The 57671-nt window shown below is 61.7% G+C and carries 52 protein-coding genes and 1 pseudogene (1 of these 53 running past the window's edge); 27 read left to right on the forward strand and 26 right to left on the reverse strand.

Annotated elements, in window-relative coordinates; translation table 11 throughout:
• Positions 1-169: 169 nt before the first annotated feature.
• A complete protein-coding gene (locus K7H91_RS25810) occupies positions 170-550 on the forward strand; it encodes a hypothetical protein (RefSeq protein ID WP_419197429.1) in 381 nt (126 codons plus the stop codon).
• Here K7H91_RS25810 and K7H91_RS01755 read toward each other — a convergent pair.
• A complete protein-coding gene (locus K7H91_RS01755) occupies positions 460-690 on the reverse strand; it encodes an integrase core domain-containing protein (protein ID WP_419197438.1) in 231 nt (76 codons plus the stop codon). The genes K7H91_RS25810 and K7H91_RS01755 overlap by 91 nt on opposite strands.
• Positions 691-708: 18 nt before the next feature.
• On the opposite strand from K7H91_RS01755, the gene K7H91_RS01760 reads away from it, so the two are divergent.
• Positions 709-1722: an IS110 family transposase gene (locus K7H91_RS01760; RefSeq protein WP_230718469.1), complete on the forward strand. Its 1014-nt coding sequence runs from the start codon at positions 709-711 to the stop codon at positions 1720-1722.
• 253 nt (positions 1723-1975) lie between these two features.
• Here the strand turns inward: K7H91_RS01760 and K7H91_RS01765 are convergent.
• The 6 genes and pseudogenes from K7H91_RS01765 to K7H91_RS01790 form a co-directional block, all read right to left on the reverse strand.
• A pseudogene (locus K7H91_RS01765) lies at positions 1976-2903 on the reverse strand (IS3 family transposase); the annotation flags it as partial.
• A gap of 84 nt (positions 2904-2987) precedes the next feature.
• The gene (locus K7H91_RS01770; RefSeq protein WP_230718470.1) at positions 2988-4046 is read right to left on the reverse strand and encodes a DUF2218 domain-containing protein; all 1059 of its coding nucleotides are present in this window, start codon (positions 4044-4046) and stop codon (positions 2988-2990) included.
• A 13-nt stretch (positions 4047-4059) separates the two neighbouring features.
• On the reverse strand, positions 4060-4863 hold the full coding sequence (locus K7H91_RS01775) for an ABC transporter ATP-binding protein (RefSeq protein ID WP_230718471.1): 804 nt from the start codon (positions 4861-4863) through the stop codon (positions 4060-4062).
• Positions 4860-5894, reverse strand: coding sequence for a FecCD family ABC transporter permease (locus K7H91_RS01780; protein WP_419197430.1), 1035 nt, complete (start codon positions 5892-5894; stop codon positions 4860-4862). The genes K7H91_RS01775 and K7H91_RS01780 overlap by 4 nt, the downstream gene beginning before the upstream one ends.
• Positions 5891-6868 carry a FecCD family ABC transporter permease gene (locus K7H91_RS01785; protein ID WP_230718472.1) on the reverse strand — a complete coding sequence of 326 codons (978 nt, stop codon included), beginning with the start codon at positions 6866-6868 and terminating at the stop codon, positions 5891-5893. The genes K7H91_RS01780 and K7H91_RS01785 overlap by 4 nt, the downstream gene beginning before the upstream one ends.
• A gap of 44 nt (positions 6869-6912) precedes the next feature.
• On the reverse strand, positions 6913-7890 hold the full coding sequence (locus K7H91_RS01790; protein WP_269065907.1) for an iron-siderophore ABC transporter substrate-binding protein: 978 nt from the start codon (positions 7888-7890) through the stop codon (positions 6913-6915).
• A 286-nt stretch (positions 7891-8176) separates the two neighbouring features.
• Here K7H91_RS01790 and K7H91_RS01795 point away from each other — a divergent pair, with 286 nt between their 5' ends.
• Positions 8177-10315 carry a TonB-dependent siderophore receptor gene (locus tag K7H91_RS01795; protein WP_230718474.1) on the forward strand — a complete coding sequence of 713 codons (2139 nt, stop codon included), beginning with the start codon at positions 8177-8179 and terminating at the stop codon, positions 10313-10315.
• A gap of 27 nt (positions 10316-10342) precedes the next feature.
• Here K7H91_RS01795 and K7H91_RS01800 read toward each other — a convergent pair whose 3' ends face one another.
• Positions 10343-11245 carry a helix-turn-helix domain-containing protein gene (locus K7H91_RS01800; RefSeq protein WP_230718475.1) on the reverse strand — a complete coding sequence of 301 codons (903 nt, stop codon included), beginning with the start codon at positions 11243-11245 and terminating at the stop codon, positions 10343-10345.
• A 159-nt stretch (positions 11246-11404) separates the two neighbouring features.
• On the opposite strand from K7H91_RS01800, the gene K7H91_RS01805 reads away from it, so the two are divergent.
• A complete protein-coding gene (locus K7H91_RS01805; protein WP_230718762.1) occupies positions 11405-11701 on the forward strand; it encodes a substrate-binding domain-containing protein in 297 nt (98 codons plus the stop codon).
• A gap of 189 nt (positions 11702-11890) precedes the next feature.
• On the opposite strand, the gene K7H91_RS01810 is transcribed toward K7H91_RS01805, so the two are convergent.
• Complete coding sequence (locus K7H91_RS01810) at positions 11891-12694, reverse strand: DeoR/GlpR family DNA-binding transcription regulator (RefSeq protein ID WP_230718476.1); 804 nt, start codon at positions 12692-12694, stop codon at positions 11891-11893.
• 405 nt (positions 12695-13099) lie between these two features.
• Here K7H91_RS01810 and lsrF point away from each other — a divergent pair, with 405 nt between their 5' ends.
• The 7 genes from lsrF (at position 13100) to K7H91_RS01845 (ending at position 23041) form a co-directional block, all read left to right on the forward strand.
• Positions 13100-13987 (forward strand): 3-hydroxy-5-phosphonooxypentane-2,4-dione thiolase, encoded by an 888-nt coding sequence (lsrF, locus tag K7H91_RS01815; protein ID WP_230718477.1) that lies wholly within the window; start codon positions 13100-13102, stop codon positions 13985-13987.
• 64 nt (positions 13988-14051) lie between these two features.
• Positions 14052-16007 (forward strand): SDR family oxidoreductase, encoded by a 1956-nt coding sequence (locus K7H91_RS01820; protein WP_230718478.1) that lies wholly within the window; start codon positions 14052-14054, stop codon positions 16005-16007.
• Positions 16008-16112: 105 nt separating this feature from the next.
• Entirely contained in the window at positions 16113-17240 is a 1128-nt protein-coding gene (locus K7H91_RS01825) for a sugar ABC transporter substrate-binding protein (RefSeq protein WP_230718479.1), read from the forward strand.
• 57 nt (positions 17241-17297) lie between these two features.
• Positions 17298-18836 carry a sugar ABC transporter ATP-binding protein gene (locus tag K7H91_RS01830; RefSeq protein ID WP_230718480.1) on the forward strand — a complete coding sequence of 513 codons (1539 nt, stop codon included), beginning with the start codon at positions 17298-17300 and terminating at the stop codon, positions 18834-18836.
• The gene (locus K7H91_RS01835) at positions 18833-19807 is read left to right on the forward strand and encodes an ABC transporter permease (protein ID WP_230718481.1); all 975 of its coding nucleotides are present in this window, start codon (positions 18833-18835) and stop codon (positions 19805-19807) included. The genes K7H91_RS01830 and K7H91_RS01835 overlap by 4 nt, the downstream gene beginning before the upstream one ends.
• 1 nt (position 19808) lies before the next feature.
• Positions 19809-21311 carry an FGGY-family carbohydrate kinase gene (locus K7H91_RS01840; RefSeq protein ID WP_230718482.1) on the forward strand — a complete coding sequence of 501 codons (1503 nt, stop codon included), beginning with the start codon at positions 19809-19811 and terminating at the stop codon, positions 21309-21311.
• A gap of 38 nt (positions 21312-21349) precedes the next feature.
• A complete protein-coding gene (locus K7H91_RS01845; protein ID WP_230718483.1) occupies positions 21350-23041 on the forward strand; it encodes a glycerol-3-phosphate dehydrogenase/oxidase in 1692 nt (563 codons plus the stop codon).
• A gap of 130 nt (positions 23042-23171) precedes the next feature.
• Here K7H91_RS01845 and doeA read toward each other — a convergent pair whose 3' ends face one another.
• The 9 genes from doeA to K7H91_RS01890 form a co-directional block, all read right to left on the reverse strand.
• Positions 23172-24359, reverse strand: a complete 1188-nt coding sequence (doeA, locus tag K7H91_RS01850; RefSeq protein ID WP_230718484.1) for an ectoine hydrolase DoeA — start codon at positions 24357-24359, stop codon at positions 23172-23174.
• Between the two features lie 32 nt (positions 24360-24391).
• Positions 24392-25390 carry an ectoine utilization protein EutC gene (gene eutC, locus K7H91_RS01855; RefSeq protein ID WP_230718485.1) on the reverse strand — a complete coding sequence of 333 codons (999 nt, stop codon included), beginning with the start codon at positions 25388-25390 and terminating at the stop codon, positions 24392-24394.
• 1 nt (position 25391) lies between these two features.
• Positions 25392-26390, reverse strand: a complete 999-nt coding sequence (eutB, locus tag K7H91_RS01860; protein ID WP_230718486.1) for a hydroxyectoine utilization dehydratase EutB — start codon at positions 26388-26390, stop codon at positions 25392-25394.
• Positions 26387-27181: an ectoine utilization protein EutA gene (locus tag K7H91_RS01865; RefSeq protein WP_230718487.1), complete on the reverse strand. Its 795-nt coding sequence runs from the start codon at positions 27179-27181 to the stop codon at positions 26387-26389. The genes eutB and K7H91_RS01865 overlap by 4 nt, the downstream gene beginning before the upstream one ends.
• 36 nt (positions 27182-27217) lie before the next feature.
• The gene (locus K7H91_RS01870) at positions 27218-27655 is read right to left on the reverse strand and encodes a universal stress protein (RefSeq protein ID WP_230718488.1); all 438 of its coding nucleotides are present in this window, start codon (positions 27653-27655) and stop codon (positions 27218-27220) included.
• A 16-nt stretch (positions 27656-27671) separates the two neighbouring features.
• Complete coding sequence (locus K7H91_RS01875) at positions 27672-28955, reverse strand: TRAP transporter large permease (protein WP_230718489.1); 1284 nt, start codon at positions 28953-28955, stop codon at positions 27672-27674.
• 10 nt (positions 28956-28965) lie between these two features.
• The gene (locus tag K7H91_RS01880; RefSeq protein ID WP_230718490.1) at positions 28966-29550 is read right to left on the reverse strand and encodes a TRAP transporter small permease; all 585 of its coding nucleotides are present in this window, start codon (positions 29548-29550) and stop codon (positions 28966-28968) included.
• 87 nt (positions 29551-29637) lie between these two features.
• Positions 29638-30660, reverse strand: coding sequence for a TRAP transporter substrate-binding protein DctP (gene dctP, locus K7H91_RS01885; RefSeq protein ID WP_230718491.1), 1023 nt, complete (start codon positions 30658-30660; stop codon positions 29638-29640).
• Between the two features lie 314 nt (positions 30661-30974).
• The gene (locus tag K7H91_RS01890; RefSeq protein WP_419197431.1) at positions 30975-32363 is read right to left on the reverse strand and encodes a PLP-dependent aminotransferase family protein; all 1389 of its coding nucleotides are present in this window, start codon (positions 32361-32363) and stop codon (positions 30975-30977) included.
• A gap of 63 nt (positions 32364-32426) precedes the next feature.
• On the opposite strand from K7H91_RS01890, the gene K7H91_RS01895 reads away from it, so the two are divergent.
• The 10 genes from K7H91_RS01895 (at position 32427) to K7H91_RS01940 (ending at position 43792) form a co-directional block, all read left to right on the forward strand.
• Complete coding sequence (locus K7H91_RS01895; RefSeq protein WP_230718493.1) at positions 32427-32912, forward strand: Lrp/AsnC family transcriptional regulator; 486 nt, start codon at positions 32427-32429, stop codon at positions 32910-32912.
• A gap of 148 nt (positions 32913-33060) precedes the next feature.
• Complete coding sequence (locus K7H91_RS01900; RefSeq protein ID WP_230718494.1) at positions 33061-34551, forward strand: NAD-dependent succinate-semialdehyde dehydrogenase; 1491 nt, start codon at positions 33061-33063, stop codon at positions 34549-34551.
• A 55-nt stretch (positions 34552-34606) separates the two neighbouring features.
• Positions 34607-35977 (forward strand): aspartate aminotransferase family protein, encoded by a 1371-nt coding sequence (locus tag K7H91_RS01905; RefSeq protein WP_230718495.1) that lies wholly within the window; start codon positions 34607-34609, stop codon positions 35975-35977.
• 317 nt (positions 35978-36294) lie between these two features.
• A complete protein-coding gene (locus tag K7H91_RS01910; protein WP_230718496.1) occupies positions 36295-37347 on the forward strand; it encodes a LacI family DNA-binding transcriptional regulator in 1053 nt (350 codons plus the stop codon).
• Positions 37344-38369 carry an ABC transporter substrate-binding protein gene (locus K7H91_RS01915; protein WP_230718497.1) on the forward strand — a complete coding sequence of 342 codons (1026 nt, stop codon included), beginning with the start codon at positions 37344-37346 and terminating at the stop codon, positions 38367-38369. Before K7H91_RS01910 ends, K7H91_RS01915 begins: the two co-directional genes overlap by 4 nt.
• Before the next feature lie 96 nt (positions 38370-38465).
• Complete coding sequence (locus tag K7H91_RS01920; RefSeq protein WP_024707524.1) at positions 38466-39293, forward strand: ABC transporter permease; 828 nt, start codon at positions 38466-38468, stop codon at positions 39291-39293.
• Positions 39290-40069, forward strand: coding sequence for an ABC transporter permease (locus tag K7H91_RS01925; RefSeq protein WP_024707523.1), 780 nt, complete (start codon positions 39290-39292; stop codon positions 40067-40069). The genes K7H91_RS01920 and K7H91_RS01925 overlap by 4 nt, the downstream gene beginning before the upstream one ends.
• Complete coding sequence (locus K7H91_RS01930; RefSeq protein ID WP_230718498.1) at positions 40062-41084, forward strand: ABC transporter ATP-binding protein; 1023 nt, start codon at positions 40062-40064, stop codon at positions 41082-41084. The genes K7H91_RS01925 and K7H91_RS01930 overlap by 8 nt, the downstream gene beginning before the upstream one ends.
• Positions 41085-41093: 9 nt before the next feature.
• On the forward strand, positions 41094-42029 hold the full coding sequence (locus K7H91_RS01935; protein WP_230718499.1) for a nucleoside hydrolase: 936 nt from the start codon (positions 41094-41096) through the stop codon (positions 42027-42029).
• A complete protein-coding gene (locus K7H91_RS01940; protein ID WP_230718500.1) occupies positions 42026-43792 on the forward strand; it encodes an adenine deaminase in 1767 nt (588 codons plus the stop codon). The genes K7H91_RS01935 and K7H91_RS01940 overlap by 4 nt, the downstream gene beginning before the upstream one ends.
• Here K7H91_RS01940 and K7H91_RS01945 read toward each other — a convergent pair.
• Both K7H91_RS01945 and K7H91_RS01950 read right to left on the reverse strand, forming a co-directional pair.
• Positions 43789-44946, reverse strand: a complete 1158-nt coding sequence (locus K7H91_RS01945; RefSeq protein ID WP_230718763.1) for a M20 aminoacylase family protein — start codon at positions 44944-44946, stop codon at positions 43789-43791. The genes K7H91_RS01940 and K7H91_RS01945 overlap by 4 nt on opposite strands.
• A 172-nt stretch (positions 44947-45118) precedes the next feature.
• Positions 45119-46024 carry a LysR family transcriptional regulator gene (locus tag K7H91_RS01950; protein WP_230718501.1) on the reverse strand — a complete coding sequence of 302 codons (906 nt, stop codon included), beginning with the start codon at positions 46022-46024 and terminating at the stop codon, positions 45119-45121.
• Positions 46025-46125: 101 nt separating this feature from the next.
• Between K7H91_RS01950 and K7H91_RS01955 the strand changes: the two genes are divergently transcribed.
• From K7H91_RS01955 to K7H91_RS01965, 3 genes are all read left to right on the forward strand, one after another.
• Entirely contained in the window at positions 46126-47316 is a 1191-nt protein-coding gene (locus K7H91_RS01955; RefSeq protein ID WP_230718502.1) for an MFS transporter, read from the forward strand.
• A 13-nt stretch (positions 47317-47329) separates the two neighbouring features.
• The gene (locus tag K7H91_RS01960; protein ID WP_230718503.1) at positions 47330-48364 is read left to right on the forward strand and encodes an aldo/keto reductase; all 1035 of its coding nucleotides are present in this window, start codon (positions 47330-47332) and stop codon (positions 48362-48364) included.
• 245 nt (positions 48365-48609) lie between these two features.
• A complete protein-coding gene (locus K7H91_RS01965; protein ID WP_230718504.1) occupies positions 48610-50310 on the forward strand; it encodes a putative bifunctional diguanylate cyclase/phosphodiesterase in 1701 nt (566 codons plus the stop codon).
• Between the two features lie 120 nt (positions 50311-50430).
• Here K7H91_RS01965 and K7H91_RS01970 read toward each other — a convergent pair whose 3' ends face one another.
• From K7H91_RS01970 to K7H91_RS01990, 5 genes are all read right to left on the reverse strand, one after another.
• The gene (locus K7H91_RS01970; RefSeq protein ID WP_230718505.1) at positions 50431-50649 is read right to left on the reverse strand and encodes a hypothetical protein; all 219 of its coding nucleotides are present in this window, start codon (positions 50647-50649) and stop codon (positions 50431-50433) included.
• 52 nt (positions 50650-50701) lie between these two features.
• Complete coding sequence (locus tag K7H91_RS01975; RefSeq protein ID WP_230718506.1) at positions 50702-51082, reverse strand: DUF1801 domain-containing protein; 381 nt, start codon at positions 51080-51082, stop codon at positions 50702-50704.
• Between the two features lie 50 nt (positions 51083-51132).
• On the reverse strand, positions 51133-51531 hold the full coding sequence (locus K7H91_RS01980) for an SRPBCC family protein (RefSeq protein ID WP_230718507.1): 399 nt from the start codon (positions 51529-51531) through the stop codon (positions 51133-51135).
• Positions 51528-51851 carry an ArsR/SmtB family transcription factor gene (locus K7H91_RS01985; RefSeq protein WP_230718764.1) on the reverse strand — a complete coding sequence of 108 codons (324 nt, stop codon included), beginning with the start codon at positions 51849-51851 and terminating at the stop codon, positions 51528-51530. The genes K7H91_RS01980 and K7H91_RS01985 overlap by 4 nt, the downstream gene beginning before the upstream one ends.
• 107 nt (positions 51852-51958) lie before the next feature.
• Positions 51959-52522 carry a TetR/AcrR family transcriptional regulator gene (locus K7H91_RS01990; protein WP_230718508.1) on the reverse strand — a complete coding sequence of 188 codons (564 nt, stop codon included), beginning with the start codon at positions 52520-52522 and terminating at the stop codon, positions 51959-51961.
• A 100-nt stretch (positions 52523-52622) separates the two neighbouring features.
• On the opposite strand from K7H91_RS01990, the gene K7H91_RS01995 reads away from it, so the two are divergent.
• From K7H91_RS01995 to K7H91_RS02005, 3 genes are all read left to right on the forward strand, one after another.
• Positions 52623-53003, forward strand: a complete 381-nt coding sequence (locus K7H91_RS01995; protein ID WP_230718509.1) for a nuclear transport factor 2 family protein — start codon at positions 52623-52625, stop codon at positions 53001-53003.
• Between the two features lie 39 nt (positions 53004-53042).
• On the forward strand, positions 53043-54131 hold the full coding sequence (locus tag K7H91_RS02000) for a helix-turn-helix domain-containing protein (protein ID WP_230718510.1): 1089 nt from the start codon (positions 53043-53045) through the stop codon (positions 54129-54131).
• A gap of 351 nt (positions 54132-54482) precedes the next feature.
• Positions 54483-57368: an autotransporter outer membrane beta-barrel domain-containing protein gene (locus K7H91_RS02005; protein WP_230718511.1), complete on the forward strand. Its 2886-nt coding sequence runs from the start codon at positions 54483-54485 to the stop codon at positions 57366-57368.
• Positions 57369-57657: 289 nt separating this feature from the next.
• Here the strand turns inward: K7H91_RS02005 and K7H91_RS02010 are convergent, their stop codons facing one another.
• Positions 57658-57671 carry the 3' end of a DMT family transporter gene (locus K7H91_RS02010; protein WP_230718512.1) on the reverse strand. The gene runs 877 nt beyond the window's last position, so the window shows 14 of its 891 coding nt (coding positions 878-891); its start codon lies beyond the right edge, outside the window; the stop codon is at positions 57658-57660.

Raw genomic sequence — 57671 nt, forward strand, 5'->3', positions numbered from 1 at the left:
CCCGCGCCCTACGGCAACAGAAACGGCCGAAGCTCTAATCGCCGCTGGATGAAAGTTCAGTGGCAGGTCAAGCGGTGGATTGTCGGTCTGACGTCAGCACCCTCGGGCCAGATTTGAGGGTTTGAGTAGCGAAAGATCTCTGGTTCATCGAAGCCGTCATGGAGCGAAGATGACCAAGACATCGGGAACGCCGAAGGACGCGGCCGACGGGCTGGTCCGGGGTATCAAGCGACGGACGCGGCAGTACTATTCCGCAGAAGAGAAGATCACAATCGTTTGGCGGGACCGCGCGGGGAAGAAGAGCATCGCCGGCCCTAGGCGTCGCGAGGGAATCGCCGAGAGCCTCTGTTACAGCAGGTCGAAGGAATTCCTGGAGGCGGGCAATGAAGCGGATTATCGGCGACCTGAGCCCCGACTTCCCTCCATTTTTCCGGAGAGTCTTGGGTTTTTAATCTGGCCTCAAGCGGCCTGTTTTTCCAGTACCATTTTCCTTGCGAACTCGTTGGGCGTGATATTGCCCAGCGATGAGTGCGGTCTGTTTGCGTTGTAGTCCTCCTTCCATGTGGAGATGGCTGCGCGCGCTTGCGCGGGCGATGAGAATAGCGTCTCGTTGAGGCACTCGTCGCGGAAGCTGCCGTTGATAGGGAAGACGGCCCCGCTCCGAGAAGGGACCGTATAGTGGTCCCAGATTGCAAAAGGAGCTTACCGATGAAACCAACCACCGTTGGCCTTGATCTGGCCAAAAACGTTTTTCATGTCCATGTCGCTGACGCATCCGGACATACGATCGATAGTAAGAGGCTGACACGCCGCGAGTTGCTGCCGTTCTTTGAGGCGTTATCGCCTTGCCTGGTCGGCATCGAAGCTTGTGCAACTGCCCATAACTGGGCGCGCCAACTGCAGGGGATCGGACATGACGTTCGTCTCATTCCGCCCGGCTACATCAAACCTTATGTGCGGCGCGGGGCAAAGAATGACGCTTCTGATGCTGCTGCCATTTATGAAGCCGTGACCCGCCCGAACATGCGTTTTGTCGCGATCAAATCACGCGAAGATCAAGCCTTTCTGATGCTTCATCGCGCCAGAGGGCTTTTGGTCCGGCAACGTACCATGGCGGCTTGTGCGTTCCGGGCGCATTTGGCCGAGTATGGCGTTATCGTCGCGCAGGGCAGACATCGGGTCGATGCCCTTGTCGCAAAGCTGGACGAGATAAGAGGGGATCTGCCGGAGCATGCGTGCTTCGCTTTGGACATGCTCATTGGTCAACTTGATGCACTGAACCACCAGATTGACAGCATTGATGCCCGGTTGGGAGAGATCCACAAGAGCAACACGATCTGCCGCTTACTGGCAACCATACCGGGGATAGGGCCAATCACAGCAACTGCTTTCGCTGCCACAATTCCGGACCCATCCGCCTTTCGATCAGGCCGCGAGTTTGCCGCCTGGCTTGGCCTGACGCCGCGACAGAACGCGTCGGGCGGCAAGAACAGGTTGGGTGGCATCACTAAGCAAGGTGATCGATATCTCCGGCACCTGCTTGTTCTGGGGGCGCGAACGGTGGTGCGGTATCCAAAGGCGCGTTCCCGCGTTGATGGCCCATGGATCGAAGCATTGCTCGAGCGGCGCAGACCTATGGTCGTTGCTGTCGCCGTTGCAAACAAATTGGCGCGAACCATCTGGGCAATGCTGACGACTGGAGAGGTGTTCAGGACCGCATAGCCGCAAGGACACATTCACCCAGACATAACGAGATGGCAAAAGTGCAATGACAGCGTGATGGCAAATCGGCAGAGCTGAGGATCGAGAAAGCCCGGAGAGCTTTAAGCGCGCCATAGCGCGTCCTGTTGATGAGGCCTCGATCCGCGGACACCATCAGGGCCAGCAGTCATGTAAGGGCTGCATGAACAGGCCGAATACATGAACGCACCCGCCGATGAATATCACGATTAAAGCACTTGCGCCCGCGGGGCCGTCTATACATGAAGCTTTCCACGAAGCCGTTCTGCATTGGCTTGCCGGGCGCGATGTAATGCCATTCGACGCCGCGATCCTGCTGCCATTTGAGCATGGCGTTCGAGGTCAGTTCCGTGCCGTTGTCGCTGACCACCATCAGTGGGTAGCCGCGACGCTCAGCGATGACATCCAGTTCACGGGCCACGCGCCCACCGAGATCGAGTTGTCGTCGACGGCCGCCAGGCATTCCCGGCTGAAGTCATCGATGACGCATAGGATGCGGAAGCGGCGTCCGTCGATCAGCGTGTCCGATACGAAGTCGAGGCTCCAGCGCTGATTGGGATCCTGCGGGATCGTCATCGGTGCTCGCGTGCCCAGGGCTCGCTTGCGGCCACCGCGTTTGCGCACGGTGAGCCGTTCCTCGCGATAGAGGCGGTAGAGTTTCTTCCAGTTCACCTCGACACCTTCGCGTTTCAGCAGGATGTGCAGGCGCCGGTAGCCGAAGCGCCGACGTTGTGACGCCAGCTCCTTCAGCCGCTTTCGCAGCATTACATCGTCCGGTCGCGTCGATCGATAGCGATAGACCCGCGGGTCGATACCCACCAAACCGCATGCACGGCGTTGCGAGTAGCCTTGGTGTACGATAGCCCAGCTCACGGCGTTCCTCCTTAAGCCGGGCGGCAGAAGTTTTTTCCAAGCATCTCGCGGAGCGTCGAGACATCCATCATCGACTCCGCCAGAAGCTTCTTCAGCTTGGCGTTCTCCTCCTCCAGCGTCTTCAGCCGTTTGGCCTCCGACACTTCCATGCCGCCATACTTCGAGCGCTACTTATAGAAAGTCGCATCGCTGACGCCGTATTTGCGGCACAGAGCGGCCGCCGACATGCCCGCCTTATGCTCCTTCAAAATGCCGATGACTTGCTCATCGGAAAACCTGGATCGCTTCATTGCCTGTCTCCTTCGTTGGGAAACAGGCTAACCGAAAAACGAGGATCATTCAGGGGAGCAGGTCACCTGGCCTAGCCCGGGGTATCAGCGCCCGTCGTCGCCGTCGCGATCCCAGTACCAGGCAACATACATTTTCTTGCGATCGTGCTGCCGGTTTTTCAGGAGCGCGCGGATATCGCGGATGTCGCTTTTTTCGCAGGCGATCCAGACGAAGGTTTCGCCGTCGAGGTCGGCGAGCGCGTGGCGGATGGTCTGCGCCAGTCCCCTGGATGCGGGGGACGCGCGGTGTAGCCAGGTGAGGTCGAGTTCGGCTGCTCCGCCGATCGCCTGTTCCTCCGCCGCGTTTTCCACCTCGATGATCGCCGTCAACTTCGTTCCGGCCGGCGCCTCCTCGGCGATACGGGCGATCGCGGGAAGGGCGGCCTCGTCGCCGGCAAGGAAGATGTGTTCGGCCTCGGGGACGCCGCCGCCGCCGGGGCCGAGAAACGCCGCCCGGTCGCCGGGCTTTGCATCGCGAGCGAAATCGGCACCCGGCGTGGCAATGCCCGAGGCAGGGTGCTGAAGGAAATCGACCCAGACTTCGCCGCGTTCGATATCGACGAAGCGGATCGTGTAGACCCGGATCAGCAACGCATCCACACCCTCCGGCCATTTGATCCGTCCGTCTTCTCCGATCACCGGCCAGACCGGCTCCCGGCCTTTTGGCGGCACCAGCAGACGGACGTGCATGTTACCGCCGATGAACGGCGTCAGATCGGCGCAGGCGAATTTCACCCGCAGCATATGCGGCGTGACGGTCTCGGTGGCGACGACCCGCACCTCATGCAGGTTCGGGGGAACGGCGGGCGGAGGCGGATCGGACCATGACAATTCCAACGCCTCCCCGCCGGCGAAATAGAACAGGTGCTCGGCGAGCATGGTGCGCGACAATTGCAGCCTTGCGGCGCTTTCCGCCGCAAGCGCGATCCGCAGTTGGTTGCCGTCTAGCGATATCACCGCCTCGCCGCCCTCGCCGGCAATCGTCACGCAGTCTCCGGTTCTTGTGACATCGGCATGGTCGACGAAGTGCTCGGCGGCCATGTCGAGCATGGCGCGCGCATCTTCGGGCCGGGCAAGGCCGGACAGGCGGAAAGTCTCGGTCATGATTGTCGTCCTTTCATAACGTGCCGCTGTGATGGCGTCCCATCGGCAGCATCATCGGCCGCGCGGATACCGGATCGGTGACGATCCTGCTTTCGAGGCCGAAAATCTCCCTGATGTGGTCTTCGGTCAGAACGGTTTCGGGCGTGCCGGCGACATGCAGCCGCCCCGCCTTCATCGCGACCAGATGGTCGGCGTAGCGAGCCGCAAGGTTCAGGTCGTGCAGCACCATGACGATGGTGGTTCCATTCTTACGGTTGAGGTCGGTCAGCAGATCCAGCACCTCGACCTGATGGCTGATGTCGAGAAAGGTGGTCGGTTCGTCGAGCAGCAGGATATCGGTCTGCTGGGCCAGCACCATGGCGATCCAGACCCGCTGGCGCTGACCGCCGGAAAGTTCGTCGACGGCGCGGTCGGCAAGGTCCGCCATGCCGGTCGTGTCGAGCGCAAGGGCAACCGCCTGGTCATCCGTGGCACTCCACCGCGAAAACATGGTCTGGTGCGGATGGCGTCCCCGGCTGACGAGATCCGAAACCGTAATCCCCTCCGGCGCCAGCGGCGACTGGGGGAGCAGGCCAAGCGAGCGCGCCAGTAATTTCGTCGGTGTGCGGTGGATGGCCTTGCCGTCGAGCAAAACCTCTCCGCGCTTCGGCGTCAGAAGCCGCGACAGCGTCTTGAGCAAGGTCGACTTGCCGCAGGCATTGGCTCCGACAATCGCCGTGATCTTGTTCGGCGGCACGGTGAAGCTGAGGTCTTCGAGGATGGTTCGGTCGCCATAGCCGGCGAAGATTCCTTGGGCGCCAAGGGTATGCTGGATCATAGCGAACCTCTGTTGACCCGGATGATCAGGTAGATGAGATAGGGCGCTCCAAGCGCACCGGTGACGACGCCGACCGGATAGCGGGCGGGAAGAAGGAACTGCCCGGTATAGTCCGCCACGAGCACGAGGCACGCGCCCACCAGCGCTGCGGGCACCAGCAGCGACCCGTTGTTGCGCATGATCCGCGCCGCGATCGGCCCCGACAGGAAGGCCACGAAGGCGATCGGCCCGGTGATCGCGGTCGCGATCGCAATCAGGCCAACTGCCGCGATGGTGATCAGGAGCCGGGTGCGCGCGACGCCGACGCCGAGCGCGGCGGCCGTGTCGTCGCCAAGCCGCAGCGTTTCGAGGTCGCGCGTCCGGCTGAGGAGCAGGCCTCCGAACAGGACGAGGCTGATCGCAAGCGGCGACGCCTGGTCGAGCCTTGCGCCGTTGATGCTGCCGGTCAGCCATCGCATCGCCTCCTGCAGGTCCCACATCGGCGCGCGCGCGAGAACATAGGCGATCACGCTTTCGAGCATCGAGGAGACGCCGATGCCGACGAGGATCAGCCGCATGCCGGCAACGCCGTTCTTCGCCGCAAGCCCGTAGACCAGCAGGGCCACGCCGAGCCCGGCGGCAACGGCAAAGACCGAGACCGTGGGGCCGTTCAGCTTCAGCACCACGATCGCAAATACCGCCGCGGCACTCGCCCCGGAGCTGATGCCGATGATGTCCGGGCTTGCCAGCGGGTTGCGCAGCATGAGCTGGAAGGCGACGCCGCCAAGACCGAAGCTTGCGCCCGCAAGAATGGCAAGCACGGCGCGCGGCAGACGCAACTGGCCGACGGTGAAGGAGAGGCCCGGCACATCCCCGCCCATGAGCACGCGCAGGACATCGCGCGGCGGCGCGAAAGATTGGCCGAGCATCAGCGTCAGCGCGAAGAATGCCGCAAGCAGGGCGAGAAACAGCGCCAGGAAAAACCGCCGATGCCGGGCGCGGCGGGCTCTTGTCGCGCTGACGAGCCGGAATGTCGGGGAGAGATCCGTCACAGTTCACGCACCTGTTGACGCCTGACGATCCAGATGAAGACCGGCCCGCCGACCAGCGCGGTGATGATGCCGACATCGACCTCGCCGGGGCGGGCGGCGATGCGGCCGATGATATCGCTCGCCAGAAGCAGGATGCCGCCGCCAAGGGCTGAAAACGGCAGGAGCCAGCGGTGATCGACGCCGACGATCAGGCGGCAGGCATGCGGAACCACGAGGCCGACAAAACCGATCGGCCCGCACACCGCCGTCGTCGCCCCGCACAGGAGAACCGCCGAAACCGCGGCAACGGCGCGGCCGAGGGCAACGTTTTCCCCGAGGCCGGCGGCCAGTTCGTCGCCCAGCGCCATGGCGTTGAGCTTGCGCGCGGAGATGAAGGCGAGCGCGAGACCGACAACAAGGAACGGCAGAACCGGAAGGATGCGCGAAAATGTGGCCCCACCGACGCCGCCGATCTGCCAGGAGCGGATGCCGCCGGCGATGTCGCCTCTCGGCAGCACGATCGCCATGACCAGCGACGCGAACGCGATCGAGGTTGCTGCTCCCGCAAGCGTCAGCTTCAGCGGCGTCGCCCCGCCGCGACCGAGCGAGCCGACCAGATAGACGAAGACGGCGGTGATGCCCGCGCCGAGGATCGCGGTCCAGATATAGGCGTTGGAGGAGCTGATATTGAACCAGGCCACGCCGATGACCACCGCAAGCGCCGCGCCCGTATTGACGCCGAAAATACCGGGATCGGCCAATGGATTGCGGGTGATGCCCTGCATCAGCGCGCCGGAAAGCCCGAGCGCGGCCCCTGCCAGCACGGCAAGCGCCGTGCGCGGAATGCGCATCGCCACCACGGCTTCGCCGATGGTTTCGTCATGCCCGGCAATGGCGGCGGCGATGTCGGAAAAAGACACACCGCGCGTGCCGATCGCCAGCGAGGCCGCCGCCAGAACGACGACAGCGAGAACGGCTGCGGCCAGCCAGAACATCCTCTCTCCGCCGGCTGTGCCGGAGGCTATCGTATCCTGCCGCCTCATTCTGGCTTTGCGGTTGACGTTCTGGCCGCCGCGGCAAGCTTTGCCACGTAGTCATCAAGCACATAGGAGATCGAAAGCGGGGTCGGGTTGGCCGCCGTGCCGAGGGGATTGCGGCCGAGCATGACGACGGCGTCGTTTTCGACTGCCGGCATGTGCCGGAAAACCGGGTTCTGCCGCATGGCCTTGAGAAGCGTATCGTCGCCATAGGTAACGACAATATCGACGTCGTCGAAGGCATCGATGCGCTCGACGCTGATCGAGCCGGCGAAGCTGCCGTCCTTCGAGGCCGCGATCACGCTCTCGGGGGCTTCCAGCCCGAGATCGCCAAAGAACTGCACCCGGGTATCGTGCGTCGTGTAGAAATTCACGACGCTGAGGTCGGTGGCGTCGAGATGGGTGATGAACATCGCCTTCTTGCCCCGAAGCTCCGGGTATTCGGCGACCTCGGCGGCAATCTCGGCCTCGATCCGCGCGATCAGCGCCTCGCCCTCCTCGGGCATGCCGAGGCCTGCGCTGTTGAGGCGGATCATGTCGCGCCAGTTCGTTGCCCAGGGCGCATCCGGATAGGCGACGACCGGCGCGATCTGGCTCAGCGTGTCATATTCGCTGCGGGTAAGGCCGGAATAGGCGGCGAGGATGACGTCGGGCCTGACAGCGGCCACAGCCTCGAAATCGATGCCATCGCCCTCGTCGAACAGCACCGGCGTGTCGGCCCCGAGTTCATCGAGCCTCGCAGCGACCCAGGGCAACAGCCCGTCGCCGTCATCATCGCCGAAATTGGCCGCCGCGAAGCCGACCGGCACAACGCCGAGCGCCAGCGGCACCTCGTGATTGGCCCAGGCAACGGTTGCGACCCGCTCCGGCTTCTCGGTGATCACGGTCTCGCCGAAGGCATGGTGGACGATGATCGGTTCGGCAAAGGGCTCGCCCGCGAGAGCGGAATCACCCGCCAGGAACCGAAGTGTGGCTGTCATGACCAGGAGGGAAAAAAGGAACAAGCGCAGCACGACGACCTCTTTGATCGCTTAAAGTTGACGCTAGCTTTCATGTTTAGCGGACGAGGTCAAGCGACGCACCGGCCAGCCCCCGCCAGACAGGTGCAGGCACAGGAGGATCCTTCAAAAACCGGAAAACATACAATACTTGACTAAAATAATCATGTATTTTCGGATTGAATATGACAGCCATGCGCCGATACCGCGCTGACGGATGCGCCGCAACGGTTGTCGATCTGCGGGACGCGATTTCTGGAAACTGAGCATGAATTATTCAATACGCAATCTGGCCGGACGGGCTTCTCTAAGGGGCTACAGGCTTGCTTTTCTTCTCGGCTGCACGGCGCTTGTCGCGGTCCCTCTGCCCCTTCAGGCCCAGGAGCAGGCGGAGAACCTGGATGCCGAAAGCGGCGACGTCACGGTTCTGGACCCGGTCTTCGTCTCGGTTGACGGCTATGGTGCCAGCGATGCCAGCTCGATCGTTTCCTTCGGCAATACCGGCGGCGGCAAGCTGGCGACAGACTTCCTCGACACCGCGGCTTCGGTATCCGTCATCACGTCCAAGGAAATCCAGCAGCGCGACGCCCAGACGGTGGAACAGGTGCTCGATTACACCGCCGGCGTGACCACCGACTTCTACGGCTCCGACGACCGCTTCGATTTCTACAAGATCCGCGGCTTCGACGCCTATACCTACCGCGACGGCCTTCCGCTTGGCTCGCCCTTCGGGGGCGTCCGCGAGGAGCCTTATGCGTTCGAGCGGGTTGAAGTCCTCAAGGGCGCCGATTCGACGATCTTCGGCGTCTCCGATCCGGGCGGCACGGTGAATTTCGTGTCCAAGACGCCGCGGAGCGAGCGCTTCGGCGAGGCCTATGTCACTGGCGGCTCCTATGATCACGCCGAGGTGGGCTTCGACTTCGGCGACAACATCACCGAGGATGACACGCTTTCCTATCGCCTCACCGGCAAGTTCCAGAACGCCGACGCGGAATACGACTATTCCAATGATGACGAGAGCTTCATCATGGGCGGGCTGACGTGGCGCATCGATGACGCCACCGAGATGACGCTGATCTACGACTATCTCGACACCGATGGCACGCCGGGCGGCGGCGGGCACCCGATCGGCTCGGATTTCGACCGCAGCTTCTACCTCGGCGAGCCGGACTACAATTACAACGACGTGACCCGCAACACCGTCACATGGATGTTCGACCACGATTTCGGCTCGGGACTGACCTTCAGCTCGCGGGCCCGCTATGCGAGCTCCGAGACCGGTTTCGGCTATGCCTATGTCTATGAGCCGGTCGACAACGGCGACACGATAGCCGACCGCTATTACTTCGGCAGCGCCCGCGACTATGACGATTTCGTTATCGACGCGCATTTCCAGTACGACACGTTCTTCGCAAATGTCGAAAGCCGCACGCTTGCGGGCCTGCAGTACCAGACCTTCTCCGGCACCAATGACAGCTATTACGATGTCGCGCCGGGCATTGACTGGACCAACCCGGTCTATTCCGGCGGCCCGAACTACAGCGGGCCCTATGCCAGTACGAAGAATGACCAGAACACGACTTCGGTCTACCTGCAGCAGGAGTTGACCTTCTCCGAAAAGCTGATCGCCTCGGTCGGCCTGCGCAACGACTGGCTGGATCTGGAACAGCGCAACCAGCTCACCGGCATCACGACCAGCGGCGACTACAGCGAGTTTACCGGCCGCGCGGGGCTGACCTACCGGATCACCGACGAAGTCTCGACCTATGCGAGCTATGCCCAGTCGGTGGCGCCGCCGACGCTCGGGATCGATCCGGAGCGGGGCGAGCAGTATGAGGTCGGCGTCAAATACGCCCCGCTCGCCTTCCCGGCGCTGCTCAGCGCCTCGGTCTATGATCTGACCAAGACCAACATCACTGTCACCAATCCCGCGACCAGCATGCAGGAATCGATCGGCGAGGCGCGGGTGCGCGGCATCGATCTGGAAGCCAAGGCCGAACTGCCGCATAATTTCAGCCTCACGGCGGCCTATTCCTACATGATGTCGGACATCGTCGAAAACGGCGCGAGCGGCAATGTCGGCAACGAGCTCGGTTTCGTGCCGAACAATGTCGCATCCTTGTGGGTGGATTATACGCTGGCAGGCGAAGGCCGGCGCGGCGACATGACCTTCGGCCTCGGCGCGCGCTACCAGAGCTCCTACTATTTCGGCGAGGACAACGCGGTCAAATCCGACCCCAACATCACCTTCGATGCCGCCTTCAGCTATGATGTCGCCGAACACACGACCCTTCAGGTCAACGCCACCAACCTCTTCAACGAGAAATATGTCGCCTATGGCGGCTACGGCGCCGACTGGTACAATCAGGGCCGCGCGGTTTATGTGACGCTGCGCCAGGCATGGTGAGAAAAGGGATGCGCCATCGCGCGCCGGTCAGCGCGCGCTATGGCGCGCCGACTTGCGCCAGGCTGCCGGCGTTTCTCCGGTGACCTGGCGAAACACGCGGGTGAGGTGCGCCTGATCGGAAAAGCCGAGCTCGGTGGCGGCATCGGCTACGCTGATGTCGCTTCCGACGAGCAGGTCTTTGGCGCGTTCGACGCGTCTGGCAAGCTGCCATTGCAGCGGCGTCTTGCCCGTGGTCTGCCGGAAGACTTCCGAAAACCAGCTTTCCGAAAGCCCGACGGTCTCTGCCATCTCGGCAACCGTCATGCGCGCGTGGGGCGATGCTTCGAAGCGCGATATCAGCCGGTTCATCTGCGCCTCGGTGATCCGGCCGCCGGAAGCGCGCTCTCCGGCATCGGTGGGTATGTCCAGCAGCGCGGTCGCGAGGCTGCCGACAAGGCTTTCGGCATAGAGCGAATGGCGGGCGGGATTTGCCACCTCGTCGACGATCATGCCCGCCAGCGTGCCGATCGGACCGATATCATGGGTTTCCGCCGGGCGGCGTAAAACGGCGCGGGCTGCGGAGGTGCCGAGCGATGGCGCGATGAAGCGCAGCAGCCTGTCCTCATGCAGATGAAGATCGAGATGGGAAAAGCGATGCCGGGCGGTGAACTGCGTCCACATCGGAACACCCGCGGGTACGTAGATCGCCCGCGTCAGCGGCCGTTCATGGCCGGAAAACGCGCCATTGCGGTTCGAGACGCGAATGCAATCCGAGACATCGTTGAAGAAGATGACGATCCGCGGATCCGGCGAAAGATAATAGGCGTTCGCGTCCCGATCGCCCTCGGCCTCCCAATAGACGCCGACAAGACCGTCAAGTCCGCGCCACTGGACCGGCGCGACCGGCCGAATGCCTTTCGTATGGCTCAACATCGAATGCCGATAGGTCAAGACAGGTTACCGTTTTCAAAGTGTTGGCCCATGCGCTGCCGCCAATGGAACATGACGATACCGTAAGCCGCTTCTGCGCTTCGATCGGGTTCAGACAGTTACTTGACTATAAATATCATATTTTCCACATGCGCAAGCATCGGTTCCCGCTGCTTGTGGTTGTCGCCCCCGCAGGGGCCTGCCCGCCGTGATGCCGATCGCAACGCCGTCGGGGTCTATCGCGGGCTGCAGGAGGCGAAGCTCTCAATCCCGTGGGATGTTCAGGTCGTGGCTTTCAATGACAGCTCGATTGCGCAAATGCTTGTGCCCGAACTTTCCACGCTGCGTCTTGAAGCCGGCGTTATCGGTGAGACATCCGTTGACCTGCTGATGGAACGCCACGCGGGCCGCAAGGCGGCAAAATATGTACAAATTACACCGACCATCATCGAGCGTGGCAGCACGTTGAAACCGTGATTTTGTCGTTTCGGCAGTTTGTCCAACAGCTTGCGCCGCCGCTCTTATCCGGCGAGGCCCGCGCAGCGCCTCCTTCGGCTCCGGCATTTGATCAGCCTGGTGCAGACCAGCGATGAGGCCCTGACGCTTTGCATACACATGGCAAGCGCGAACCTGGTCGTCAATCGAGGCGTCTGCTCTTTCGCGATTCTAGACGATCTCGACATTCACGTTCGATGCGCGCATTAACTCGAGTTCTTTGGGTGGGATGTCGCCAGTCAGGATCACGAGGTCGAAATCCGTGATTTCCGCGACATAGTTCAGGGCGCTGAACTGAAACTTGGTCGCATCGGCGAGCAGAATCCGCCGTCGGGCGACCTGCATCATTGTCTGTTTGGCGCGGACAACGATTTCGTCGGGCGTGTAGAGCGACAGCCCCTGGATCGTGGTCGTCGACAGGATCGCTACGTCTACATGATAGGAGCGCATGGCTTTTTCGCAATTGGCTCCGAAATAGCCGTGATAGCCCGGGTGATATCGTCCGCCCGTCGATACCAAATCGATGTCCGGTGTTTGCCGCAACCGCTCAAGGATCGGCGCGGCGTTGGTGACAACAGTTAACGGCGAGACCTCTTCAAGATAGTCGGTAAGGTGGAATGTGGTGGTGCTGTCGTCGATCATGACAGCATTTCCGGGCTCAAGATGGGCGATAGCGGCGCGTGCGAGCCGCTTCTTGTCCTCCACATTCTTGCGTCCACGGTAGTTGTAGCTGCTCTCGAACAACAGCGACTTTTCTGCTGAAACCGACCCCCGCAATCTACGCGCGAGACCTTCTGCCTCAAGCACGGAAAGATCGCGGTGGACAGTCATCAGACTGACGTTGAGCATTTCGGCCAGATCCCGAATCTGGATCGATGAACCGCTCATCAGAAACTGGATGATCTTGGTCCGTCGCCGTTCCGCCTTCGAGGGTGTTGCCTCGGGGTCGACGTCCAAATTGTTATGATCGCTCATCGCTTCTCTCGTTGAATTTAACATTTTCTTGTATCGAACAATTTCCGGTCTCTGTCTAATCTTTTCTGAAATCACCACTGAAATTAAAAATAAATAATTAAAAACAATGGATTAATAATGGCGATGTATCGTCGAACGCTCTGAAATGCGCAACGCTCTTCGAAACAGAAATATCCGAAATGTTGTTACGCAACAAATTTTCCGATAAATGAAACAAAATTATTGATATCTCTAACCCGCGCTGTTAGCGTTTACCCATCCGGTGTCGGCAGATCCTGAGATCGCTCGGGATTTCGTCGAAAGGTGGAAATGGCGGTTCCCGTCAGCGAGCGTTGACGTTCGGTTCCGCTCGAAAAGCGTATGACGAACAGACAGCCGCCAATGCGCGGCGAGAGTGAGGGTTGAGTGGCAGATCTGGACGATATCAAGGACGGCAAGGACTGGGGGCGGGAGCGACCGGCGGATACCTCGCGTTTCTTTCTTAAAGGCAATGCGCATCACGATTGGGGTATGAAGGCGCGCCTTTCGCAGATTTTCCGTCCTGACACGGGCCGGACGGTCATGCTTGCCTTCGATCACGGCTATTTCCAGGGGCCCACCACCGGTCTTGAGCGGCTCGATCTGACGATCGCACCCCTTGCCGAGCATGCCGATGTTTTGATGTGCACGCGGGGCGGCCTGCGCAGCTCGATTCCGCCGGAAGTCCGCAAGCCTGTCGTTCTGCGCTGTTCTGCCGGCAACTCGATCCTGACCGAGCTTTCCAATGAGCTGGTCAGCGTGGAAATTGATGATGCAATCCGTCTGGGCGCGACCGCAATGGCGGCGCAGGTCTATATCGGCGCGGAATATGAGCACAAGTCCATCGCCAATGTCGTGAAGCTGATCGATACCGGCACCCGCTATGGCATTCCGACAATGGCCGTCACCGGCGTCGGAAAGTCGATGGCGCGCGATGCACGCTATTTCGGCCTTGCCACCCGCATCGCCGCCGAAGTCGGCGCACAATTCGTCAAGTCCTACTACGTTGACGAAGGCTTCGAGCGCATCACCCTTGGTTGCCCGGTGCCGATCGTGATCGCCGGCGGCAAGAAGCTGCCGGAACGCGACGCGCTTGAAATGGCATACCGCGCCATCGACCAGGGCGCAGCCGGCGTCGATATGGGGCGCAATGTTTTCCAGTCGACGGATCCGGTAGCCATGCTCACCGCGCTCGCCGCTGTCGTGCATGAGGGGCGAACCGGCGAAGAAGGCTACGAGCTTTTCCAGGATCTGCGGAACAAGACGACGGGTTGAGGTCGCAGGCGTCGACACCGGGGCCGGGCCGCCGGCCCCGAAAACTTGAAATCAGGGACATGGCATGAAAAACCTCTGGGACGAGGCCGAGGCTGCAAAGGCGAAGACAGGTTTGGATCTGCGCGCCTATTCTTCGCGATTGATCGGGCGCGATCGCTCCCTGGTCCTGCATGGCGGTGGCAATACTTCCTTCAAAGGAGCAGTCGCCGACCGTTTCGGCGCTTCGAAGCAGGTCATCTGGGTGAAGGCCAGCGGCTACGATCTGGGCACGATGGGCGTCGAGGGCTTCACCGCGCTTGAACTTCCCGCCCTTTTGGCGCTCGCCGAGCTCGAAAGTCTGTCCGATAGCGACATGGTTGCCGAGGTCAAGCGCGCGCGCCTTGATCCGCAAGCCGCGGCTGCCTCCATCGAGGCGATCGTTCATGCTCTCGTTCCCGCACCCTATGTCGATCATTCCCACGCTGATGGCGTGCTGACGATTTCCAACAGCGTCAACGGCACAGCATTGCTGCGCGAGATCTACGGGCCGCGCGTGATGATCCTGCCTTATGTAAAGCCGGGATTTGATCTGGCACGCCAGATGCGCGAAGCGATCCTCTCGTCCGGGCTGGCCGAGACCGATGCGATCATCCTTGAGCATCACGGTGTTTTCACCTGGGGCGAGACTGCGCGTGAAAGCTATGATCGCATGGTGGCGGTCTGCACACGCGCGGAAGAATGGCTCGCCGAGCATGTGCGGTCCTTGCCGGAGGCGGGAGAGAGCGAGGCCGATCCCGTGGCGATTGCCGATCTGCGTGGCCGCGTCAGCCGAATGGCCGGACGGGCCATGATCTCGCGGCCCTCGACAGCCCTGCCGGTCGAAGAGATTGAAGAAATCGGCAGGCTGTCCCGCAACGGCACGCTGACCCCCGAACATGTCATTCACAACAAGCCGTTCCCGGTCGTTGTCGGCGAGACCGTCGAGCTGGCGCTTGAGAAATTCGCTTCTGAATACCGCGCCTATGTCGCGCGCGGCAATGATGACACCCTGCTGCCCCTGCCGCCGCATCCCCATTGGGCAATCCTGTCCGACGGTTCGGTGCGCAGCTTCGGACCGGGGCTGGCGCGGGCGGGTGTTTCCGCCGATGTCGCCGCAGCCAATTTGATGGCCCTGCGTCGCGCCGCCCGCCTCGGCGGCTGGCAGGGCCTCAACGAAGACGATTTGCGGGCACTTGAATACTGGGAGCTGGAGCAGGCGAAGCTGCGTGCGCAGGGCACGCCGCCGGCGCTGGCGGGAAAGATCGCGGTGATCGGAGGATGCGCCACCGGCATCGGGCGTGCGACGGCGGTCGCATTGCGCGAACGCGGCGCGGTCGTGGTCGGGCTCGATATCAATCCGGCCGTCGAGGAATTCATGAACCGCCCGGATTTCAGGGGCGTGACAGTTGACCTCACCGACGAAGCGGAGGTGGCCACCGCATTGCGGCAGACGGTGACCGACTTTGGCGGCATCGACATCCTTGTTTCCAACGTGGGGATATTCCGCGCCGGAGCGAACATCGAAGTGCTGGAGGACGCGGCGTGGGACGCATCCCTGGCGGTGAACCTGACGTCGCACCGCAAGCTCTTGAAACAGGCGATCCCGTTCCTGCGCCACGGCGTCGATCCAAGTGTGGTCTTTATCGGCTCGCGCAATGTCATGGCGCCAGGCGCCGGCGCGGCCGCCTATTCCGTCTCCAAGGCCGGGCTGACGCAGTTGATGCGGGTGGCCGCCCTCGAACTGGCATCCGAGGGGATCAGGGTCAATGCGATCCATCCCGACGGGGTCTTCGATACCGATCTGTGGACGCCGGAGGCGCTGGCGACATCGGCGCGCCGGTATGGGCTGACGATCGAGCAGTACAAGGCGCGCAATCTGATGCAGACCGAGGTTGTCTCACGGGATGTCGCGCGCGCTGTCGCGGCGCTGGCCGACCAGACATTTTCCCGCACGACGGGAGCGCAGATTCCGGTGGACGGCGGCAATGATCGGGTCATTTGATCCGTCCGGGTCGCGGCATCGAACGAAATGGTGGCCGCTGATCGGCCATCGGGGAGTATCGACAGGATGGTCCTGTCGTTAGAGCAAGCACTATAGGAGGATAAGATGCGAAGCTTTCTAATGGGATGCACGGCCCTTGCGGCCCTGTGCGCGACAGCAGGGGCGGTCTCTGCCAAGGATTACACGGTTGCCGTCATCAGATGGGACCCGAACGACATCTATTTCAACGGCGTTGCGCTTGGCCAGGAACAGGAAGCCAAACGCATCCAGGCCGAAAACGGCGACACCATCACATTCAACGTTTTCGGTGCCAACGATGCCAGCGAGCAATTGAAGGCGCTTCAGGCGCAAGTCGACCGTGGCGTCGACGGTGTTCTGCTGACGCCCTGGCGCGGCGAGGCCATGCGCAGCATCGTCAAGCGGTTGCAGGAAGCCGATGTTCCCGTGGTGACCACGAATGCCTGGGTTCCCGGCGTCGAACAGACCTTCGTGGCCTTCGACAATGAAACCGCCGGTCGTCTCGGTGGCGAAGCTTTGGTCAATCGTCTCGACGCGTTGCGCGGCGATGGCTGGAAGGATGAGGGCGGGGTCTTCATCGAACTGCGCTGCATCATCACCGCGTCGTTCGACATCGCCCGCCACACCGGCTACCGCTCCGTGCTCGATCCGATTGCCGAAGAATATCCGAACGTGAAGATCGTTGAACAGGAAGCCGGTTGCGACGGCGGCAAGGCGCGCAAGTTCGTCGACGACGTGATTTCTCGCGAGGGGCCAGACCGGATCCTGGCTGTCGCCAGCATCGATGGCACGATGGGTATCGGCGGCGCTGTTCCCGCCTTCAAGGCACAGGACATGCTCGTGCCTCTCGATGATCCCAAGCATATTCCGGTTGCAACGATCGACGGCACAGTTCCGGAATTCCAGTCGATGGCCCGCGGCGAGATCGATCATATCTCGGTGCAGCCGGCCACAGGCGAGGGGATCGTCTCCATGCGGGTTCTCTACGCGTTGATGTCCGGCAACGAATTGCCCTCAGAGGGTGATGTGTTGCTGCCGGGAGAAGATCCGCTGTGGGCGCCGGTCAAGGTGCTTTCCCCGGAGGCCATCGACGGCTCGTGGTACCAGACGCAGGCCTACAGCGTCCCGGGCGATGCCAGTTACGATGACGAGCGCAACTGGGCAAACGCGATGTCGGTCGAACAGACGGGCGAGATGCCCGATTTCGGCAAGTAACATCATTGGGCTGCGGGCGCAGGGGCGTTCGCAGTCCATCCTCGAACGGGTATTCACATGACTCTGGATCATTCGCTGAGCTTTGCCGTGCAAGGCGTGACGCGCCGGTTTCCGGGCGTTCTGGCGGTCGATGCTGTCGACCTGAGTGTCAGGAAGGGCGAGATACACGGACTTATCGGCAAGAACGGCGCAGGGAAATCGGTTCTGGTTTCCCTCGTGGCCGGCCTGCTCTCGCCGAGTGAAGGTCAGATCGCAACCGAGTACGGTGCGCTGACCCCGACACACTCCGGACCGTCGCGGGCCAAGAAGCTCGGGATTGCGCTCGTGACTCAGGAACCGGCATTTGCTGCCGATCTCTCGGTTGCCGACAATCTTTTCATGGGGCGCCACCCCGGCGGACGGTTCAGTTTTCTGTCGCCCTCCGTGGCCCGGCGGGAATCGGCACACGTGATCGAGCAGCTCGGCTTGCGCGCGCGACCGGAAGACCGGATGGGCGATCTGCCGCTGGAAACGCAGCAATTACTGGCCTTCGGGCGCGCCGTTTTCATCGAGAAGGCGCGCACCATTCTGCTCGACGAAATTACGGCGTCGCTGACGAGCGAGCGCAAGGAAAGCCTGCTCGGTCTCCTGCGCCGCTTGATCGACGATACGCCCGATCTCTCCTTCGTTCTGATTTCGCACCATGTCAGCGAGGTGATGGGGTTCACCGATCGGGTTTCAGTCATGCGCGACGGCAAGCTTGTCGCCACGCTTGATACCGCGAGCACGAGTGGCCGCGAACTTGCCGACTGGATCGTCGGTGATGTGGCGCCCGCCGAAATCAATTATGCGGCGCAGCCCGAATTTACCGCGCCCCCGGTTCTGACGGTTTCAGGGTTGACGGCGGGCAGGAATCTCCGCCGCCTCGATTTGCAATTGCGCCGCGGCGAAGTGCTCGGCTTTGCCGGTCTCGAAGGTTCCGGCAAGGACGATGCCATCGAGGCGCTTTACGGTCTGGTGGCGAGCGACAGCGGCTCGATCGTAATGGACGGCCAAGAGGTCCATTTGAAAAGCCCGAAGGCGGCCCAGGCCGCCGGCGTCTCTTTCCTTCCCAAGCATCGCGAGGAACAGGCGGTCATTCAGAACCGCTCGGTTCTGGAAAACGCGATCATCGCCGGACTGCCTGCGCTGACGAACCGCTTCGGCTTCGTCCGGCGCTCCGAGTGCGAGCAGGTTGCGAAATCCATCGTTGCCCGTCTCGAGGTCAAGACGCCCGGTCTCGATGTGCCGATCGATGGCCTTTCGGGCGGCAACAAGCAGAAGGTGCTGCTCGGTCGGCTTTCGTTGACGGCGCCGAGATTGGTGCTGCTCAACGAGCCCACGCGCGGGGTGGATATCTCCGCGAAGCCGCACATCCTCAAGCTGGTCCGTGAGGATCTGTCACGCGATGCCGGCGTCATCATGATTTCAGAGAGCGAGGAAGAACTCGCCGAGATCTGCGACAGGATTCTGATTTTCTATCAGGGAGAAGTGGTGCGTGAACTGAAGCGCGGCATGCCCGGCTTCGATGTCGAGACGATCTACAAAACGATACAGGGCGTGGAGGTGCCGCTATGACTTCAGTGAACAAATTCGTTTTCCTCGTTCTGGAAAAGCACCTGATCTGGGCGCTTCTTGCGCTGTTGTGTCTGGCGGGCCTGACCGTTCCCGGCTTTCTTTCGGCGCGCAACATCCTCAACGTGATGTGGGCGGCGGCGCCACTGGGTTGCATGGTTCTGGGCCTGTTCTTCGTTCTGCTGACGGCCAATGTCGACCTCTCGCTTGAATCGACATTTGCGCTGGCGCCAGCGCTCGCCGTGGTCCTCTTCTTCCAGACGCTGCCGCTGGAAAGCTATCCCGTCCTGGCGGTATTGGGCACATTGGTTTTTGGCGGGATCGCCGGACTGCTCAACGGCGTCTTTTCCGTGAAGCTGCAGGTGAGCTCCTTCCTTGTCAGTCTTGGCACCATGCTCCTCATGCGCGGCATTGTCGTCTACCTGATCCCCGAGGGGGTCTATTATCTGCCCGAGGGCTATGTCTATCTGGGTTCGGCCAAACTCTTTGGCGTCCTTCCCGTGGCTGTGCTGGCCTGGATCGCCATCCTGCTTCTGGCCTGGCTTCTCATCGATCGCCACCGCCTCGGCAAGGATATCCTTGCCCTCGGAAATAACGAACAAGCCGCCTTTGTCGCCGGCGTGAACATCGAGCGTACGAAGATCATCTGCTTCGTCATTGCCGGTTTTCTTGCCGCGCTCGGAGGGCTTCTGGAGGTCGGGCGGATGGAGTCCGTTGTCGCCGACATGGGGCAAGGCGATATCATGATGGTTTTCGCCGGCACCATTCTTGGCGGCACGGCGCTCTCCGGCGGCAAGGGAAATGTCGGCGGCGTCTTCGCTGCCGTGCTGGTGATCTCGATCATCGAGAATTTGATGAACCTGCACGGTGTGCCGCCGTCGATACGTCAAGTTGTCTTCGGTGCGGTGCTGCTGGTCGCGATCTATCTGGCGAGCCTGCAGGAAAGGCTGCGTCACGTGCGGCTGGAGTCCTAACATGCCCGCCTATCTCCTGGGTCTCGATAGCGGTCTCACCGTCACCAAAGCCGTGCTCTTCCGCGATGATGGCGCAGTCGTGGCGGCAGCCAGCCGCAAGATCAGCAAGATCGAGAACTCTCCACGCCATGTCGAGCGCGACATGGAGGATCACTGGAACGTCTCGGCCGCGGCAATCCGTGAGGTTCTGGAGGCCAGCCGCGCAAAACTCGGGCAGGCGGTTTCTCCGGCCGCCGTTTCTGTAACGGGGCATGGCGATGGTCTTTATCTCGTGGACAATGCCGGCAAGCCCCTCGGATTGGCTGCGACCTCGCTCGACAGCCGGGCACAGGCATTGTTGCAAGAGTGGGATGAGACGGGAATATCGTCGAAAGCGCTGACCTTGACCGGCCAGCGCCCCTTTCCCTCGTCTCCAGCGCCTCTGCTTGCGCATCTGCGTGATCATGACCCCGAGCGTTTTGCACGCATCGCCGCTATTCTGTCGTGCAAGGACTGGCTGCGCTATTGCCTCACCGGTCGGATCGCGACCGACTTTACCGAGGCGAGCGTCGCATTCACCGATATACGCACCCAGCGTTACAGCCTCGAAGCACTCGATCTCTTCGGGCTCGGCGCGCTTGCGGACGCACTGCCGGATGTCGTGATGCCCGATGCGATTGCCGGGCGCGTCAGCGACGAGGCTGCCCGCGCGACAGGGCTGGCCGCTGGAACTCCGGTCGCCGCCGGACTGCATGACGTTACCGCGTGTGCGGTCGGTTCGGGCGTTGTCGAGTCGGGCGCGATTGCCATCGTCGCCGGGACCTACTCGATCAACGAGATGCTGGTCGATGAACCCGGCGTCTCGCTTGGCTGGAACGCGCGCAACGGATTGCGGCCCGGCCAGTGGATGAACATGTCGGTCTCGCCTGCGTCGAGCGCCAACCTCGACTGGTTCGTGCGCACGGCGGCAAGGGACGCGCTGCAAGACGACGATCCTTTCGCACTCCTTCAGGCCGAGCTCGACGCCGTCGCCGATGACCCCTCCGACATCGTCTATCTCCCTTATCTCTATGGTTCTCCCCATTCACAGGATATGCCTGCGTGTTTCATCGGCCTGCGCGGCTGGCACAGTCGCGGCCACATGTTGCGGGCCGTGGCGGAGGGGATTGTCTTTAATCATCGACACCACGTCGATCTGATCGACCCCGACCGCCAAATTGACCGCGTTCGCCTGACGGGCGGCAGCAGCCGCAATCCATTCTTCGGGCAGCTGTTTGCCGATGTTCTCGATCGCGTCGTGGAAGTGCCGGAAATGCCGGAAGCGGGCGCGCTCGGCACGGCCATCGCCGCCGGAATTGCCGCGAACGTCTTCGAGAGTTGGGAAGATGCACGGCAGCGCACGAACCCGGCCTTGCACACATACCGGCCGGGAAAGGCGGTATCCCGGCTGGAGACCGGGTATGACCGCTATCGCGATCAGGCCGGCGCGCTCATGAAGAGCGACGAGAAGGCGAAAGTCCAATGAGTTGTGATGCCATGACGCGCGAAGCTCGGCTGGAGACTTTGCGCACCACCAAGCATGTGCCCGTCCTCATCGTCGGCGGCGGCATTAACGGGATGGGAACGTTCCGGGATCTGAGCCTCCAGGGTGTCGATTGCATTCTCGTTGAAAAGGACGACTTCTGCGCCGGTGCCAGCCGCGCGCCCTCGCGGATGATCCATGGCGGGCTCAAATATCTCGAAACCGGCGAATTTCGCCTCGTGCGCGAGTCGGCGCAGGAGCGCAACAGGCTTTTGCGCAATGCCGCCCACTATGTCAGCCCGCTGGAAATGATTATCCCGATTCACTCCTGGTTCGGGGGAACCTTGTCGGCATTGTTCAAGATGCTGCGTCTCCCGGTCAAGATGAAGGCGCGTGGCGCACTGGTCATCAAGCTTGGCCTGTGGCTTTACGATCTTTATGGCTCGCTCAATCGCGTCATGCCGCGACATCGGATGATCGCCCGTCAGGATATGCTGCGGGAGATCCCGGACCTGGAACCGGACCTGAAAATCGCCGCTTCCTACTATGATGCCTGGATCACCTCGCCTGAGCGACTTGTCGTCGAACTCGCGCTGGATGGCATGGCTGCCAATACCGGCAGTCTTGCGTTCAATCATCTGCGCTTCAACGGTGTGAGCGGCAATCTGGTCGCGTTGCAGGACGTCGAAAGCGGCGAGATCTTCACGCTCACATGTGATGTCATGGTCAATGCCGCCGGCGCCTGGATTGATCGGGTCAACGGCTCCACGGCGGCCGGCCGCACGATGGTCGGCGGCTCCAAGGGCAGCCACCTGATGCTCGATCTGCCGGCGCTCGCCCGAACGTTGCAGGGCCGGATGATCTATTTCGAAACCGAAGGCGGGCGGATCTGCATTCTTTCCAACTTCATGGGGCATGTCCTCCTCGGCTCGACCGACATTCCAGTGGACGATCCCGACGGTGTGATCTGCGAGGACGAGGAAGTGGACTATCTCCTTGGAGCGTTCCGCCGGCTTTTCCCAAATGTGCCTGTCGATCGCTCCAGCATTTTCTTCAGCTATTCCGGCGTGCGCCCCTTGCCGGCCAACGACACGGCCGACCCGGGAGCCGTCAGTCGCGACCATTCAATGCCCGAACTGGCCGCGCAGGGGGAACGGAAATTTCCGATCCTCTCGCTGGTGGGCGGCAAATGGACCACCTTCCGCGCTTTCTCGGCGGAAGCGACCGACGAGATCCTTAGCCGTCTTGGACGTCGCCGGTCGGTTTCAACCGCTGACATCGCCATCGGCGGAGGCAAGGGGTTTTCCCAGGCCGCCGCTCCGACCGAAGTTCTTCTGTCGGCGATCGAACGGGAAACCGGACTGGCGCGAGGACGCGCGCAACAGCTTGTCATCCGCTATGGCGCACGGGCCAAGTCGGTGGCAAACGCCGTTTGCCGAGGTGAGACATTCCTCCGGACGCTGCCGGAGTTTTCGATCGAGGAGATCGCCTTCATCTGCAAGGCGGAGCTCGTCTTGCATGCCGAGGATTTCCTGTTCGGAAGAAGCTCGGTTTTTCTGGAGCGCCCGCTTGACCATGAAGCACTGGTTGAACTGGTGGCGGCAATCGCTCGCTCCCGGGACTGGGATCAGGAGCGACAAGCAAAAGAAGTAGAGCGCCTGGTGGAGCGCTTTCGCCGACTGCACCGAATTGAGATATCCGCCGAGCGCGGCCAAAAAGCGCGATTTTCGTAGTCGCGGTCAGTGACGCACTGTCGATTTCAGCCTTCGAGCCTGATGCCGGCCGGCATTTTCGACGACTTAGAAAAGATTGTCGACGGTGGTAGAGGTGCCACGGTTTGTCTGGGCAGTTTCGGGCGTTTCGCTAGCCCTTCACGAACAATTTGCGCGGCACGTTGGCGAGGCACTCCGGTCCGCCTTCCTTGATGACGATGCTCTCGGTGATCTCGAAGCCCCAGTCTTCCATCCACAGGCCGGTCATGAAGTGGAAGGTCATGTTCTCCTCGAGCACTGACTTGTCACCCGGGCGAAGCGACATGGTACGCTCACCCCAGTCGGGCGGATAGGAGAGGCCGATCGGGTAACCGGTGCGATTGTCCTTGGTGATCCCGTATTTCTTCAAGACACCGTAGAAGGCGTTGGCGACGTCTTCGCAAAGATTGCCGGCGCGCGCCATTTCGAGCCCGGCTTCCATGCCCTCCAGCACGGCTTTTTCCGCGTTGAGGAAGGTCTCTGTCGGCTTGCCGAGGAAGACGGTACGCGACAGCGGGCAGTGATAGCGGCGATACACGCCGGCGATCTCGAAGAAGGTGCCTTCGCCCAGCCGCAACGGCTCATCGCTCCAGGTCAGATGCGGCGCGGATGCATCGATGCCCGACGGCAGGAGCGGCACGATGGCCGGATAGTCACCGCCGAACCCGAGATCATCATCGAACCTGAGGGAGGCGTCGTAGATATCGGCTACCAGATCGCATTTGCGAATGCCGGGCTCGACCTTCTCGAAGATCCGCTGGTGCATGCGCTCGACGATGCGGGCCGCGCGGTGCATGTAGAGGAGTTCCTGATCCGACTTCACCGCGCGCTGCCAGTTCACCAGGCTGTTGGCGTTGACGAAGGCGGCATTGGGCAGGTGCTGCCGCAGCGAGGCATGGGCCTGGGCGGTGTACCAGTAATTGTCCATCTCCACGCCGATGCGCGTCTTGTCCCAGCCGCGCTCCTCAAGCCGCGCGGCGAGAAAATCCATCGGATGGCGAACATCCGACTGCACATAGTGATCCGGATAGCCGATCATGTCGTCTTCCGACATGAAACAGGTGCGCCTGGCGCCATTGCGGTCCTGATCGCGACCGAACCAGACAGGGTCGCCGTCGGGACCGACGATGACGCATTGATGCACATAGAATGACCAGCCGTCATAGCCTGTCAGCCAGGCCATGTTGGACGGGTCAGAGACGATCAGGACCTCCACCTCGCGCTCTTCCATGGCCTTGCGCGTCTTCTCGATGCGCTCGGCAAACTCGCTGCGTGAAAAGGCCAGTTGCGGTGCGGACATGTCTTTTGCTTTCTATGCCGTATGACTGCCGATCATGCCTCGGAGTCGAAGGCGACGCCGAGACCCAGTTGATCCGCCCTCTTGAGGGCGAGCGTTGCGATGGCCGTGTCCTGCACCCCGGTTCCGGTCAGGTCGGCAATGGTGATGGCGGAAGGCGTGAGACGCGCCCTGGCGGCGCCCGTGATGATGTCTCCGAGTTCCGCGAACTTCCTGTCGGCGGGCACGACGCCCGCCTCGATCGCCGAACGCAGTTCGCCGAGTTCCGCTGTCTGCGACTGGCGGTCGGGCACATAGGCATCGGCCCTCGCCAGACATGCCGGCTCGATCTCGTTCTTGGAATGCTGGTCGGAGCCCATGGCGGTGACGTGCTGACCGGGTTTCAGCCAATCCGCTTTCAGGACGGGCGCGGTCGCGGGCGTCGTGGTGACCACGATATCGGCCGCGCTGACGGCCGCTTCCGCATCAGCCACCGCCACAGCCGCAATGCCGTTCTCACGGGCGACGCGTTCGGCCAGCGCCCCGGCTTTGGCGATATCGCGCGCCCAGATCAGCGCCTTTTTCACCGGACGGACGAGCATCAGCGCCTGCAATTGAAGCCGTGCCTGCATGCCCGCGCCGAAAACGCAGACCGTCGCGGAATCTTCGCGCGAACAGTGCTTCGCCGCCACCGCACCCGCGGCCGCCGTGCGCACATCGGTCAGATAGCCGTTGTCGAGGAGCAGGGCTTCGAGAACCCCGGTCCTGGCCGAGAAAACCATCATCAGCCCGGACGTGCTCGGCAGGCCGATCTTTGGATTGTCGAAGAAGCCGGGCGAGACTTTTATGGCAAAACTGTCGAGACCGGGCACATAAGCCGTCTTCACGTCGACTTCGCCATTCGCTTCCCTGATCGCGAGGCTCAGGATCGGCGGCATGACCACCTTTCCGCCGGCAAGGGCCGCAAAGGCGTTCTCGACGCACGCGACGGCCTCGCCGTCGAGCGGCACGGCTTTCATCAGATCGGACTGGGTGAGGATCTTGATCTTCGGCATCTCAGGCAACCTCCTTCATGAGGTCGACATCCTCGCCGCCAATGACCCGGAAATGCTGCGCCATGTCCACATTGCCCCCGGACAGGATGAGCGCGACTGGGCCTTTCGGCTTGAAGGTTTTGGCGATGACCGCGGCAATCCCTACCGCGCCGGCCCCTTCGACGATCTGCCGCTCCTGCCAATAGGCATGGCGCATGCCGGTGGCGATCTGGGCTTCGTTGAGCAGCCAGGTTTCATCGACGAGAGCGCGGGTCATGGGGAAGGTATAGCGGTTCGATAGTCCGATTCCGCCGCCGAGGGAATCGGCCAGCGTCGGTTGTTCCTCGACCTCAATCGGCGCGCCCGCCTTCAGGCTTGCGATCATCGCGGCGCCGCGCTCCATGGTGATGCCGATGATGCGAATATCCTTGTTCCGCGCCTTGCACGCGGCCGCCACGCCTGCAATCAACCCGCCGCCGGAAAGCGGCACGACCACGGTATCGACATCGGGGATCTGCTCGACGATTTCCAGGCCCAGCGTTCCCTGCCCGGCGATCACCGCGCGATGATCGAAGGGCGGGATCATCGACATGCCCTCGGCGACCAGCTTGTCGACTTCAGCCTGGGCTTCGTCCTGAGACCTGCCGACGATGCGGACTTCCGCGCCAAGCGCCCGGATGCCGTCGACCTTCACCTGTGGCACCAGGCGCGACATGCAGATCACGCAGCGCACGCCGGAGGCCTTCGCGGCATGCGCCAGAGCCCGGCCGTGATTGCCGGTGGACACGCCGACAACGCCTGCCGCCCGCTCCTCATCCGACAGAAGGGAAACCGCATTGGCCGCTCCGCGCAGCTTGAAACTGCCGGTATGCTGGAGATGTTCGAGCTTGAGATGCACCGGCACGCCGGCAATCGCCGAAAGCGTGTCGGAGACATTGACCGGCGTTAGACGGATGGTCGCGGCAATGCGTTCGCGCGCCGCCTCGATTTCCCCGATACCGATGAAATCCGATTGTGTCATGCTGCAAATCCTGCGTTCACGCCGTCGAGTTGCAGCGTGAACAGTCGCCCATATTCGGTAGGGCACCAGTCCCTGAACCCGCCGCGGCGCAGCATCTCCCAGGCGCTCGCCTGGTTGGATGTCACCACCGGCTTTCCGGTGCGCTCCTCGATCTCGGCGATCGCGCCGACCGCGGGCATGGCTGTGCACGAAAGGAATATCGCCTCGTTATCGGGGCCATCGGCCGCAATCGCCGCCTCGACGATCGTGTGCTTTGAAAGCCTCGCCATGTCGCGATCATCAGCCAGTCCCAGACAATGATGGCTTGCGACATCGAAGCCCTGCGAAGCGAAATATCCGGCGACAGCCTCGCTTGCTTCCGGCAGATAGGGCGTGACGATGGCGATACGGTGCACGCCAAGCGCCTTGAAAGCGAGCGCCGCGGCGCCGGTGGGCAGCACCACCGGGATGCCAGGCCGCGCGGCATGGATGGACTGCTCGACCGTCTCGACCCCGATTGTGGCCGCGGCGGACGTGCAGGAATAGCAGATGCCGACAAGCGGGACGCCCGGCGTGATAAGGGCTGCGGCATCGGTGAGAAGCGGCGCCATCTTGCGCAGGTTTTCCGGTGTCGTCGGATTGGCGTAACGCACGCGGGTCGTATGCACGATTGCCTCGGGCGGAAAGATCCGCACGAAGTCCGGCTCCGTCGTCATGTCGGTCGCAAGGGCGATGAGGCCGAAGCGCACAGTTGCGCCTGGGCTCTCGTAGCCGATCTGTTGTGGCGACATCGAAACTTGTGGCTCTGCCATCACGCTCTCCGGGAAACGCACAGACGCGTCGCGGCGTCAGACGACCAGTACTGGACACGACGCCAGGCTCGTCACCTTATGCGAGACGCTGCCCAGCAGAAAACCCTCTATATCGCCCATGCCCCGGCTGCCGACGACGATCAGATCGGCGTCGTGCTCGGCGGAGAACTTCACGATGGTGCGCGCCGGCTGGCCGCTCTTGATGAAGGCGCGAAACCTGGTGGCGCCGGCGTCCTTGGCCAGCACCTTGGCCTCGTCCGCCACTTCCTTGGCATAGCCGCGCATCGCGTCATCGATGTTCTCCGGGGTCTGCGGACGCACCATCGACATCGAACCCTCGAGCAATGAGTGGTGTCGGAATACGGTCAGCATCAGAAGCTCGCCCTCATACCGCGCCTGCATCTGGGCACCGTAGCGGATCGCCTTCTTCGAGCCTTCCGACCCGTCGACGGCAACGACAATCGTTTTGAACATTCTTTTTCCTCCCGGTTTATCTGAATGCCAGATCGCGCGCGAAGAGTGCGATCTGCGGGAAGAAGATCAGGGCCACCGCGACACCCATGAGAATGAGGATGAAGGGCGGCGTCCCGCGGATCACCTCGATATAGGGGCGCTTGAACACCGCGATCGCCGTGAAAATGTCACAGCCGAACGGTGGCGTGGCCGAACCGATCGCAACCTGCAGCGTGATGATGACGCCCACAAGCACCGGATCGAGACCGACTGCATCAACGACCGGCGCGAAGATCGGCACCAGAACGAGGATCACGACGATCGGATCGACGAACATGCAGCCGACGAAGAAGGCGATCGAAATGACGAACAGCACGCCGATCGCCCCCATCTCGGTAATGCCGATGGCGCCGAGGATTGCCTGCGGCACCTGCGCAAACGAGATCACCCATGAAAAGGCAGCACCTGCGCCCACCAGAATGAACACAACCGCCGTGATCAGGCCGGTCGACTTGGCGGTCTGGTAGACCTCGCCAACCGTGATCGAACGGAAGACCACGACTTCGAGAAGCAACGCATAAAGCACGCAGGCCGCGGCGGCTTCGGTCGGGCTGAATACGCCGCCATAGATGCCGCCGATGATGATGACGGGAAAGCCCATCGGCCAGAGGGCCGCAAGCAATGCCTTGCCGCGCGCGGACCATGTTGCCCGCTCCTCGGTCGGCACGTTGTTCCGCAGCGCGTAGATGTAGCTGTAGATCGAGAACAGCGCGAGGATCAGCAGGCCCGGGCCGATGCCGGCGATGAACAGCTCGGCGATCGAGGTATTGGACACGACGCCGTAAATGATCATGCCGATCGAAGGCGGGATCAGGAAGGCAATGTCGGAGGCGTTGACGATCAGCGCCAGGATGAAACTGTCCTTGTAGCCTGCCTTCAGCATACGCGGCCGAAGCGGCGAGCCCACGGCCACCACCGTCGCCTGCGTCGAACCGGAGACCGCGCCGAAAAGCGTACAGGCTGCGGCGGTGGAAATGGCGAGACCACCGCGGACGTGGCCCACAAAGGCCATCACAAGATCGATCAGACGTCCGGCCGACTGCCCGCGCGTCATGATGTCGGCGGCGAAGATGAACATCGGAACCGCGATCAGCGACGCCGGACGGATGCCCGCCAGCATCTGCTGGACCATGGTTTCCATCTGCCCCATTCCGCCGAACATCGTGAAGAACCCGATGAAGGCGCCGACGATGAGCGGGATCATCATCGGGAAACCCAGAAGCAGGAGGACGATCATCGCGATGAAAATTGTAGCTGCCATGATTGCGTCCTCAGATCTCGAGTTCGTCTTCTTCATATCCCTCGAGCACGCTGGTCGAGAGATAGATGTCCCGTGACGTCATGTTCTTGATGGCGGTCAGCACATATTGCGCACCGGTCATGAAGAAGCCGATCGGCACCCAGATGAGCGTGATCCAGACGGGAATCTGAAGGGCGGGAAGGACGCGGCCGCGCGACGCCTGCGTCAGGAGGTAGCCAATTGAGTAATAGCAGAGCCCGAACATGAACAGCGCGGTCACCAGCGCGATGCCTATCATCAGCGGCTTGCGGACATTGCTCGGCAGGGCATCGTAGATCGCCGACATTCGGATGTGGCGTCCGTGCCGCGCTGCATAGGAGATGCCCGCGAATGTGATGAGGATGATGAGAATGCGGTTGAGTTCTTCGGAGAAGAAGATGCTTTGCTGAAACGCGAAACGGCCCACCACATTGGCGACCGTGTTCAGTGCCATCAGCAGGACGCCGGTGGCGAGAAAGAAGGATTCTATCCGGCTGATGGTCGTGTCGATCACGCCCAGAACGCCGGGTAGGCTGGATTCATGCCGGTCGATACTATCGTCGCCTCTGTCGCTCATCGCACATGTTCCCGATACTGAAAGATACCGGGCGGGCTGCAACCCGCCCGGTTCTGCTCCTGATGATTAGTCCGGACGTATCGGGGCTTAGCCGTTCTCGGCAGCCTTCAGGTCGGCCTTCATCTGGTCGAGAATTTTCTTGCCGGAATCGCCGGTCATCTCGATGAAGGTCGCTTCCACGTCCGCGGCGGCTTCCTTGAAGCACTCGCGCTGCTCTTCATTGAGCACTGTCACCTTCATCTCGGGCTTGGCGTCCGTGATCTTCTTCAGCTCGGAATCGGCCAGACCCTTCTGGTAGTCGACGATGTAGTCGTAGGCTTCCATCGAGGCCTTCTCGATGAGCTTCTGGTCTTCCGCGTCCAGCCCGTCGAAGAAGTCCTTGTTGGCCATCACCGCCGTGGTGAAATTGTTGTGGCCGGCATAGGTGATGTAGTCGGTCACCTCATAGAGCTTCGTCGAATACAGGAAGAAGGTCGGGTTTTCCTGGCCCTGAATGATGTTCGTCTGCAGCGAACCGTAAACCTCGCCCCAAGGCAGCGGAGTCGGCGTCGCGCCGAATGCCTTGTAGCTCTCAACCAGCAGCGGGTTGGTCATGACGCGGAATTTCACGCCCTCGAGATCGGCGCAGGATTCCACCGGCTCCTTGGTGGTCATGGCGACTTCGCCTTCAGGGAACATCGTGAGCAGCTCGAGACCCTGCTCGGCATAGAGCTCGGGGAACATCTCGTTGACGGCCTTGGAGTCCTTGTAGAAACGCGCAAGCTGTTCCTGGTCGGTCGGCAGCAGGTACGGCACGAAGAAGACCTGGGCTTCCGGGATCAGCGAGCCGGTGAAGCCAGGCGACTGGTCAACGAACTGAAGGATGCCGGACTGGGCCTGTTCCATGATGTCCGCGGATTCGCCGAGCGTGCCGAACGGGAAGAGCTGGACCTGGTGATCGGAATTGGCCTCGATCACTTCCTTGAACTTCTGGGCGTATTTGCCCTGCACTTCGTCCATGGCTTCCTCGAAGGCGTACTTCCAGGTGGCCGCATGCGCGGTGCCGATACCGGCGACGGCGATCACGGTCGCAGCGATGGAACTGAAAAAGATTTGCTTGTTAATGCGCATAAATGGTTGCTCCCATTGTGTTGGTGCGCGACCGCAATGGCGTATGGGCCTGCCACGGTTATACCGGGCCGGAATATTGCCTCGATTTCGGTCTGCGCTGTCTCCGGCTTCGACGATCCGAATTGATCGCGCCGGTGTTCCCGCCCTATGTTTGTTATTGTTCTGATTTGGCAACGGTGAAACAATGACAATTTAGAGTCAATGATTATATTAAATCATTACAATTTCGAATTAAGCCTGCTGACAGTCAAAGCCGACCGTCCGGCAGACTTTGCTCGGTCATGGAACCAGGAGATTGGTCGCGGACGGCAAGCCTAATTGGTGAGAAGCGCCGGCTCGAAACGGCTGCGGACAAGCCGGCCGATAACCCTCAAACCGCTCTCCAGCATTTCGATCGACTGCCCTCCGAGACACACGCGCACCGCCGGCTCCGTATGATCATCGGCGATCGCGAACGCGCCTCCCGGCGCAACCGCAACGCCCTGCTGGCGGGCATGGGAGACAAAATCGTCCTCGCTCCAGCCGGGAGGCATCGGCAGCCAGATATGCATACCGTTGGGCGAGGATCTGAAGGGGACGCCCGCCAGAATGATCTCGGCCAGCCGGTTGCGTTTGGCGAAGGCCTCGGCCTGGAAACGTGCAAGCATCTCGGCGGTCCCGTCCTCGATCCAGCGTGCGGCTATTTCCGCCAGCATGGGCGTTGCCATCCAGTTGACAACGAGATGGCGGTTGGCGGTCGCGGCCTCCAGCGCCTCGGGCATGACGAGAAAGCCCAGCCGCAGTCCCGGCATCACGCATTTTGTCAGCCCGGTGAAATAGAAGGTCCGCTCGGGCGCCATATTGGCGATCGGCGCCGGGCGCTTGGCCTGCATTGGCCCCCAGGCATCGTTCTCGATGATGATGATATCGCGTTGCCGGGCGACATCGACGAGCGCGCGACGCCGCTCTTCCGACATGATCCGGGCCTGCGGGCCAAGGCCCGCGGGCATCAGGTAGACCGCGCGAACGGTCTCGCGCAGGCTCAACCGTTCAAGCGCTTCGGGGATCATGCCCTGATCGTCGGACGGCACGCCGCGAAGGCGATAGCCGAGATAGCCGGCAAGGGGCTTGAGCGTATGATGCGTGAGGGTCTCGGCCGCGATCAGGTCGCCGCCATTGGCCGCGGTCAGGACCGCCAGCGCCATCGAGGGGCTCGACCCGTTGGTGATCATAACCCCCTGCGATTGCAGCTCGATTCCGCAATGCCTCAGCCACTTGATGGCGTTTTCGCGGTATTTCCCGAGTGCGGTGGCCGGCCTGAACGACGCGTAGATCGTGGTTGGCAGATTGTCGGCGAGATCCCTCAGCGCCTGCTTCATCAACTCGGCATGGATAGGCTCGAGTACCGGCTTCAGCAGCGACAAGTCGATCATCGGGCCGTCGGGATTACGCGGCAGATAGGGCGTGCGGGTCTCATTGCCGGTGGCGCGCACAAAGGTGCCGCGACCCACTTCGCCGCTGATGACGCCGCGCCTGATCAGTTCGTCATAGGCGCGCCCCACCGTCTGCACGCTGAGCCCAAGGTCGTAGGCGAGATTGCGATGGGTGGGGAGACGGTCCCCCTGCTTGAGCTGACCGCTTTCAATTGCTTGCATAACCGCGTCGGCCAGCGAACGATAAGCGGGACGACGAAGCGTCCCGGGTTGTGGAGGCCATATTGTCATGATTTAGTGTGACCCGAAAAAGGGACAATTGACAAGCCCCTCGCCATTCTGTGGAAACCCGCAATGATCAAGCTCGACGACCGCGATATCAAGATTCTGTCCGTTCTCGACCGCGAGGGACGCATCTCCAAGACGGAGCTCGCCAGGCGCGTCTCCCTGTCGGCCACGCCCTGCTGGGAACGGCTTCAGCGGCTGGAGAAGGCAGGCATCATTTCTGCCTACCGCGCGGAAATCAGCCTGAAGAAAATTGCCGCTCATGTGGAGGTCTTCGTGATGGCGGAACTCGAAAATCACCGGGTCGAAACCATGCAGGGCTTCGAGCGAGCCGTAGAGCGCTACGACGAGATCGTCAATTGCTGGGCGCTGGGGGGCGGTTACGATTATCTGCTGCATGTCGTCTGCAGGGACATCGACACCTACCAGCGCATGATCGACCAGTTGCTCGGCGAAGGCGCGGGCTTTGCGCGCTACTTCACCTATGTCGTCACCAAGCCCGTTAAATCCGGCCGCATTCCCTTCGAGGCCCTGCTGCCACGCGGCAAGGGTTGATTTCTCTCCCTTTCGCCCCGCAAAAAAGAGGAATCCTCTGGCCGGGACATTTCGATAAGAGAAACCGACTGCCAGCCGCCCGATAGTCTCGACGCATCCGATCGCCCCCCTGAGCGGCGATCCATCACGGACAAAACGGGAGAGAGACATGGCAGAAGCGCACCGCATCGATACCGACCGCCGGGACATGTCCCGTCTCGACGATCCCAAACTCCTGCGCAGCTTCTCATACGTTGACGGCAAGTGGACGGCGGCAACCGACGGCGCGGCGATCAGCGTGACCAACCCGGCCGACGGTTCCGAGTTCGGCGAAATCGCAGCGCTGAGCGGTGACGACAGCGCCGCCGCACTCGACGCCGCGCAGACGGCCTTCCCCGCATGGGCGTCCCTCCTGCCGCAGGAGCGTTCGACCATCCTGCGACGCTGGTTCGCGTTGATGGGCGAACATCGCGAGGATCTGGCCCGCATCATGGTGCTCGAACAGGGCAAGCCGATCTCGGAAGCACGCGGCGAGATCGACTATGCCGCGGCCTTCATCGAGTTCTACGCCGAGGAAGCCAAGCGCCCCAACATAGAAAGCGTGACCTCGCACCTGCATGATGCCGAAGTCGAGGTGTGGCGCGAGCCGCTCGGCGTCGCAGCGCTTATCACGCCGTGGAACTTCCCCTCGGCGATGATCACCCGCAAGGCGGCGGCGGCCCTTGCCGCCGGCTGCACCGTGCTCGTTCATCCCTCCGCCGAGACCCCGTTCTCCGCACTCGCGCTGGCCGAGCTTGCCGAACGCGCAGGCCTTCCCGCCGGCGTCTTCAACGTCGTCACCGGGGATGCCGCCACTGTCGTCGAGCCCTGGCTCAACGATACCCGTGTTCGCGCGCTGTCCTTCACCGGCTCCACCGAGATCGGCAAGCATCTCTACCGGCGCTCCGCCGACACGGTGAAGCGCCTCGTGCTGGAACTCGGCGGCCACGCGCCTTTCATCCTGTTTGCCGATGCCGACATGGACCAGGCCATCGACGAGGCGATCAAGGCCAAGTTCGCAACCTCGGGCCAGGATTGCCTCGGCGCCAACCGTTTCTTCGTGCAACGCTCTGTCTACAACACTTTCTGCGAAAAATTCGCCGCCCGCACCGCCATGCTGTCGGTCGGCGTCGGCATGGACGATCCCGATATCGGCCCGCTGATGAACGAAAAGGCCGTCGCCAAACAGCGCCAGCATGTCGAGGACGCCGTCAGCAAGGGCGCGCGCGTGCTGACCGGCGGCAAGGGTCACCAAGCCGGCAACCTCTTCTTCGAGCCGACGGTGCTTGCCGATGTGCCGGCCGATGCCCTCATCATGCATGAGGAAACATTCGGCCCCGTGGCCGCGATCGCGCCCTTCGACACCGAAGAGGAAGCGCTAGCCCGCGCTAACGACACCGAATACGGCCTCGTCGCCTATCTTCACACACAGGACCCGCGCCGCATCTACCGCGCCAGCCGGGCGCTGCAGTTCGGCATGGTCGCCGTCAACCGCACCAAGGTCACCGGCGCGCCGATACCCTTTGGCGGCATGAAGCAGTCCGGCCTCGAACGCGAAGGCTCGCGTCTCGGCATGGAGGCCTTCACCGAAGTCAAATATGTCTGCCGCGACTGGGCGTGAGCCCGCGGCGGAACCGCGCAACAACACGAACGAACGATAATCGAAAGGAAAGCCGATGCTTCGCAACGACCAGCTTGACCAGTGGGATCACGACCACTTCTTCCACCCCTCGACCCATCTGGGACAGTTCGCCCGTGGTGAAATGAAGAACCGGATCGTCACCGGCGGCGAGGGCGTCCATATCTCGGACCGCGAGGGCAACAGGCTGCTCGACGCCTTCGCCGGCCTCTACTGCGTCAATATCGGCTACGGCCGCCGGGAAGTCGCCGATGCCATCGCCGAGCAGGCCAGGGAGTTGGCCTACTACCACTCCTATGTCGGCCATGGCACCGAAGCCTCGGTGACGCTCGCCAAGATGATCATCGATCGCGCGCCCGCGAACATGAGCCGCGTCTATTTCGGCCTGTCGGGTTCGGATGCCAACGAGACCAACATCAAGCTCGTCTGGTACTACAACAACATCCTCGGCCGTCCCGAGAAGAAGAAGATCATCTCCCGCTGGCGCGGCTATCACGGCTCGGGTCTGATGACCGGTTCATTGACCGGGCTCGAACTGTTTCACAAGAAGTTCGACCTGCCGCTCAACACCGTCATCCACACCGAGGCGCCCTATTATTACCGCCGCGACGACCTGACGATGTCGGAAGAAGACTTCGTCGCGCATTGCGCCCGTGAACTCGAAGCCCTGATCGAGCGGGAAGGCGCCGACACCATCGCGGCCTTCATCGGCGAGCCGGTTCTCGGCACCGGCGGCATCGTGCCGCCGCCCGCCGGCTACTGGGAAGCCATCCAGAACGTGCTGAAAAAACACGATATCCTGCTGATCGCCGACGAAGTGGTCACCGGCTTCGGCCGTCTGGGCACCATGTTCGGCTCCGCCCATTACGGCATCGAGCCTGACATCATCACCATCGCCAAGGGCCTGACCTCGGCCTATGCCCCGCTGTCGGGCTCGATCATCTCCGACAAGGTGTGGAAGGTCCTTGAGCAGGGCACAGACGAGAACGGCCCGATCGGTCATGGCTGGACCTATTCCGCGCACCCGATCGGCGCGGCGGCCGGCGTTGCCAACCTGCAGCTTCTCGACAAGCTGAACCTGATCTCGAATGCCGGCGAGACCGGCGCCTATCTCAACAAGGCCATGTCCGACGCGCTCGGCGACCACGCCAATGTCGGCGAGATCCGCGGTGAAGGCATGCTCTGCGCCGTCGAGTTCGTCGAGGACCGCGACAGCCGCACCTTCTTTGACGCGTCGAGGAAGATCGGACCGTCGGTGTCTGCCGCCATGCTGAAGCGCGGCGTCATCGCCCGCGCCATGCCGCAGGGCGATATCATCGGCTACGCCCCGCCCTTCTGCCTGACCCGTGAGGAAGCCGACACCATCGTTTCGGCCACCGTCGACGCGGTGAAGGAAGTGCTCGGCTAGAATGTTGTCGCCGTCTGAGAAACGAAAGCGCGGGATCGCAAGGCCCCGCGCTTTTTTCATTCCCGACAGGTCCGCTCGCTCAGCGCTTGCGAAAGGGCAAGCCGCAGCAGGCCGTGATTGCCGTCCGTTACGCCACGATGACCGTCGGGACACCATTCGGTAAGCAATAGATATACAGGCATCAGCGATTCCGGATTATCCATGCCGGGGCGCTCAGCCAACCGGAAGGCCTAGTCACATAAAAGTACGGACGAGACTCGACATTGCCGGAGTTTTTCGACATGCTTGCTTAATCGTTTAAGCAAGACATGGCCCGAATGCAGCAGCGCCCGCCCAAACTGACCGAGATTGCGGAACGGCTGGATATTTCCGCCGCAACGGTCTCCAATGCGCTTTCCGGCAAGGGGCGGGTGTCGGCGGATCTTGCAAAGCGAATAAGGCAGGTGGCGGACGAACTGGGCTATGTGCCGAGCTTGTCGGCGCGCGCGCTGCGTACCGGGCAGACCGGCGTCATCGGTCTTGTCCTGCCGGATATCGGTAATCCGCTGTTCCCGCAGATCGCACAGGCGATTGAAAACGCGGCTACCGATGCCGGGCTCGGCGTTCTGATTGCGGATTCACGCGGCAGCATCCAGGCGCAGACGGAAGCCATCCGGCATTTGAAGGATCACGGCGTGGACGGCATGATCGTGGTGCCGCGGCGCGGCACGCGCGTCAGCGATATCGGTTGTCCGGTGGCGATGATCGATTCTCCTTCGACCCCGGGCAATACTGTTTCTGCCGATCACTGGGGCGGTGGTTTTCTTCTAGGCGAGCATCTGGCCGCCCTTGGTCACCGGAAAATCCTGCTGATCGGCAACCATCGCAATTCCATTGTTCAAAACGACAGACTTGGAGGCGTGCGCGCTGCCCTTGCCGCCGCCACGACAAAGACGATCTGGCTCGACAGCCCGTCGGTGGCGGCAGGAAATGGGTTCGATGCGACGCAGTGGTACGCGGATGGCTACACCGCCTTTGTGACCGTCTCCGACCTTCAGGCGCTGAAGGTGCTCACCCATCTGCAAAATGCCGGGATCGGCGTTCCGGCCATGGCGTCGGTCTCCGGCTTTGACGATCTGATGTTTGCAAGCGTCGTTACCCCGGCGTTGACCACCGTGCGGATGGATATGCCCGCGGTCGCCGACATTGCGATTGCCGCGCTCAAACTGGCGATCGAAACGAGATCCGACGCCGACGGTCAGACCGTGAAGGCTGCCCGCGACCGCGTTCCCATGACCCTTGTCGTCCGCCGTTCAACCGGACCGGCGCAACAAGAAGAAGGCAAGAAGCCTGCTTTTGCAAAAACCTCGGAAGGAGAACTGAACCAATGAAGAAACTGATGATGACCGCCACAGCCGCGGCTCTGGCGCTTTCGGCCGGAACCGTCTCAGCCGCCGACAAGACGCTGACGATTTCCGTCTATGCTTTCGCGCAGGATGCCTTCAAGGAGATCGTCTACGATCCGTTCGAAGAAATCTGCGGCTGCGACATTGTTGTTGAAACCGGCAACAGCGTTGAACGTCTGGCCAAGATGGAGGCCAACAAGCAGAGCCCCGTCGTCGATATGGCCGTCATGTCGATGGCCGATGCGCTTTCGGCCTCGCGCGCGGGGCTGATCGCCGATATCGACTATGCGAAACTGTCCAATTACGACAAGCTCTACGATATCGCCAAGGACCCGAATGGCGATGGCAAGAGCGTCGGCTACACCTTTTACGCCACATCGATCGCCTACCGCTCCGACAAGGTTTCGATCGACAGTTGGGACGATCTGTTGAGCCCGGAACTGGCTGGCCGCGTCGCGTTTCCCAATGTCACCACCAATCAGGGCCCGCCAGCGCTTTATATGCTCGGCAAGGCCATCGGCAATGACGATTACGATCTGACGGCGCCGATCGATGCGGTTGCCGAGCATCGCGACGATTTTGTGACCTTTTATGTGCGCTCCTCGCAGCTGGCACAGCTGATGCAGCAGGAGGAAATCTGGGCCGCGCCGATCGGTCGTTTCGCCTGGGGCGGGTTCACCGATATGGGTTTCCCTGTCGAATGGGCGACACCGAAGGAAGGCCAGACCGGGGGCCTCAATGTCATGGTCATGACCAAGGACAGCGGCCACGAAGATCTGGCGATGCAGTTCATGGATTTCTGGCTGTCGACCGATGTGCAGACCAAGCTTGCCGAGGCGCTGGTGGACAGCCCGGCCAACAAGGAGGTCGTGGTTTCCGACGCGGTTGCCGATAACCTCACCTATGGCGCGGAAACGGCTGACAACCTCCATCTTCTGCCCTCCGAAGTGCTGCTGGATAACCGCGATATGTGGCTTGAGCAGTGGAATGAAAAAGTCGGCCAGTAAGGCTGGCTGAAACCGGCAGACCTTGTCCCATCCGGGTCTGTTCTATGCACGGCGGCGATTGCGCCGCCGTGCTGTTTGACAAGAGAAAGTTACTTCATGTTTCAAAGCCGCGTTGAGGCCATGGCGCTTGTCCTGCCGGCAGCCCTTTTCGCCGGAGTGGTGTTTCTGGTTCCGGTTGTGGTGCTTTTGGCGCAGGGCGTGCATATCGACGGCCAGTGGACGCTTTCGGCCTATGCCGATTTCTTCTCGAAATCGCTGAACCGCACCGTCTTTTTCCGCACGCTGAGACTGGCCGCGCTGGTGACCGTCATTGCCGCCGTGATCGGCTATGCCGCGGCTTACGCCACGGTCAGCCTGCCGGAGAAAAGCAAAGGCCGGATGATTGGGCTGATCGTGCTACCGCTGATGATTTCGCCGGTGGCGCGCACCTATGCCTGGATCGTGCTTCTGGGGCGCACCGGTATCATCAACAAGGCGCTGGTCGGTCTCGGGCTTTCGGATGAGCCGATCCGCTTTCTCTTTACCGAAACGGCCGTGACCATCGGCCTGTTGCAGCTTTTCCTGCCGCTGATGATCATTGCGCTGATCTCCGCGCTGGAAAACATGCCGCGCGATGCGGTGCCTGCCGCGCGGGTTCTGGGCGCAAACTGGTTTCAGGTGTTCTGGAAGGTGATTCTACCCCTCACTCGCGAGGGGCTGATCATCGGGGGAACGCTGGTCTTCACCGGTTCCATGACCGCCTATATCACGCCCGCCATTCTCGGTGGCTCCAAGGTGCTGATGCTGGAAACGCTGCTCTATCAGCGCGTCACCGTCGCCAACGATCTGGTTTCGGCCAGTGTGATTGCCTTCATCCTGATGGCCATGGCCTTTTCCGCCAACTTCCTGCTCAAGAAAATCGCATCCGCGCGAGGTGGGAAATGAGATCGAAGTTCTTCATCTTCCTGCCGCTGGCACTGACGCTCGTCTTTCTGATCGGGCCGTTCATCGTCATTGTCATGGCGGGTCTTTCGTCCGGCAACAATCTCGCCTTTCCGCCGCCGGGCCTTTCACTCAAATGGGTGATCAAGGTCTTTTCTGTCGAAAGCTTCCGCGACAGCTTTGCCATGTCGATGTTTCTGGCGATCTTCGGCACGCTGGCGGCGCTGATCCTCGGCATTCCGGCGTCCTATGCCATGTCGCGCTACAAGGTTCCGGGCGCGGAAACCGTGCGGCTGATCGTCTCCTCGCCGATTATCGTGCCGGGCATCATCGTCGGTCTGGCGTTGCTGCGCTATTTCGTCGTGCCGCTGTCGCTGTCAATCACGCTGGCCCTGTTCGTGGCCCATACCGCGCTGATCCTGCCCTATGCGGTGCGCGTGGTTTCGGCCAGCCTCAACAATCTGCGTTCCGATATCGAAGAGGCCGCGATCCTGCTGGGCGCGAGCCGGGCAGGGGCGTTTTTCCGCGTGGTGCTTCCAAATATCCGGGGCGGTGTGCTCTCAGCCTTCATTCTCGGCTTCGTGACGAGTTTCAATCAGGTGCCGGTATCGCTGTTTCTGTCGGGGCCGGGCGTTCGCACGCTGCCCATCGATATGATCGGCTATATGGAAACCACCTACGATCCATCAGTCGCCGCACTCGCCGCACTTCTTGCTTTCCTCTCGATCGGCATTGTGTTTGTCGCCGAGCGTTTTCTGGGCTTTACCCGCTATGTCTGACCAAACTCTGCTTTTCCTGAACAACCTGTCGCTGTCCTACGGCAAGAACACCGTCGTCGAGCGGCTCAACCTTGAAATTGCCCGGGGAGAACTGATCGCCCTTCTTGGCCCTTCCGGTTGCGGCAAGACGACGACCATGCGCGCCATTGCCGGTCTGATGACGCCGTCGGGCGGCAAGATCGTTCTGGATGGCCGCGATGTCACCCGCGTTCCGCCGAACAAGCGCGAGGTCGGGCTGATGTTTCAGTCCTATGCGCTTTTCCCTCATCTTTCGGTGTTTGAAAACGTCGCCTTCGGGCTGAAACTGAAGGGTATGCGCGGCTCGGATCTTTCCGTTCGCGTCAATGGCGGCCTGAGTGCCGTCGGCCTTGGCGATTATACCGACCGCCGGCCCGCCGATCTTTCCGGTGGTCAGCAGCAGCGCGTGGCCCTTGCCCGCTCGCTGGTGATGGACCCGAAAGTGCTGCTTCTGGATGAGCCGCTTTCCAATCTTGATGCGCGTCTCAGACTTGAAATGCGCACCGAGCTTCAGCGGGTGCAGAAGGCCAACGACCTGACCATGGTTTTCGTCACCCACGACCAGTCCGAAGCCCTGTCTCTGGCCGACCGGATCGTTGTGATGAAAGATGGCGCCATCGAGCAACTCGGAACGCCGGAGGATATCTATAACCGCCCGGAATCCGCCTTCGTCGCCGATTTCGTCGGTTTTGAGAACATCTTCACCGTCGAGGGCGGCAAGCTCAAAGGCAAGGGCGAGGCCTTCACCCTTCCGCAGGCGCTACCGAAGGGTGCCAAGGGGCTCGCATGGCGGCCGCGTTTCGTGCGCATTGGCGAAGGGGCATTTACCGGTACGGTGATCGGCGCGGCCTTTGTCGGTCAGATGCGCGAATATGTGCTGGAAACGCCGCTCGGTCACATCAAGGTCGATGTGGATGCGAGCGAACCGGCACACAGCCTGGGCCAAGACCTCGCCTTCGATCTTCGGGTCGAAGACGCCGTTGTCCTGAAGCGATAGGCTGCAATCATGGGCGTCTGGATCGACACGGATATGGGGTTTGACGACATCGCCGCCATCCTCACCGTTCAGGCAAGCGGCGAGAAGATCAACGGCCTGTCGCTGACCTTCGGTAACACGACGCTGGCCAAGGTCTGCAGCAATGCTGCCTCGGCGGCAAAGGTTTTCGACTGGACCTTCCCGATCCATGCCGGGGCTGACCGGGCGGTGATGGGTAATGTTGAAACCGCAGCGTCGATCCTCAGCGATGCCGGCATGCCGACGGCGGGCCTCAGCCTGCCGGAAGCGACACTTCCGCCATCCGATCCGGCCTTCTTTGCCCTTTGCAACTGGCTTTCGAAGGATGAGGGAGAAAAACGCATTCTGGCCCTTGGCCCCTTGACCAATCTTGCAGCACTTTGTCTGGCGCGGCCCGACCTTGCAGGCCGGATCAGCGAGATCGTCTGGATGGGCGGCGGCGTCACCAGCGGCAACCATACCGCATCGGCGGAGTTCAATGCGTTGGCTGATCCCGAGGCCGCCGCCATCATCCTGTCGCGCGGCATCCCCTTTGTCATGGCGGACCTCGATTTCTGCCGCAAGGTTACGATCAATGCGGACGATGTGGCGGCGCTGCGCGCTGAAAACGGCAGGAACGCACCGCTTCTGGCCGATCTGACCGAAGGTTTTCTCAATATAGCCGCAAAGCGCGGTCGCACCGAAATGGCGTTTTTTGATCCTGCGGCGGCAGTGGCTTTTTGTCACCCGTCGCTTGTTTCCTTGCAGCCGGTGCATCTGGCCTTTGAAACGGCCGGACACATTACCCGTGGACGCAGTGTCGTTGAAACCCGCGCCCACAAGCTGGCGCCGGAGACAAGCTTCAACGCCTCGATCATCACCGAGGTTGATGCCAATGCCGCGCATGACACGATCATGGGCGCATTGCAGGCGGAGGCAAGGCGATGAAAAGCACTGACGATCCCGCCATGCGCGCCGCAGCGGTTGAAGCTGCCCGTGGTGAGCGGCCATTCGATCTCATGATTTCCGGCGGCACAGTGGTGGATGTGGCAACCGGCGAGCTGAGGCAGGCCGATGTCGGCCTTTCCGGCGGGCTGATTGCGGCGGTGATGCCGCCGGGCGCGCGCCGTGACGCCGTGGAAACCATTGATGCAGGCGGGGCCTTCGTCTCGCCGGGGCTGATCGACATGCACATGCATGTCGAAAGCTCGATGGTGACGCCTGCGACCTATGCCAAAGCCGTTTTGCCGCGCGGCGTGACGACCATTGTCTGGGATCCGCATGAACTGGCCAATGTCGCCGGTGTTCCTGCTGTCGACTGGGCGATTGAGGCAGCCCGTGACATGCCGCTCGAGGCGATCATTCTGGCGCCCTCCTGCGTGCCGTCAGCGCCGGGGCTGGAACGCGCAGGCGCGGATTTCGGGCCGGAAACGGTCGCCGGACTTCTTGCAAGACCGGAAATCGGTGGCATTGCCGAAGTGATGAATATGGAGGGGGTCATTTCCGGCAGCCCGCGCATGAGTGGCATCGTCAATGCCGGGCTTGCAGTCAAAAAACCGGTTTTCGGCCACGCCCGCGGGCTTTCCGGCGAAAGGCTTGCCGCCTTCATCAGTGCCGGCGTTTCATCCGATCATGAGCTGACATCGGGCGATGATCTGCTTGAGAAGCTGCGCGCCGGCTTGACGGTCGAGTTGCGCGGCTCTCATCCTTATCTCTTCGATGACTTTGTCGAAGCGCTGAACCAACTGCCCGTCTGGCCGCAGACACTGACGTTGTGCACCGACGACGTCTTTCCGGATGATCTTCTGGGACAGGGCGGGTTGGATGCCCTGATCCGCGCGCTGGTTGCAGATGGGCTGTCACCGGTACAGGTTCTGCAGGCGGCGACGCTGAATGCAGCACGGCGACTGCACCGCGATGATCTGGGCCTCGTTGCCGCCGGCCGGCGCGCCAATATTGCGATTTTCGAGGATCTCGAGACGTTTTCGACGCGTCATGTCATCGTGGATGGCAAGGTCATTGCCTCTGACGGGTGCTTCAATGCTGCCGTGTCCGATCATCCTGCGGACATGCTCAGGGGCTCCATGAAGGTTGAGCCGCTTTCGGCGGATGATTTCAGCGTGAAGGCTGAGGGTGCGCGCGTCGAGGTCGCCACCATCGACCAGCCGCGGTTTACCCGCTGGGGCAAGGCGGAGGCGGATGTTCAGAACGGATTTGTATGTCCGCCAGACGGTGCAACACTGATCAGCGTCGTCCACCGTCACGGTAAAGCAGCAGCGAAGCCAAAAACCGGGTTTCTGCGCGGCTGGGGAGAATGGCGTGGCGCTTTCGCAACTACGGTTTCGCACGACAGCCATAACCTGACAATCTTCGGGCGGAACCCCGAGGATATGGCGGTGGCGGCCAATGCGCTGATTGAATGCGGCGGCGGCATGGTCGTGGTGGCTGACGGCAAGGTGAAAGCACTGCTTGCCCTGCCATTGCTTGGCCTGCTCTCGGATGCACAGCTTGAAGATGTTGCCCGTGATTTCGAGGCCGTGCGCAAGGCCGCCGGAACAATCGTTGACTGGGAGCTGCCCTATCTCACCTTCAAGGCGCTGGTCGGCGCAACGCTTGCCTGCAATGCCGGTCCGCACCAGACCGATATGGGCATCGCCGATGTTGAAGCCGGAACCCTGCTGGAAGGCCCTGTCTTGCGGCAGGTGTTCTAGCCGGACTTGATTGGCAGTTCGGTCTCTGTCAGCCGCACCCAGTAGGCCGCGCCATAGCTGATGGCGTCATCGTTGAAATCATAGGCCGTGTTGTGGTGCAAAGCGCCGTCCACGGCGGGGCCATTGCCAAGCCAGACATAGCAGCCCGGCACTTCATGACCGAAAAAGGCGAAGTCGTCGCCGGCGGTCGATGGCGGAAAGGCCGTGCGTACCTTTTCGCCGAAGACGGTTTCAGCGGCCCTGAGTGCCGTTTGCGTCGGTTCTTTTGCATTGACCACCGGCGGAATGCGGCGGATGAACCGATACTCGGCCTCAACGCCGAAAGAGGCCGCCATGCCGTGGGCCAGCCGTCCGATCTCTTCTTCCAGCTGGTCGCGGGTTTCGGGCGAATAGGCGCGCGCCGTGCCGCCAATCTTCACAATATCGGGAATCACGTTCAGCGCATTCGGATCACCGGCTTCGACCGAACAGGCCGAGACGACCGCAGGCTGAAGCGGGTCGACCACCCGCCCGACAATCGTCTGCAGCGCTGCGATGAAATGACCGGATGCTGTCACCGGATCACGTCCCAGATGCGGCTTTGCGCCGTGGGTGCCGGTGCCCTTGAACGTGACGCGCCAGCTGTCGGAGGAGGCCAGTTGCGGGCCTTCCACCACGGCCATTTCATCGACATCGAGTCCCGGCATATTGTGCAGCCCGTAAACCGCGTCGCAGGGAAACAGCTTGAAAAGCCCGTCCTCGACCATCTTCTTCGCGCCGCCGCGGCCCTCTTCGGCCGGCTGAAAGATGAAATGAACCGTGCCGGAGAAGTCCTTCGTCCGCGCCAGGTAGCGCGCCGCCGCCAGCAGCATCACCGTGTGTCCGTCATGGCCGCAGGCATGCATCTTGCCGGGAACGGTGCTTTTATAGGGCCGGTCTGCCGTTTCCGGCATGGCAAGCGCATCCATATCGGCCCTCAGCCCGATCGCCCGGTTGCCATCGCCAGCCTTCAGCGTGCCGACAACGCCCGTGCCGCCAAGTCCGCGATGAACCGCAATGCCGTCTTCGCCGAGCAGCCTGGCGACGATCTCGCTGGTCCTGTGCTCCTCAAAACCAAGCTCGGGATGGGCGTGCAGATCCTGACGCAGCGACCGCCAGAAGGCGTGATCACTCATGATCTCGGAAAGAACCGATGTCGCGCGTTTGTCCTGTACAGTCATCCTCTTAAAAGCCTTTCGGAGTGTTTTTCTCGGTAATGATATCTGCGGCCTAAAGCGCTTCTTAAGCGGTATCAACGCGAATTGCGAGGTCCTGCAATATGGCCGCTTCTCGCGAGACCTGTCACTGTCAGTCTACTTTCCCGTGCTCGGCCAGGAAGTTCAGCAAGGTTCGGACGCGGGTGGGAAGAGGGCCGCCCTGTCCCGTATAGACGGCGTGGAACGCTTCATTGTCAGCGGCATGAACGGCATCAAGCACCGACATCAGCCGGCCGGCCGCGATGTCGTCGCGCACGGTGAAGGCGGCAAGGCGGGCGAGGCCGAACCCCTTGATCGCCAGTCGGCGGACGGTTTCTCCATCGCTGGCCTGAATGCCGATTGCGGGACAGGCCTGGACGGGTTCGCCGTCGGAGATAAAACGCCATCCTTCGATTTCGCGCGGATAGCCGAAGCCGATCCTTTTATGCTGCTCAAGATCTGCAACACATCTCGGTTCTCCGACGCGGTCAAGATAGTCCGGCGCAGCGACGATGATCATCGGCGATTCACCGAGCTTGCGCGCGACGAGACTGGAATCCTTGAGCGGCCCGGCGCGCACGACGACATCGGTCCGCTCTGCCAGGAGGTCGATCACGCTATCGGTCAGGACGATGTCCAGCACAATTTCCGGGTACCGCTCCTGAAACATCGGCAGAACCGGCTCCAGCACATGCGCCGCGTAGGATGCGCTCGTGTTCAGCCGAATGCGTCCGACAGGCTGTTCTCCGCGCCCGGCATGCCGTTCGGCTTCTTCGATGTCCGACAGAATTGCCGATGCGCGCTCGTAAAACGTACAGCCTTCGGCGGTCAGATCGAGACGCCGGGTGGAGCGGTTGAAAAGCCGTGTGCCGAGCCGCGCCTCCAGTCGGGAGATCAGCTTGCTGACGGCCGATTGCGTCATCCCCAGTTGCCGCGCCGCGTGGGTGAACCCGCCCAGTTCGACAACCCGAACGAAGACCTCCATTTCACCGCTACGGTTTATGTTGATGCGAGACATATGAACTGGATTCACTTATCATATTCTTATCGGCCGACTAATTCACCATAAATTCGCGAGCTACGATCTGTCCATCGAAATCCGATCGGACAGGATCCGCCATGCCGCTCGCACTCTATGCTTTGGCGGCCGGTGCCTTTGGCATCGGCGTCACCGAATTCGTCATCATGGGCCTTCTCCTCGAAGTCGGCCGCGATCTCGGCGTATCTGTCGCCGCGGCGGGCATGCTGATTTCCGGCTATGCGCTCGGCGTCGTGGCCGGCGCGCCGGTCCTCAGCGTCTTGTCGGCAAACATGAACAGAAAGCACGTATTGATCGGCCTTATGGCGATCTTCATCATCGGCAATGCGGCCTGCGCGATGGCGCCGACCTACAGCCTGCTGATGGCGGCGCGCATTCTGACGGCGCTGACCCACGGCACCTATTTCGGCGTCGGCTCTGTCTTCGCCGCAAGCCTCGTCGGCAGGGAGAGGCAGGCGTCCGCCATTGCCATCATGTTCACGGGCCTGACGCTGGCGAATATTCTCGGCGTGCCGGCCGGAACATGGATCGGACAGCAATTCGGCTGGCGCACAACCTTCTGGGCGGTGACCGGAATCGGCATGCTGGCATTCGCCGTGCTCATCCTGCTCGTCCCGTCGGATACGTCGCCGGCGCGTCGAGCGGACTGGAAGGCCGATCTGAAAGCCGCCTCCCGCACCCCGGTTCTGCTCGGCTTCCTGACGACGGTTCTCGGCTTTGCCGGCGTCTTCGCCCTGTACACCTATATCGCCCCGCTGCTCACCCAGGTGGGCGGATTTGCCGACAGCGCCGTTTCACCAATCCTGCTGGTCTTCGGCCTCGGGCTTGTCGGCGGAAATCTGCTTGGCGGCAGGCTTGCGGATACTCGGCTGAAAACGGCGCTTGTCGGCAGCATGGGGGCGCTTTCTATCGTCCTTGCGGCGATGACGCTCGGGATCGAGAACCGGATCGCCGCGATCGCGCTGACGGGCCTTCTCGGCGCGGCGGGATTTGCAACGGTGCCGCCGCTGCAATCATGGGTCCTTTCCAAGGCAATCGGTGCCGGCGAGAGCCTCGCCGCCAGCCTCAACATCGCGGCCTTCAATCTCGGCAACGCGCTCGGCGCCTGGACAGGCGGCGTCGTGATTGCTCAAGGGCCGGGGTTGAAAGCATTGCCGCTCGCCGCGGCGGGGTTTCCCGTCCTCGCCATCATGATCGCGCTCGGCGCCTTCAGGCTCGAACGGCGACACACCCGTTCCCCGCATCCATCCCGACACACAGCTTTACGGTAAGGAGACTATCATTATGGAGTATCGCTATCTCGGAAAATCCGGCCTCAAGGTTTCCGCGCTGAGCTTTGGCGCGGGCACATTTGGCGGATCCGGACCGCTTTTCAGCCATTGGGGCACGTCCGATGTGATGGAGGCGCGCCGTCTCGTCGAGATTTGTCTGGAAGCCGGCATCAATCTGTTCGACACCGCTGACAATTATTCGGACGGCGCGTCGGAAGAAGTGCTGGGCGAGGCGGTGAAAGGCCGTCGCGACGCGCTCTTGCTCTCCACCAAGTTGAGCCTGCCCGTGGGGGAGGGGCCGAATGCTGCCGGTTCGTCCCGGTACAGGCTGGTCAGGGGCGCCGAGGCCGCGCTCAGACGTTTGAAAACCGACCATATCGACCTTCTCCAGCTACACGCGTTTGATGCGTTCACCCCGGTCGAAGAGGTGCTTTCGACGCTCGACCAGCTTGTGCGCGACGGAAAGGTCCTTTACACCGGCGTTTCGAATTTCTCCGGCTGGCAGATCATGAAGTCGCTCGCCGCAGCGGAAAAATACGGCTGGCCGCGCTATGTCGCCAATCAGGCTTACTACTCGCTCGTCGGCCGGGACTATGAGTGGGACCTGATGCCGCTGGGGGCGGATCAGGGGTTGGGCGCGATCGTCTGGAGCCCGCTCGGTTGGGGGCGGCTGACCGGCAAGATCCGCCGGGGCAATCCCATCCCCGAGGCCAGTCGTTTGCACGAGACCGCGCAATTCGGACCGCCGGTAGATGATGAGTATCTGTACACGGTCGTCGACGCACTCGATGCCATCGCGGAAGAAACCGGCAAGACCGTTCCGCAGATCGCGCTCAACTGGCTGCTCCAGCGCCCCACCGTCTCATCGGTCATCATCGGCGCCCGCAATGAGAAGCAGCTCCGCGACAATCTGGGAGCTGTCGGCTGGACCCTGACCGAGGATCAGATCGCGCGTCTGGATGCGGCAAGCGCGAAGCCCGCGCCTTACCCCCATTTTCCATATCGCCGGCAGGAAGGCTTTGCACGGCTGGACCCTCCGATGGTTTGAAGAGGGAGACCGAAGAACGCTGGTCGAGGAGGGCGCTCCTCTTCCGGCGGCGATGTTCTCTCGAGTCGCTTCCGCAATCCCGAGTTGCTTTCCGGCGCGGTCGCGCGACTGGTAAGGTTTCATTGTCGGGCGGGCTTCGTGTTATAATACCGCAAAAGGGTCTTTTCGTGCTGCCGGACAGGCACGTCCGCGGACACGGAGACAAGGCCCTGTTTATTGAAGACAAAGTGTACGGAAGGCTGTCCATGTTCTCGCGTTCGACAATACGAGCCACGGTCGACAACCTCCAGGCGGTTTTGAATGCCATGCCGCTGCCCGTGATCATGAAGGACCGCAGTCATCGCGTCGTGGTGGCAAACGATGCCGCCTGCACATTTTTCGGAACGCCGCGGGATGCCTTGCTCGGCTCGTTGGATGAACAATTGCCGGAGGACCAGCGCGCTGTCTTCTGGAAGGTCGACAACCAGGTCTTTGAGACCGGAGAACCGAATGAGAATGAAGAGGTCGTCACCGACGCCAAGGGTGACGTCCACGTCATCGTGACGCGCAAGCGGCTTGTCGAGCTCGACACGGCTGATGGCAGGGAGCCTTTCATCCTGGCCATTCTCTCGGATGTCACGAAGATCCGGGAGGCCGAGGCGCGGGCCGCCTATCTCGCCGAACACGACCCGTTGACGGGTCTTTCAAACCGGAACCGCCTTACGGATACGCTCGCCGAGGCCGTCGCCGCTTCCGGGCGCTCGCAGGCCAAGGTGGGGCTTCTGCTTCTGGATCTTGACGGGTTCAAGCAGGTGAATGACCGATATGGTCACGTTGCCGGCGATGAACTTCTGCGGGTGGTGGCCCGGCGCCTGTCCGGTCATGTCCGGTCCGGCGACACGGTGTCGCGGATCGGGGGCGACGAATTCTGCGTCGTTCAGGCGGGTGTCCAGCAACCGGCCGGCGCCTTCACCCTGGCGAAGCGCCTCATTCGCGCGCTCGAAGAGCCGGTTCTCATCGGACAGACGCGCGTCTCCGTCTCGGTCTCCATCGGAATTGCGCTGTTTCCGGATGATGCTTCGGGCATGGATGAACTCTATAACAACGCCGACATGGCGCTCTATGCGGTCAAGCGGTCGGGCGGGAGCAGCTATCTACGTTTCGACCACGCCGCTGAAGGGCAGGTTTGGCAGGAATGGGACGTTGAAAAGGAACTGCGCGCGGCGATCACCCATGGCGATGTCTCGCTTGCCTATCAACCCCTGTGCGACGGCATGGATTCGGTTGTCGTCGGATATGAAGCGCTCGCCCGGTGGACGCATCCCGAAAGAGGAGAGATTTCGCCGGACATCTTCATCCCGGTTGCCGAGAGAACCGGAATCATTCGCAGGCTCGGCGCCTGGATTCTGGAGACCGCATGCCGTGACGCGGTGATGTGGCCGGACCATGTGCGCGTCTCCGTGAATGTCTCCTCGACCCAGCTCGAGGACGGGCACCTGGCCGGAACGGTCCGGCATGCGCTTGCCGTCTCCGGGCTTGCGCCCCGCCGCCTCGAACTGGAGATCAAGGAATCGGCGCTGATCGGCGCGACCGAGATGGTCGCGCAGACCTTTTCGCAACTGAAGGAGATCGGCGTTCTGCTGGCGCTGGATGATTTCGGCGCCGGAACATCGTCGATATCCAGCATTCAGCGCATGCCGTTCGACCGGATCAAGATCGATCGCAGTTTTGTTTCAAATCTGGATTCCGATGCCCGCTCCGTCGCGATCATCCGCGCGATCCTGGCGATCGGAAAGGAACTCAACCTGTCGGTCACGGCCGAAGGGGTCGAACACGAGAGCCAGCGCGTCGCCCTCAGGCACATGGGTTGTCCCGAACTTCAGGGCTTTCTCCTCGGCCGACCGGAGCCGCCTTCAAGGGTGAACGAACGCGTCGCTGAGGCAAGCGGGGGAAAGGACGCGACATAGTGGGTGCTCACGGAGTCAGATGACCGCCGTGTGAGGGGCAAAGGATGATGCCGCCGATCGAAGCAGCAGGCGGCCCCCGCTAAATTGGGGGCTGTTCTTCCACCTACGCCGGATGCGGCCTCACGCGCCTGACTTGCCGCGTCGCCCGCTGAAATAAGGCAGCGCGAACAGATAGAGGCCGGTGACCAGCATCAGGAACAACGGGAACAAGGGCAGGAAGTACATCCATTCGGCGAGTTCCTTGCCGAACCCCTGGGCGCCGAAGATGCCGATCACGATCAGGGTGAAAATGATCGACAGCCAGCGATGACATTGTCTTATCAGCTTGCTCCAGTTCAATTGTGCCTCCTTACATGTTCGTTGGATGCGAAAAGGGTCCGGGCGCGAGAGATCACGAGGCGTTTCGTGCCACGGCGGCGCGGATGAGCGCCGACAGCGCTTCTTCGTCGATCGCGTCGCCCTTGCGGAAATCGATGGCCCGCCGGACATTGCCGTCGAGACTGGAATTGAACAGTCCGGTCGGGTCGGGCAGGGACGCGCCCCTGGCGAAGGTCATCTTGACCTTGTCCCTGTAGGTCTCGCCAGTGCAGATCATGCCGTCGCGATACCAGGTCGGAACGCCGCGCCATTTCCATGCCTCGACGATATCGGGCGCGGCGTCCTTGATCAGATCCCTGATGCGGGAGAGCATGTCGCCCCGCCAGTCGCCCAGTTCCGTGATCCTTTCATCGATCTTCCGCGATGGATTTTGCTCCTGTTGCGCATCCTTCATGGCATGGTCCTCTTGTCTCTCGGTTCCGTGGTGCATGGCCCGCGCTTGCCTCAATCCATCTCGGCCAGTACCTGCTCCAGCCTGTCGAAGAAGCGCGGCCAGCCCATTTTCGCGCCGCCATAATAGTTCGGCTGATCCGTCCGGAAGCCGGTCTGCTCCATGCGCAGGCGCGTTCCCGTGCCGGTCGGCGTGAGAGTCCATCTGACCACAGAGAGCAGATCGCCGGCATCCCAGCTGTATTCCAGAGCCTTTTGTTCCTCGACCGCCCGAACCTCGCAGGCGACTTCGCCCCAATCCGCGCTGAATCCGAAGCGATGCCCCACTTCAGGCGTGAAGGCGGTCTTCATCAGCCATTCCCCGATCAGGTGGGATTGGGTCAGCGCGCGCCAGATCTTCTCCGGCGGATGCGGCAGGTCGCGTTCGACGACAACGGTGCGGGTCTCGGTCAATTGTCCATCCTCTTCAGCAGGTCTTCGAGGTCGTCGAAGCGGCGCTCCCAGAAGCGCGCCATCCGGTCGGTCCAGTCCGTCAACGGCGCCAGGGCGTCAAGTTGCGGGCTGTAATGTGTCTGGCGGCCATCCTGGCGGTCGACGACGAGCCCGGCGCGCTTGAGCACGCCGAGATGTTTGGAGACGGCTGGCTGGGAAATCCCGGCGTGTTCCGTCAGCGCTTTGACCGTCTGGTCCCCCTCGCGACACAGGCGCTCGAAGATCGCCCGGCGTGTCGGGTCCGCCAGGGTTTTGAACAGCACGTCATGGGGGTGGGTCAATGGCAATTAATAGCTCTCCGGTTATGATTTATCGATAACCAAAGAGTTATGAATTTTCAAGCAAAAAAAGCGCATCAAATTGGGGCCGCGATCATCGATCCACGGTCTCAGTCGCGGCTGACGGAATCCCAGGCGCGTTCCACAAGCATTTCAATCGCGGCGGTGTGGTCGGACATATGGCCGCATTTTCTGAGATAGTCGTAGGACGGCCCCACGATGAGGGCCGATGCGACGGGCCACTCCATCGCGCGCACATGCCCCTCGGCTGCCCACGCCTGATACATCGCGGCCGCTGTGTCGTGCGTTTGAGCGATCTGGTCGAGAATGGGTTGCAGTTCAGGATCTGAATAGGCGCGGATGCGCAACTCCTCGAAGAACAGAAATAGGTTTCGGTTCGCCGTCGCCCATTCCAGTAATCCTCGCACGGTCGCTGTAACCAGTTCCCTCGGCTCGCTCGATTGGCGCACGGCCTCGGCACGGGTCGTCCACAAGCCATTTGCAGCCGACCAGAGTGCGATCGCAAGACCCGCTTTTCCTGAAAAGAAATGATAGATGCTGCCCGTGGTGGCGCCGCTGGCCTTGCGAATATCGGCAATCGTGGTGCCGATATAGCCCTTTTCGAGAAAGATCGGCAAAGCGGCATCGAGTATCTGTTGGCGGCGATCAATCACGGCGAATCCTTGACGACATTAGAATAATGTTCTAGTCGTTCCGATTAGAACGATATTCTAGCGAGGCGGCACTATGCAGGCAACACGTGAGGAAACCAACATGGCTGCGGCTCTGAGCTTTGTTCGCGCCGTCGAAACCATGGATGGGCGCAAAATGGAAGGGTTCTTTGCTGCCGACGTCGAGCAGGTCGAAATGCCGAATGCGTTCAAGCCGGCAGGCCAGGTTCGCGACTTCAGCGCGCTGAAAGCGGATATCGACAAGTCCAAAGGCATTATCGAGCAACAGAAATACGAGATTCTCAACACGGTATCACGCGGAGATCTCGTCGTTCTGGAAATGGTCTGGCATGGAACCGTCGTAACCGACCTCCCGCCCCTGCGGGCAGGGCAGAAACTGCGGGCGCAATGCGTGGCCGTCTTCGAATTCCGCGAAGGCAAGGTTGTCAGGCTTCGCAACTACGATTGCTTCGACGCTCTCTGACGGTGCGGTGACCGGTGTGTACGAGGGGCGGGAAACGGTATGCCTATGCAAGGGGATGGGAACCATCAGATCGGCACAATGCAGTCGTCCCGGCGTGACAATGCCATCCCGACCTCGGTCTTTGATGCCAGCAAACTGCCCCTGAAACAGGCGCTGGCAGCCTGGCATGAGGCCATGGGAACCTCTCATGACGTCCGGCTTCACGAGACGCCGGAGCAGCAACTGCGCACCTGCATGAAGGGCTGGCATCTCGGAGAAGCCTTTTTCGGGACGCTTGAGACTGTATCTCAGGAGTTTCGCAGGTCGCGATATCATATCGGGCTTGGCGGCGGCGATTGCTATTGCGTGAACTTCATCAGGGACGGCGTGTTCTACTGCCCCGAACTGGACCGGTACGCCCAGCCGGGCGACCTGATCCTGCGAGACAAGGCCGAACCCCTGATCTATCAGGCCCGTCCGCTGGCACCCGGAGCCACGCACCACACACTTGGCTTCATCATCCCGCACCGTCTGGTGGACGCCCTGTTGACGCCGACTGACCGAGCCGGGGTCATAATCCTCGATGGTCGTCTGCCGCTGGTCGCACTGCTACGCCAGTATCTCTCTGCGTTGGAGAACGAACTGCCTGCGATGACGCGCCTTCAGGGACAAGCGATCATCGCGCCCGCGGTGGACCTGCTGGCATCCGCGGTGAATGGCGCCCCCATGGAGGCCACCAAATACACCGTCAACCACGCTCTGGTGCGCCAGATACAGCGCCACATCGATTTTCATGTAAAGGACCCGACCTTGTCGGCTGCGACAATCGCCGCCGCTTTCCGGATTTCGGTGCGCAGACTATACCAGCTTTTCGAGCCGTTTGGCGGCGTCCAGGCTGCGATCCGGAAAAGGCGCCTTGAGCATATCCATGCGGAACTGGTCGATTTCGCGCAGAGCCACCGACGGATTCAGGATATCGCGGAAAGCTACGGCTTCACACAGCGCAAGACTTTCAACACGGCCTTCCGGCGTCTTTATGGGATCACCCCGCGTGAAGCCCGCGGCTTTGCCGTAGAGGGGCGTTCGCGCAATATCGCCCGCTTCGATGCCCGAAACAGTCTTTGGCACTGGATGCTTGAACTGCGTTGAGAACCGAGACCCTTTCTGGTTCTGCCTGCGAGAAACGCTGCTTCTCCCCTCATGCGGGAAGCATGTCGCGCCAAAACTCATGAATGCCGCCTTTCGATTCGGCCGGAACCGATAAGACGCGCGGCGTATGAACGATCAGCTCTTCTGCCCCTCACGGCTTGCCGTTTATGCGCCTCGCGCCGCAATGCCTGCACGGAAAGCCGCATTTCTCACCGTCCTCTTCCGGCCTATGCGTGCCTGCCATAAAGCTCGATCCAAACGGGAAGAACGGCGCTCGTCAGATGATCTCACGGCGGGCTCGTCTGTCTCTGAACTATGCGCAAGCTGGCCACGTTGCAAACTGGAGGATCAATGCGTTTCACATCGAGCTTTTTCAACCGCTGCCTTTCATCGACATCGGTGGCCGTGCTGGCCGGATTTTTCAGTGTCAACGCCGCCTATGCCCAAAGCGTATGGACCGGCAACACCGACAGCGACTGGTCAACGGGCAGCAACTGGAATGACGGCAATGTGCCGGATGACGCGGACGACGTCATCATCAACGGCGCCGGCGTTCCGCCATTCGTCGTGGACCCGGCCGGCGCCTACGCCAGGACCGTGACCGTCGGAGACAGCGTTGGCGCTGGAATGTTGAACGTCCAGAACCTGGGTTTCCTCCAGATTTCCGATGATCTCGTGATTTCCGACCCCGACGGCGCCAATGCCGGGAGCGTCTCGCTGACGGGAGCCGGCGCTTTTCTCAATGTCCAGGGGGCATTGCGGATCAATGACAGCGGTAATGGAATCAGCACGCTGAGCATCGAGGGCGGAACAACAGTCGCTGTCCAGGAGACCACGACGATCGGAGAGGGAACAGTGCTTGAATTCACCGGGGCAACGGGCGGGTCGTTGGTCGGCGCGGGCGGCATCGTTGTGGATGGAACGCTGCTTTTCGATCAGGCCAGTGGCGGCGTAAGTATCGGAAAAGATCTGTCCGGATCGGGCTCCGTCCATGTCTCATCCGGCGCGGGATCCGTCACGTTGAGCGGCGATAACGCGGCTTTTGCCGGCGTCTATACCGTCAGCGCCGGCGCGCTTGACGCGGCCAGCGCCAATGCGCTTGGCGGGGCGAAGGGAAACGCGGCGTTGAACATCTCCGGCGGTCTCGTTTCCTTGCACGACGCGCCCCGGTTCTCCCGATTGTCGGGCAGCGGCGGCATTCTGGACCTTGATACGGCCGACCTGCTGATCGACCAGGAAAGCGATTCCCTCTTTGCCGGAAGCATCGACGGAACCGGCAGCCTCACCAAATCCGGCCCCGGAACCTTGAGCCTCAGCGGTACCAACACTTATGGAGGCGGCACTCTCATAGAGGGGGGAACGCTGCATGTGAGCGGCGGGAGCGCGCTTGCCGACGGCGGCGATCTCGCTGTCGGTTCGGCGGGTAACCTGCTGGTGGCAGACGCCGAAACCATTGACGATATCGCCGTATACGGTGGTCACGTCACGATCGACGGTCTTGAAACGCTGACGACCGGCGCATTCACCATGTCCAGCGGCGTGCTGGAAGGCGGCATCATCGACGCCGCGAGCTACGCTTTCGAAAGCGGCGAGGTCAGGTCCAACCTTTCGGGAACAGGGGCGTTGACCAAGAGCGGCGCGGGCACGTTGCTTCTGTCGGGCAAGAACAATTTTTCCGGCGGCACGACCGTTCTCGACGGCAAGCTGATCGTCACGGGCACGCTCGGCGACATCGTGGCAAACGGCGGCGCGATCGGCGGCACGGGAACGGTGGGCAACACCGTGGTGGCGATGGGCGCAACCGTCGCCCCCGGCACGTCCATCGGCACGCTGAACGTGGCGGGAAATGTGATCCTTGATGCAGGCTCCACCTATGAGGTGGAGATCGATGCGGCGGGCAATAGCGATCTGATCAACGCGAGCGGCTCGGTGACCATCAATGGCGGCACGGTCCGTGTTGTGCCTTTCCCTGATTATGCCATCGGCACGTCATATCATATCATTCATGCCGATGGCGGCGGATCAGGCGCCTTCGATGCGGTGACCGGCGTGGCGGATACCCTGTTTCTGTCCCCGATCCTCAGCTACGAAGCGAACGACGTCTATCTTTCCATCGACCAGTCGGCCAGCTTCGAAAGCGTGGCCCTGACCGCGAACCAGAAGGCCGCCGCCGCAGGGGCCGACGGACTTGGAGCCGGCAACGCGGTCTGGGATGCGATCGCCGGTCTCACGGTTCCAGCCGACGCCAGAGGAGCATTCGATGCGCTCTCCGGAGAAATCCACACTTCGGCCCGGACGGCGCTGCTGGAAGACAGCCGCTTTCCACGGGAGGCGGCGCTGAATCGCCTGCGCGTGGCAATGGATGGAACGGGCGCTGAAAATGGCGCCCCGATCGAGGATTGGGCTTCCGGGCGCTTCGGTCTGTGGGGGCAGGGGCTCGGTGCGTGGGGCCAGTGGGACAGTGATGGCAATGCCGCGGCAATGGATCGCTCGATCGGCGGTTTCCTGATGGGCGGCGACGCGCTGCTCGGGCCGGATATGCGTTTCGGTGCGCTGGGCGGCTATTCCCGATCGAGCTTCAGCGTCGATGATCGTTCATCCTCGGGCACGGCCGACACCTACACGCTTGGCGTCTACGGCGGGGGCGCTTGGAATGCATTCACGCTGACGGGCGGGCTCGCCAATAGCTGGCACAGCCTCGATACTACGCGCTCGGTCGCCTTTGCCGGTTTCGCCGATAGCCTATCCGCCGCCTACAACGCCAATACATTCCAGGCGTGGGGCGAGGCAGCCTACAGTTTCGAGACGGGCGCGGTCCGATACCAGCCCTTCGCCAACCTTGCCTGGGTGAACCTTTCGTCCGACGGCTTCACCGAGAGCGGCGGCGCGGCGGCGCTGACGGCGGCGTCCAACACCGTCGATGCGACCTTCACGACGCTCGGCCTGCGCGCAAAGACCGATGTCAGCCTGGGCAACGCGGACGCCGCCTTGCGCGGCATGCTGGGCTGGCAGCACGCCTTCGGGGATACGACGCCGACCTCTCAGATGCGCTTCGCCTCGGGCGGTGACATCTTCGCCATCGGGGGCGTGCCGTTGGCGCAGGACATGCTGGTGCTCGATGTCGGGTTCGACATTAACCTCAATGAGAACGCCACGCTGGGCCTTGCCTATGGCGGACTGTTCGGCTCCGGCGTTCAGGATCAATCAGCCAACCTCAGCCTGAATGTGCGGTTCTGACGGTCAGGGCGGGCCGGCGCAGCACTGGTCTCTCGCTGATGGCGGCCGCATCGCGGCAATAGCGTAACGCCGGCAACGCTTCGCCGGCGCTGACTTCATAGGTTCGATAACTTGCGCTGCTGCAAGACGCAATTTCCCAGCACTCTTATCCAGCGAGTCCTTTCTGGTTTTAGCCGAAATACCCGCCGCGAGATGCAGTAACCCCGCAATCGCGCGATGAAGGTCGATATCGAGACCCACTCCGTCTTGCACGCAGCAAGGTTCCAAACAGCGGGCGCGGTGATTTCGCTTAGCCGATGGACT

The organism is Martelella mediterranea, assembly GCF_021021415.1.
GTDB classification, from domain to species: domain Bacteria; phylum Pseudomonadota; class Alphaproteobacteria; order Rhizobiales; family Rhizobiaceae; genus Martelella; species Martelella mediterranea_C.

Excerpts from the sequence above, each read along its gene's own strand:
- K7H91_RS25810 (WP_419197429.1), top strand. The coding sequence starts at position 170 with ATGACCAAGACATCGGGAACGCCGAAGGACGCGGCCGACGGGCTGGTC.
- K7H91_RS01760 (WP_230718469.1), top strand. The coding sequence starts at position 709 with ATGAAACCAACCACCGTTGGCCTTGATCTGGCCAAAAACGTTTTTCAT.
- K7H91_RS01770 (WP_230718470.1), bottom strand. The coding sequence starts at position 4,046 with ATGACCGAGACTTTCCGCCTGTCCGGCCTTGCCCGGCCCGAAGATGCG.
- K7H91_RS01775 (WP_230718471.1), bottom strand. The coding sequence starts at position 4,863 with ATGATCCAGCATACCCTTGGCGCCCAAGGAATCTTCGCCGGCTATGGC.
- K7H91_RS01785 (WP_230718472.1), bottom strand. The coding sequence starts at position 6,868 with ATGTTCTGGCTGGCCGCAGCCGTTCTCGCTGTCGTCGTTCTGGCGGCG.
- K7H91_RS01790 (WP_269065907.1), bottom strand. The coding sequence starts at position 7,890 with ATGACAGCCACACTTCGGTTCCTGGCGGGTGATTCCGCTCTCGCGGGC.
- K7H91_RS01795 (WP_230718474.1), top strand. The coding sequence starts at position 8,177 with ATGAATTATTCAATACGCAATCTGGCCGGACGGGCTTCTCTAAGGGGC.
- K7H91_RS01810 (WP_230718476.1), bottom strand. The coding sequence starts at position 12,694 with ATGAGCGATCATAACAATTTGGACGTCGACCCCGAGGCAACACCCTCG.
- K7H91_RS01820 (WP_230718478.1), top strand. The coding sequence starts at position 14,052 with ATGAAAAACCTCTGGGACGAGGCCGAGGCTGCAAAGGCGAAGACAGGT.
- K7H91_RS01825 (WP_230718479.1), top strand. The coding sequence starts at position 16,113 with ATGCGAAGCTTTCTAATGGGATGCACGGCCCTTGCGGCCCTGTGCGCG.
- K7H91_RS01830 (WP_230718480.1), top strand. The coding sequence starts at position 17,298 with ATGACTCTGGATCATTCGCTGAGCTTTGCCGTGCAAGGCGTGACGCGC.
- K7H91_RS01835 (WP_230718481.1), top strand. The coding sequence starts at position 18,833 with ATGACTTCAGTGAACAAATTCGTTTTCCTCGTTCTGGAAAAGCACCTG.
- K7H91_RS01840 (WP_230718482.1), top strand. The coding sequence starts at position 19,809 with ATGCCCGCCTATCTCCTGGGTCTCGATAGCGGTCTCACCGTCACCAAA.
- doeA (WP_230718484.1), bottom strand. The coding sequence starts at position 24,359 with ATGTCCGCACCGCAACTGGCCTTTTCACGCAGCGAGTTTGCCGAGCGC.
- eutC (WP_230718485.1), bottom strand. The coding sequence starts at position 25,390 with ATGCCGAAGATCAAGATCCTCACCCAGTCCGATCTGATGAAAGCCGTG.
- eutB (WP_230718486.1), bottom strand. The coding sequence starts at position 26,390 with ATGACACAATCGGATTTCATCGGTATCGGGGAAATCGAGGCGGCGCGC.
- K7H91_RS01865 (WP_230718487.1), bottom strand. The coding sequence starts at position 27,181 with ATGGCAGAGCCACAAGTTTCGATGTCGCCACAACAGATCGGCTACGAG.
- K7H91_RS01870 (WP_230718488.1), bottom strand. The coding sequence starts at position 27,655 with ATGTTCAAAACGATTGTCGTTGCCGTCGACGGGTCGGAAGGCTCGAAG.
- K7H91_RS01875 (WP_230718489.1), bottom strand. The coding sequence starts at position 28,955 with ATGGCAGCTACAATTTTCATCGCGATGATCGTCCTCCTGCTTCTGGGT.
- K7H91_RS01880 (WP_230718490.1), bottom strand. The coding sequence starts at position 29,550 with ATGAGCGACAGAGGCGACGATAGTATCGACCGGCATGAATCCAGCCTA.
- dctP (WP_230718491.1), bottom strand. The coding sequence starts at position 30,660 with ATGCGCATTAACAAGCAAATCTTTTTCAGTTCCATCGCTGCGACCGTG.
- K7H91_RS01890 (WP_419197431.1), bottom strand. The coding sequence starts at position 32,363 with ATGACAATATGGCCTCCACAACCCGGGACGCTTCGTCGTCCCGCTTAT.
- K7H91_RS01895 (WP_230718493.1), top strand. The coding sequence starts at position 32,427 with ATGATCAAGCTCGACGACCGCGATATCAAGATTCTGTCCGTTCTCGAC.
- K7H91_RS01900 (WP_230718494.1), top strand. The coding sequence starts at position 33,061 with ATGGCAGAAGCGCACCGCATCGATACCGACCGCCGGGACATGTCCCGT.
- K7H91_RS01905 (WP_230718495.1), top strand. The coding sequence starts at position 34,607 with ATGCTTCGCAACGACCAGCTTGACCAGTGGGATCACGACCACTTCTTC.
- K7H91_RS01910 (WP_230718496.1), top strand. The coding sequence starts at position 36,295 with ATGCAGCAGCGCCCGCCCAAACTGACCGAGATTGCGGAACGGCTGGAT.
- K7H91_RS01915 (WP_230718497.1), top strand. The coding sequence starts at position 37,344 with ATGAAGAAACTGATGATGACCGCCACAGCCGCGGCTCTGGCGCTTTCG.
- K7H91_RS01920 (WP_024707524.1), top strand. The coding sequence starts at position 38,466 with ATGTTTCAAAGCCGCGTTGAGGCCATGGCGCTTGTCCTGCCGGCAGCC.
- K7H91_RS01925 (WP_024707523.1), top strand. The coding sequence starts at position 39,290 with ATGAGATCGAAGTTCTTCATCTTCCTGCCGCTGGCACTGACGCTCGTC.
- K7H91_RS01930 (WP_230718498.1), top strand. The coding sequence starts at position 40,062 with ATGTCTGACCAAACTCTGCTTTTCCTGAACAACCTGTCGCTGTCCTAC.
- K7H91_RS01935 (WP_230718499.1), top strand. The coding sequence starts at position 41,094 with ATGGGCGTCTGGATCGACACGGATATGGGGTTTGACGACATCGCCGCC.
- K7H91_RS01940 (WP_230718500.1), top strand. The coding sequence starts at position 42,026 with ATGAAAAGCACTGACGATCCCGCCATGCGCGCCGCAGCGGTTGAAGCT.
- K7H91_RS01945 (WP_230718763.1), bottom strand. The coding sequence starts at position 44,946 with ATGAGTGATCACGCCTTCTGGCGGTCGCTGCGTCAGGATCTGCACGCC.
- K7H91_RS01950 (WP_230718501.1), bottom strand. The coding sequence starts at position 46,024 with ATGTCTCGCATCAACATAAACCGTAGCGGTGAAATGGAGGTCTTCGTT.
- K7H91_RS01955 (WP_230718502.1), top strand. The coding sequence starts at position 46,126 with ATGCCGCTCGCACTCTATGCTTTGGCGGCCGGTGCCTTTGGCATCGGC.
- K7H91_RS01960 (WP_230718503.1), top strand. The coding sequence starts at position 47,330 with ATGGAGTATCGCTATCTCGGAAAATCCGGCCTCAAGGTTTCCGCGCTG.
- K7H91_RS01965 (WP_230718504.1), top strand. The coding sequence starts at position 48,610 with ATGTTCTCGCGTTCGACAATACGAGCCACGGTCGACAACCTCCAGGCG.
- K7H91_RS01975 (WP_230718506.1), bottom strand. The coding sequence starts at position 51,082 with ATGAAGGATGCGCAACAGGAGCAAAATCCATCGCGGAAGATCGATGAA.
- K7H91_RS01995 (WP_230718509.1), top strand. The coding sequence starts at position 52,623 with ATGGCTGCGGCTCTGAGCTTTGTTCGCGCCGTCGAAACCATGGATGGG.
- K7H91_RS02000 (WP_230718510.1), top strand. The coding sequence starts at position 53,043 with ATGCCTATGCAAGGGGATGGGAACCATCAGATCGGCACAATGCAGTCG.
- K7H91_RS02005 (WP_230718511.1), top strand. The coding sequence starts at position 54,483 with ATGCGTTTCACATCGAGCTTTTTCAACCGCTGCCTTTCATCGACATCG.